General features: G+C 71.8%; 56 protein-coding genes, 1 tRNA gene and 2 pseudogenes (2 of these 59 only partly in view). 43 read left to right on the top strand and 16 right to left on the bottom strand.

Annotated elements, in window-relative coordinates:
• The 11 genes in view from hisD to hisI are tightly spaced (at most 50 nt apart) and all read left to right on the top strand, a layout consistent with a single transcriptional unit that may run on beyond the window.
• Positions 1-821, top strand: the 3' portion of a protein-coding gene (gene hisD, locus ACWPOB_RS20705; protein ID WP_455401952.1) for a histidinol dehydrogenase. Its footprint begins 574 nt before the window's first position; 821 of the gene's 1,395 nt are visible here — the last part of the coding sequence; its start codon lies off the left edge, out of view; the stop codon is at positions 819-821.
• The gene (locus tag ACWPOB_RS20710; protein ID WP_455401953.1) at positions 818-1,942 is read left to right on the top strand and encodes a histidinol-phosphate transaminase; all 1,125 of its coding nucleotides are present in this window, start codon (positions 818-820) and stop codon (positions 1,940-1,942) included. Before hisD ends, ACWPOB_RS20710 begins: the two co-directional genes overlap by 4 nt.
• On the top strand, positions 1,939-2,571 hold the full coding sequence (hisB, locus tag ACWPOB_RS20715; protein WP_029544085.1) for an imidazoleglycerol-phosphate dehydratase HisB: 633 nt from the start codon (positions 1,939-1,941) through the stop codon (positions 2,569-2,571). Before ACWPOB_RS20710 ends, hisB begins: the two co-directional genes overlap by 4 nt.
• Complete coding sequence (locus ACWPOB_RS20720; protein ID WP_165040253.1) at positions 2,571-2,726, top strand: hypothetical protein; 156 nt, start codon at positions 2,571-2,573, stop codon at positions 2,724-2,726. The genes hisB and ACWPOB_RS20720 overlap by 1 nt, the downstream gene beginning before the upstream one ends.
• 29 nt (positions 2,727-2,755) lie before the next feature.
• Positions 2,756-3,895 (top strand): MFS transporter, encoded by a 1,140-nt coding sequence (locus ACWPOB_RS20725; RefSeq protein ID WP_455401954.1) that lies wholly within the window; start codon positions 2,756-2,758, stop codon positions 3,893-3,895.
• Positions 3,896-3,905: 10 nt separating this feature from the next.
• Positions 3,906-4,541: an imidazole glycerol phosphate synthase subunit HisH gene (hisH, locus tag ACWPOB_RS20730; RefSeq protein ID WP_100059207.1), complete on the top strand. Its 636-nt coding sequence runs from the start codon at positions 3,906-3,908 to the stop codon at positions 4,539-4,541.
• Positions 4,538-4,861 (top strand): hypothetical protein, encoded by a 324-nt coding sequence (locus tag ACWPOB_RS20735; protein WP_455401955.1) that lies wholly within the window; start codon positions 4,538-4,540, stop codon positions 4,859-4,861. The genes hisH and ACWPOB_RS20735 overlap by 4 nt, the downstream gene beginning before the upstream one ends.
• A gap of 50 nt (positions 4,862-4,911) precedes the next feature.
• A complete protein-coding gene (gene priA / locus ACWPOB_RS20740) occupies positions 4,912-5,646 on the top strand; it encodes a bifunctional 1-(5-phosphoribosyl)-5-((5-phosphoribosylamino)methylideneamino)imidazole-4-carboxamide isomerase/phosphoribosylanthranilate isomerase PriA (protein ID WP_029544076.1) in 735 nt (244 codons plus the stop codon).
• Between the two features lie 4 nt (positions 5,647-5,650).
• Positions 5,651-6,478, top strand: coding sequence for an inositol monophosphatase family protein (locus tag ACWPOB_RS20745; RefSeq protein ID WP_100058203.1), 828 nt, complete (start codon positions 5,651-5,653; stop codon positions 6,476-6,478).
• Positions 6,475-7,248 (top strand): imidazole glycerol phosphate synthase subunit HisF, encoded by a 774-nt coding sequence (hisF, locus tag ACWPOB_RS20750; RefSeq protein WP_006936998.1) that lies wholly within the window; start codon positions 6,475-6,477, stop codon positions 7,246-7,248. The genes ACWPOB_RS20745 and hisF overlap by 4 nt, the downstream gene beginning before the upstream one ends.
• A complete protein-coding gene (gene hisI, locus ACWPOB_RS20755) occupies positions 7,245-7,592 on the top strand; it encodes a phosphoribosyl-AMP cyclohydrolase (RefSeq protein WP_100058202.1) in 348 nt (115 codons plus the stop codon). Before hisF ends, hisI begins: the two co-directional genes overlap by 4 nt.
• A 72-nt stretch (positions 7,593-7,664) precedes the next feature.
• On the opposite strand, the gene ACWPOB_RS20760 is transcribed toward hisI, so the two are convergent.
• The gene (locus tag ACWPOB_RS20760; protein ID WP_006936980.1) at positions 7,665-7,814 is read right to left on the bottom strand and encodes a hypothetical protein; all 150 of its coding nucleotides are present in this window, start codon (positions 7,812-7,814) and stop codon (positions 7,665-7,667) included.
• Between the two features lie 122 nt (positions 7,815-7,936).
• On the opposite strand from ACWPOB_RS20760, the gene ACWPOB_RS20765 reads away from it, so the two are divergent.
• Positions 7,937-8,116 carry a tautomerase family protein gene (locus tag ACWPOB_RS20765; protein WP_455401956.1) on the top strand — a complete coding sequence of 60 codons (180 nt, stop codon included), beginning with the start codon at positions 7,937-7,939 and terminating at the stop codon, positions 8,114-8,116.
• Between the two features lie 85 nt (positions 8,117-8,201).
• Entirely contained in the window at positions 8,202-10,694 is a 2,493-nt protein-coding gene (gene pepN, locus ACWPOB_RS20770) for an aminopeptidase N (RefSeq protein ID WP_455401957.1), read from the top strand.
• A gap of 66 nt (positions 10,695-10,760) precedes the next feature.
• Here the strand turns inward: pepN and ACWPOB_RS20775 are convergent, their stop codons facing one another.
• Positions 10,761-11,255 (bottom strand): MarR family winged helix-turn-helix transcriptional regulator, encoded by a 495-nt coding sequence (locus tag ACWPOB_RS20775; protein WP_100059192.1) that lies wholly within the window; start codon positions 11,253-11,255, stop codon positions 10,761-10,763.
• Positions 11,256-11,333: 78 nt separating this feature from the next.
• Positions 11,334-12,392, bottom strand: a complete 1,059-nt coding sequence (locus ACWPOB_RS20780; protein WP_455401958.1) for an NAD-dependent epimerase/dehydratase family protein — start codon at positions 12,390-12,392, stop codon at positions 11,334-11,336.
• Positions 12,393-12,514: 122 nt separating this feature from the next.
• On the opposite strand from ACWPOB_RS20780, the gene ACWPOB_RS20785 reads away from it, so the two are divergent.
• A complete protein-coding gene (locus ACWPOB_RS20785; RefSeq protein ID WP_455401983.1) occupies positions 12,515-13,282 on the top strand; it encodes a dioxygenase family protein in 768 nt (255 codons plus the stop codon).
• A gap of 3 nt (positions 13,283-13,285) precedes the next feature.
• Here ACWPOB_RS20785 and ACWPOB_RS20790 read toward each other — a convergent pair whose 3' ends face one another.
• Positions 13,286-13,756 (bottom strand): peroxiredoxin, encoded by a 471-nt coding sequence (locus ACWPOB_RS20790; RefSeq protein WP_455401959.1) that lies wholly within the window; start codon positions 13,754-13,756, stop codon positions 13,286-13,288.
• 58 nt (positions 13,757-13,814) lie between these two features.
• Here ACWPOB_RS20790 and ACWPOB_RS20795 point away from each other — a divergent pair, with 58 nt between their 5' ends.
• From ACWPOB_RS20795 to ACWPOB_RS20845, 11 genes are all read left to right on the top strand, one after another.
• Positions 13,815-15,398 carry an anthranilate synthase component I gene (locus ACWPOB_RS20795; protein WP_455401960.1) on the top strand — a complete coding sequence of 528 codons (1,584 nt, stop codon included), beginning with the start codon at positions 13,815-13,817 and terminating at the stop codon, positions 15,396-15,398.
• Positions 15,395-16,084, top strand: a complete 690-nt coding sequence (locus tag ACWPOB_RS20800; protein WP_455401961.1) for a TIGR02234 family membrane protein — start codon at positions 15,395-15,397, stop codon at positions 16,082-16,084. The genes ACWPOB_RS20795 and ACWPOB_RS20800 overlap by 4 nt, the downstream gene beginning before the upstream one ends.
• A 79-nt stretch (positions 16,085-16,163) precedes the next feature.
• Positions 16,164-16,973 (top strand): indole-3-glycerol phosphate synthase TrpC, encoded by an 810-nt coding sequence (gene trpC / locus ACWPOB_RS20805; RefSeq protein ID WP_455401962.1) that lies wholly within the window; start codon positions 16,164-16,166, stop codon positions 16,971-16,973.
• Between the two features lie 124 nt (positions 16,974-17,097).
• The gene (trpB, locus tag ACWPOB_RS20810; protein ID WP_100058116.1) at positions 17,098-18,357 is read left to right on the top strand and encodes a tryptophan synthase subunit beta; all 1,260 of its coding nucleotides are present in this window, start codon (positions 17,098-17,100) and stop codon (positions 18,355-18,357) included.
• Positions 18,354-19,163 carry a tryptophan synthase subunit alpha gene (gene trpA / locus ACWPOB_RS20815; protein ID WP_006936959.1) on the top strand — a complete coding sequence of 270 codons (810 nt, stop codon included), beginning with the start codon at positions 18,354-18,356 and terminating at the stop codon, positions 19,161-19,163. Before trpB ends, trpA begins: the two co-directional genes overlap by 4 nt.
• Positions 19,160-20,218, top strand: a complete 1,059-nt coding sequence (lgt, locus tag ACWPOB_RS20820; protein ID WP_455401963.1) for a prolipoprotein diacylglyceryl transferase — start codon at positions 19,160-19,162, stop codon at positions 20,216-20,218. Before trpA ends, lgt begins: the two co-directional genes overlap by 4 nt.
• Complete coding sequence (locus ACWPOB_RS20825) at positions 20,215-21,066, top strand: TM2 domain-containing protein (protein WP_455401964.1); 852 nt, start codon at positions 20,215-20,217, stop codon at positions 21,064-21,066. The genes lgt and ACWPOB_RS20825 overlap by 4 nt, the downstream gene beginning before the upstream one ends.
• Positions 21,067-21,294: 228 nt before the next feature.
• On the top strand, positions 21,295-25,776 hold the full coding sequence (gene gltB, locus ACWPOB_RS20830; RefSeq protein WP_455401984.1) for a glutamate synthase large subunit: 4,482 nt from the start codon (positions 21,295-21,297) through the stop codon (positions 25,774-25,776).
• Complete coding sequence (locus tag ACWPOB_RS20835) at positions 25,769-27,262, top strand: glutamate synthase subunit beta (RefSeq protein WP_455401965.1); 1,494 nt, start codon at positions 25,769-25,771, stop codon at positions 27,260-27,262. Before gltB ends, ACWPOB_RS20835 begins: the two co-directional genes overlap by 8 nt.
• Before the next feature lie 46 nt (positions 27,263-27,308).
• Positions 27,309-27,770 (top strand): SRPBCC family protein, encoded by a 462-nt coding sequence (locus tag ACWPOB_RS20840; RefSeq protein ID WP_100058699.1) that lies wholly within the window; start codon positions 27,309-27,311, stop codon positions 27,768-27,770.
• Positions 27,771-27,798: 28 nt separating this feature from the next.
• On the top strand, positions 27,799-27,948 hold the full coding sequence (locus ACWPOB_RS20845; protein WP_455401966.1) for a hypothetical protein: 150 nt from the start codon (positions 27,799-27,801) through the stop codon (positions 27,946-27,948).
• Between the two features lie 145 nt (positions 27,949-28,093).
• Here the strand turns inward: ACWPOB_RS20845 and ACWPOB_RS20850 are convergent, their stop codons facing one another.
• Positions 28,094-29,536: an alpha,alpha-trehalose-phosphate synthase (UDP-forming) gene (locus tag ACWPOB_RS20850; protein ID WP_455401967.1), complete on the bottom strand. Its 1,443-nt coding sequence runs from the start codon at positions 29,534-29,536 to the stop codon at positions 28,094-28,096.
• 423 nt (positions 29,537-29,959) lie between these two features.
• Between ACWPOB_RS20850 and ACWPOB_RS20855 the strand changes: the two genes are divergently transcribed.
• Positions 29,960-30,499, top strand: a complete 540-nt coding sequence (locus tag ACWPOB_RS20855; protein ID WP_006947051.1) for a Dps family protein — start codon at positions 29,960-29,962, stop codon at positions 30,497-30,499.
• 121 nt (positions 30,500-30,620) lie between these two features.
• Here the strand turns inward: ACWPOB_RS20855 and ACWPOB_RS20860 are convergent, their stop codons facing one another.
• Entirely contained in the window at positions 30,621-31,043 is a 423-nt protein-coding gene (locus ACWPOB_RS20860; RefSeq protein ID WP_455401968.1) for a MerR family transcriptional regulator, read from the bottom strand.
• A gap of 479 nt (positions 31,044-31,522) precedes the next feature.
• On the opposite strand from ACWPOB_RS20860, the gene pyk reads away from it, so the two are divergent.
• The gene (gene pyk, locus ACWPOB_RS20865; protein WP_006947055.1) at positions 31,523-32,944 is read left to right on the top strand and encodes a pyruvate kinase; all 1,422 of its coding nucleotides are present in this window, start codon (positions 31,523-31,525) and stop codon (positions 32,942-32,944) included.
• On the top strand, positions 32,941-33,813 hold the full coding sequence (locus ACWPOB_RS20870) for an acyl-CoA thioesterase (RefSeq protein WP_100056925.1): 873 nt from the start codon (positions 32,941-32,943) through the stop codon (positions 33,811-33,813). Before pyk ends, ACWPOB_RS20870 begins: the two co-directional genes overlap by 4 nt.
• Positions 33,814-33,930: 117 nt before the next feature.
• Here ACWPOB_RS20870 and ACWPOB_RS20875 read toward each other — a convergent pair whose 3' ends face one another.
• The gene (locus ACWPOB_RS20875) at positions 33,931-34,581 is read right to left on the bottom strand and encodes a TetR/AcrR family transcriptional regulator (protein ID WP_455401969.1); all 651 of its coding nucleotides are present in this window, start codon (positions 34,579-34,581) and stop codon (positions 33,931-33,933) included.
• A gap of 80 nt (positions 34,582-34,661) precedes the next feature.
• On the opposite strand from ACWPOB_RS20875, the gene ACWPOB_RS20880 reads away from it, so the two are divergent.
• Together ACWPOB_RS20880 and ACWPOB_RS20885 are read left to right on the top strand one after the other, a co-directional pair.
• A complete protein-coding gene (locus tag ACWPOB_RS20880) occupies positions 34,662-35,615 on the top strand; it encodes an NAD(P)-dependent alcohol dehydrogenase (RefSeq protein ID WP_455401970.1) in 954 nt (317 codons plus the stop codon).
• A gap of 65 nt (positions 35,616-35,680) precedes the next feature.
• Positions 35,681-36,340 carry a uridine kinase gene (locus ACWPOB_RS20885; RefSeq protein WP_455401971.1) on the top strand — a complete coding sequence of 220 codons (660 nt, stop codon included), beginning with the start codon at positions 35,681-35,683 and terminating at the stop codon, positions 36,338-36,340.
• A 141-nt stretch (positions 36,341-36,481) separates the two neighbouring features.
• Here ACWPOB_RS20885 and ACWPOB_RS20890 read toward each other — a convergent pair whose 3' ends face one another.
• Positions 36,482-36,964, bottom strand: coding sequence for an adenosine-specific kinase (locus ACWPOB_RS20890; RefSeq protein ID WP_100056929.1), 483 nt, complete (start codon positions 36,962-36,964; stop codon positions 36,482-36,484).
• Between the two features lie 489 nt (positions 36,965-37,453).
• Here ACWPOB_RS20890 and acsA point away from each other — a divergent pair, with 489 nt between their 5' ends.
• The 8 genes from acsA (at position 37,454) to ACWPOB_RS20930 (ending at position 46,449) form a co-directional block, all read left to right on the top strand.
• On the top strand, positions 37,454-39,289 hold the full coding sequence (acsA, locus tag ACWPOB_RS20895) for an acetate--CoA ligase (RefSeq protein ID WP_455401972.1): 1,836 nt from the start codon (positions 37,454-37,456) through the stop codon (positions 39,287-39,289).
• Positions 39,286-40,296, top strand: coding sequence for a pyruvate dehydrogenase (acetyl-transferring) E1 component subunit alpha (pdhA, locus tag ACWPOB_RS20900; RefSeq protein ID WP_100056931.1), 1,011 nt, complete (start codon positions 39,286-39,288; stop codon positions 40,294-40,296). The genes acsA and pdhA overlap by 4 nt, the downstream gene beginning before the upstream one ends.
• On the top strand, positions 40,293-41,267 hold the full coding sequence (locus ACWPOB_RS20905; RefSeq protein WP_100056932.1) for an alpha-ketoacid dehydrogenase subunit beta: 975 nt from the start codon (positions 40,293-40,295) through the stop codon (positions 41,265-41,267). Before pdhA ends, ACWPOB_RS20905 begins: the two co-directional genes overlap by 4 nt.
• Before the next feature lie 9 nt (positions 41,268-41,276).
• Positions 41,277-42,500: a dihydrolipoamide acetyltransferase family protein gene (locus tag ACWPOB_RS20910; protein WP_455401973.1), complete on the top strand. Its 1,224-nt coding sequence runs from the start codon at positions 41,277-41,279 to the stop codon at positions 42,498-42,500.
• A gap of 9 nt (positions 42,501-42,509) precedes the next feature.
• Positions 42,510-42,788, top strand: a complete 279-nt coding sequence (locus tag ACWPOB_RS20915) for an acyl carrier protein (RefSeq protein WP_100058270.1) — start codon at positions 42,510-42,512, stop codon at positions 42,786-42,788.
• A gap of 85 nt (positions 42,789-42,873) precedes the next feature.
• Entirely contained in the window at positions 42,874-43,632 is a 759-nt protein-coding gene (locus ACWPOB_RS20920; RefSeq protein ID WP_100058271.1) for a GAF and ANTAR domain-containing protein, read from the top strand.
• A gap of 183 nt (positions 43,633-43,815) precedes the next feature.
• Entirely contained in the window at positions 43,816-44,256 is a 441-nt protein-coding gene (locus tag ACWPOB_RS20925) for a DUF4383 domain-containing protein (protein WP_100058272.1), read from the top strand.
• 405 nt (positions 44,257-44,661) lie between these two features.
• Positions 44,662-46,449 carry an ABC transporter ATP-binding protein/permease gene (locus ACWPOB_RS20930; protein WP_455401974.1) on the top strand — a complete coding sequence of 596 codons (1,788 nt, stop codon included), beginning with the start codon at positions 44,662-44,664 and terminating at the stop codon, positions 46,447-46,449.
• Between the two features lie 231 nt (positions 46,450-46,680).
• On the opposite strand, the gene ACWPOB_RS20935 is transcribed toward ACWPOB_RS20930, so the two are convergent.
• The gene (locus ACWPOB_RS20935; protein ID WP_455401975.1) at positions 46,681-47,007 is read right to left on the bottom strand and encodes a hypothetical protein; all 327 of its coding nucleotides are present in this window, start codon (positions 47,005-47,007) and stop codon (positions 46,681-46,683) included.
• Between the two features lie 267 nt (positions 47,008-47,274).
• On the opposite strand from ACWPOB_RS20935, the gene ACWPOB_RS20940 reads away from it, so the two are divergent.
• Positions 47,275-47,700, top strand: a complete 426-nt coding sequence (locus ACWPOB_RS20940) for a hypothetical protein (protein WP_455401976.1) — start codon at positions 47,275-47,277, stop codon at positions 47,698-47,700.
• A gap of 14 nt (positions 47,701-47,714) precedes the next feature.
• Here ACWPOB_RS20940 and ACWPOB_RS20945 read toward each other — a convergent pair whose 3' ends face one another.
• A complete protein-coding gene (locus ACWPOB_RS20945; RefSeq protein WP_256997108.1) occupies positions 47,715-47,846 on the bottom strand; it encodes a hypothetical protein in 132 nt (43 codons plus the stop codon).
• A gap of 52 nt (positions 47,847-47,898) precedes the next feature.
• On the opposite strand from ACWPOB_RS20945, the gene ACWPOB_RS20950 reads away from it, so the two are divergent.
• Complete coding sequence (locus ACWPOB_RS20950) at positions 47,899-48,219, top strand: hypothetical protein (protein WP_455401977.1); 321 nt, start codon at positions 47,899-47,901, stop codon at positions 48,217-48,219.
• A gap of 4 nt (positions 48,220-48,223) precedes the next feature.
• Here the strand turns inward: ACWPOB_RS20950 and ACWPOB_RS20955 are convergent, their stop codons facing one another.
• Both ACWPOB_RS20955 and ACWPOB_RS20960 read right to left on the bottom strand, forming a co-directional pair.
• Positions 48,224-49,006, bottom strand: a complete 783-nt coding sequence (locus ACWPOB_RS20955) for a serine protease (protein ID WP_455401978.1) — start codon at positions 49,004-49,006, stop codon at positions 48,224-48,226.
• A 410-nt stretch (positions 49,007-49,416) separates the two neighbouring features.
• Positions 49,417-49,490 (bottom strand) — tRNA-Leu (locus tag ACWPOB_RS20960).
• A 110-nt stretch (positions 49,491-49,600) separates the two neighbouring features.
• Between ACWPOB_RS20960 and ACWPOB_RS20965 the strand changes: the two genes are divergently transcribed.
• Together ACWPOB_RS20965 and ACWPOB_RS20970 are read left to right on the top strand one after the other, a co-directional pair.
• The gene (locus ACWPOB_RS20965; protein WP_006941125.1) at positions 49,601-50,215 is read left to right on the top strand and encodes an ANTAR domain-containing response regulator; all 615 of its coding nucleotides are present in this window, start codon (positions 49,601-49,603) and stop codon (positions 50,213-50,215) included.
• A gap of 154 nt (positions 50,216-50,369) precedes the next feature.
• Positions 50,370-51,695, top strand: coding sequence for an ABC transporter substrate-binding protein (locus ACWPOB_RS20970; RefSeq protein ID WP_100057519.1), 1,326 nt, complete (start codon positions 50,370-50,372; stop codon positions 51,693-51,695).
• Between the two features lie 63 nt (positions 51,696-51,758).
• Here ACWPOB_RS20970 and ACWPOB_RS20975 read toward each other — a convergent pair whose 3' ends face one another.
• The 4 genes and pseudogenes from ACWPOB_RS20975 to ACWPOB_RS20990 all read right to left on the bottom strand — a co-directional run bounded on the left by ACWPOB_RS20975 (position 51,759) and on the right by ACWPOB_RS20990 (position 55,859).
• On the bottom strand, positions 51,759-52,550 hold the full coding sequence (locus tag ACWPOB_RS20975; protein WP_455401985.1) for an ABC transporter ATP-binding protein: 792 nt from the start codon (positions 52,548-52,550) through the stop codon (positions 51,759-51,761).
• Between the two features lie 29 nt (positions 52,551-52,579).
• Positions 52,580-53,620: an ABC transporter ATP-binding protein gene (locus tag ACWPOB_RS20980; protein ID WP_455401979.1), complete on the bottom strand. Its 1,041-nt coding sequence runs from the start codon at positions 53,618-53,620 to the stop codon at positions 52,580-52,582.
• Complete coding sequence (locus ACWPOB_RS20985; RefSeq protein WP_100057521.1) at positions 53,613-54,602, bottom strand: branched-chain amino acid ABC transporter permease; 990 nt, start codon at positions 54,600-54,602, stop codon at positions 53,613-53,615. Before ACWPOB_RS20985 ends, ACWPOB_RS20980 begins: the two co-directional genes overlap by 8 nt.
• A 5-nt stretch (positions 54,603-54,607) precedes the next feature.
• Positions 54,608-55,859 (bottom strand): annotated as a pseudogene (locus ACWPOB_RS20990) (branched-chain amino acid ABC transporter permease).
• A gap of 261 nt (positions 55,860-56,120) precedes the next feature.
• Here ACWPOB_RS20990 and polA point away from each other — a divergent pair.
• Positions 56,121-56,277 (top strand): annotated as a pseudogene (gene polA, locus ACWPOB_RS20995) (DNA polymerase I) (it continues 2,582 nt past the right edge of the window).

Below are 56,277 nucleotides of genomic sequence, written 5' to 3' on the forward strand. Positions count from 1 at the left end.
CCCAGGCCGTGGCGCTGCTCAGCTACGGCGGCACCGACATGACACCGGACGGCACCGCCGTCGTGACACGGGACGGCACGGCCGTCGTGACACGGGACGGCACGGCCGTCGACGACGACGCCGAACTGGCGCCCGTGGACATGATCACCGGACCGGGCAACATCTACGTCACCGCCGCCAAGCGCCTGTGCCGCGCCGTCGTCGGCATCGACGCCGAGGCCGGCCCCACCGAGATCGCGATCCTGGCCGACCACACCGCCGATCCGGTCCACGTCGCGGCCGACATGATCAGCCAGGCCGAGCACGACGTCATGGCCGCGTCGGTCCTCGTCACCACCAGCGCCGAGCTCGCCGACGGCGTCGACGCCGCCGTCGCCGCCCAGCTCGAGCACACCAAGCACCGCGAACGCGTACGGACCGCGCTGTCGGGCAGCCAGTCCGGGATCGTCCTCGTCGACGACCTCGACCAGGGCCTGCAGGTCGTCGACGCCTACGCCGCCGAGCACCTCGAGATCCAGACCGAGAACGCCTCCGCGGTCGCCGCGCGGGTGCGGGCCGCGGGCGCGATCTTCGTCGGCCCCTGGGCGCCGGTCAGCCTCGGTGACTACTGCGCCGGCTCGAACCACGTGCTGCCCACCGCCGGCTGCGCCCGGCACCAGTCCGGACTGAGCGTGCAGACGTTCCTGCGCGGCATTCACGTCGTCGAGTACAGCCGCGAGGCGCTCGAGGACGTCGCGGGGCACGTGATCACCCTCGCCACCGCCGAGGACCTGCCCGCGCACGGCGAGGCCGTGCGGCTGCGCTTCGAGGATCTGCAGTGAGCGCCCCGGGATCCGGCATCACCGTCGGCGACCTGCCGCTGCGGGAGAACCTGCGCGGCAAGTCCGCCTACGGTGCGCCGCAGCTGACGGTGCCGGTGCAGCTCAACACCAACGAGAACCCGCACCCGCCGACGCGCGCCCTGATCGACGACGTCGCCGAGTCGGTGCGCGAGGCCGCCGCGCAGCTGCATCGCTACCCCGACCGTGACGCCGTCGCGCTGCGCACCGACCTCGCCGCCTACCTGACACGGCAGACCGGGGTGGGCGTGAGCGTCGAGAACGTCTGGGCCGCCAACGGGTCCAACGAGATCCTGCAGCAGATCCTGCAGGCCTTCGGCGGGCCGGGCCGTTCCGCGATGGGATTCGTGCCGTCCTACTCGATGCACCCGATCATCGCCGACGGCACCCAGACCGAGTGGCTGCCGACCTACCGGGGCGAGGACTTCACCCTCGACCTCGACTCGTCGGTGGCCGCGATCCGCCGGCAGCAGCCCGACGTGGTGTTCGTCACCAGCCCGAACAACCCCACCGGGCACAGCATCCCGATCGACGAGCTGCGCGCGATCTGCGCGGCCGCGCCCGGTATCGTGATCGTCGACGAGGCCTATGCCGAGTTCTCCGCCGCCCCCAGCGCGCTCGCGCTGATCGACGAGTTCCCGGCCAAGGTGATCGTCTCGCGCACCATGAGCAAGGCGTTCGCGTTCGCCGGCGGCCGGCTCGGCTACCTCGCCGCCGCGCCCGCGGTCGTCGAGGCACTGCTGCTCGTGCGGCTGCCCTACCACCTGTCGGTGATCACCCAGGCCGCCGCCCGGGCCGCGCTGCGGCACGCCGACGAGACTCTCGGCTCGGTCGCGCGGCTGTGCGCCGAACGCGACCGCATCGCGACCGAGCTGACCCGATTCGGCTACCACGTGGTGCCCTCGGACGCGAACTTCATCCTGTTCGGGCGTTTCGCCGACGCCGCCGCCACCTGGCAGCGCTACCTCGACGAGGGTGTGCTGATCCGGGACGTCGGTATCCCCGGGTTCCTGCGCACCACCGTGGGCCTGGCCCACGAGAACGACGAACTGCTACGGGTGAGCGAGAAGCTCGCCGCCACCGAGATCGAGGACGGGCGATGAGCGAGCAGACCACCCCCACCCCGCGCACCGCGCGGATCGAGCGTGCCACCAAGGAGTCGTCCATCGTCGTCGAGCTGAACCTCGACGGCACCGGCCGCACCGACATCACCACCGGTGTCCCGTTCTACGACCACATGCTCACCGCGCTCGGTCAGCACGCCAGCTTCGACCTGACCGTGCGCGCCCAGGGCGACATCGAGATCGAGGCGCACCACACCGTCGAGGACACCGCGATCGTCCTCGGTCAGGCACTGAATCAGGCGCTCGGGGACAAGCGGGGCATCCGCCGCTTCGGCGACGCGTTCATCCCGATGGACGAGACCCTCGCGCACGCGGCGGTGGACGTCTCCGGTCGGCCCTACTGCGTGCACACCGGCGAACCGGACTACATGGTGCACTCGGTGATCGGCGGCTACCCCGGCGTGCCGTACTCGACCGTGATCAACAAGCACGTGTTCGAATCCCTCGCCTTCCACGCCCGCATCGCCCTGCACGTACGCGTGCTCTACGGCCGCGACCAGCACCACATCACCGAGGCCGAGTTCAAGGCCGTCGCGCGGGCGCTGCGCCAGGCCGTCGAACCGGATCCCCGGGTCAGCGGCGTGCCGTCGACCAAGGGCACCCTGTAGTGGACGTCGTCCTGACCTACGGCCTGTTCATGCTCGCCGGCATCGCCGCGGGTGGCACCTGGTCGATGTGGCGGGCCGGCAACACCCTCTTCGCCGGGGTGCTGCTGGCGCTGACCCTGCTCGCCGCGATCGCCGGTGTGCTGAGGCTGCTCTGACGTCGTCGGATCGGCCGGGCCTGTTCGCGGTGCCGGGGCTGCCCGCCGCCTGGGCGATGGCGGCGGGCGCGTTCGCCGGGTTCTCCCTGCTGCTGCCCGTAGTGCCCCGGGCCGTCGCCGACGCCGGCGGCAGCGGCACCCTCGCCGGCGCGGTGACGGCGGTGTTCATGGGCGCGACGGTGCTCACCCAACCGGCCGTGCCGCGCCTGGTGCGGGCCCGCGGCTACCGGCCCGTGCTCGCCGCCGGATGCCTGCTGCTGGGCCTGCCGTCGCTGCTGCTCCTGCTGTCGCTGGACCCGGCCGTGGTGCTGCCGACCTCCGCGGTGCGGGGGATCGGCTTCGGCATGATCACCGTGGCCAGCGCCGCCCTCGTGGCCGAACTCGCGCCCGCCCGGCTGCTCGGCCGCGCCACCGGCGCACAGGGCATCGCGATCGCCGCGGCGCAGATGGTCGGACTGCCGCTCGGACTGGCGGTCGCCGAGCGGGCCTCCACCGCACCCGTGTTCGTGCTCGGCGCGGCGGTGCCCACGCTCGCGCTCGTCGCGATCGCGCGCCTGCCGCAGGTGGTCACCCGCCAGACCGGCGCGGCCGGAAGCCGCACGCCGCTGCGGGCTCTGGCCCTGCCGGCGGTGGCGATCGCCGCGGGCGCCGTCGCCTACGGCGGCCTCACCTCGCTGCTGTCGATCGCCGTGCCCGCAGCCTCGGGCCAGGTGGCGATCGCGTTGGCGCTGATCAGCGCGTCCACTCTCGTCGGCCGCTACGGCGCCGGTGCGGTCGCGGACCGGATCGGCGCGGGCCGGCTCCTGCCGGCCGGGCTCGGCCTGGCCGCCGTGGCGATGGTGCCGTTCGCGCTCGCCGCGGACGATCGCGGCGGCGCGGCGGTACTGCTCGGTGCGGCCGTGGCATTCGGCCTCGGCTTCGGCGTCGTGCAGAACGACGCCCTCATGCTTGCGTTCCGTCGCGCCGGGCCCGCCCATGTCGGCGCCGCGAGCGCCGCCTGGAACATCGGCTTCGACGCGGGCACCGGGGCCGGATCGCTGTTGCTCGGCGGGATCGCCACCGTCGCAGGCTATCCCGCCGCCTTCGCGACCGCCGCGCTGCTCGTGCCGATCCTGCCGCTGCTCGCCCGGATCGCCGGGCCGTCGGAGCGGCCCGCCGCGGCCCCATAGAATCGAGGCCATGAGCGCAACCAAGGTCGCCGTCCTCGACTACGGCTCCGGCAATCTGCATTCGGCGACGCGCGCGGTAGCGCGCACCGGCGTGCAGGTGGAGGTGACCGCCGACCCGCAGGTCGCGCTCGCCGCCGACGGCCTGGTCGTGCCCGGCGTCGGCGCGTTCGCGGCGTGCATGGCGGGACTGAAGGCGGTGCGCGGGGACCGAATCATCGGCCAGCGACTCGCCGGCGGCCGCCCGGTGCTCGGCATCTGCGTCGGCATGCAGATCCTCTTCGACAAAGGCGTGGAATTCGGTGTCGAGACCGACGGATGTGGCGAATGGCCCGGCACCGTCGAACGTCTCGACGCGCCGGTGCTGCCGCACATGGGCTGGAACACCGTCGAGGCCCCCGAGAACAGCGTGCTGTTCGCCGGCATGGACCGCGACACCCGGTTCTACTTCGTGCACTCCTACGCCGCGCAGAAGTGGGAGCTGCCGCCGTCGGAGCTGTTCGCTCCGCCCGCGCTGACCTGGGCCGAGCACGGCGGGCGGTTCCTCGCCGCGGTCGAGAACGGCCCGCTGTCGGCGACGCAGTTCCATCCCGAGAAATCCGGCGACGCGGGGGCCGAGCTGCTGCGCAACTGGGTCGGCAGTTTGTGAACCGCGGCGGGGCCGGCGGCGATGACCCGGCCCGGCCGGAGTTCTCGCTCGGCCGGCTCGCGCTGACGGCACTGGGCGCCGCCACGGGCGTGCTCCTGCTCGCCACCGTCGTCATCGTGGTGCTGCGACCGGGGCCCGTCGTCGGGTTGATCGTCGCCCTCGTCGGCGTGGTCGGCGCGATCGCCGCGATGGGCGTCGTCTCGACCCGGACGACGCGCCGCGCCTTCGGTCCCGACGGCAGCGGCACGCCGCGCCGCGACGGCGACGACACGCCGCGCCGCGACGGCGACGACACGCCGCGCCGCGACGGTGCGGGATGACCGTCGGGGCCGGTGCTCGGCGAGCGCCGCGACCCACTAGCATGGGCGCAGTGAGCCTGGTCCTTTTGCCTGCAGTCGATGTCGCCAACGGTGAAGCAGTTCGCCTCGTCCAGGGAGAGGCGGGCAGCGAGACCAGCTACGGCTCTCCCCGCGACGCCGCCCTCGAGTGGCAGAACGCCGGCGCCGAATGGGTGCACCTCGTCGATCTCGACGCCGCCTTCGGACGCGGCTCCAACCGCGAACTCCTCGCCGAGGTCGTCGGTGAACTGGACGTGAAGGTCGAGCTCTCCGGCGGTATCCGCGATGACGAGTCCCTCGAGGCGGCGCTGGCCACCGGGTGCGCTCGCGTCAACCTCGGCACCGCCGCCATCGAGGATCCCGACTGGTGCGCCCGCGCCATCGCCGAGTACGGCGACCGCATCGCCGTCGGGCTCGACGTCAAGCTCATCGACGGACAGTGGCGCCTGCGCGGCCGCGGCTGGGTCTCCGACGGCGGCGACCTGTGGGAGGTCCTCGCGCGGCTCGACCGCGACGGCTGCAGCCGCTACGTCGTCACCGACGTCACCAAGGACGGCACGCTCACCGGCCCCAACCTCGATCTGCTCGCTCAGGTCTGCGCAGCCACCGACGCTCCCGTCGTGGCCTCCGGCGGCGTGTCCGCCCTCGACGACCTGCGGGCGATCGCCGGCCTCGTCGACCGGGGCGTGGAGGGCGCCATCGTCGGCAAGGCGCTGTACGCGGGCCGGTTCACGCTGACCGAGGCACTCGACGCGGTCTCACGCTGATCCGATGACCGCGCCCGCCGATCTGTCCAGCCTGCTCGCCGTCGCCGGTGAGGTGCTCGACGCGGCGTCGGAGCGTTTCGTCGCCGGTCGCGGGGCGCCGCGCTCGGTGGACAAGGGGCCCAACGACTTCGCCACCGACCTCGACCTCGAACTCGAACGGCGCATCTCCACGGAACTGGAGCGGCGCACAGGCATTGCCGTGCACGGTGAGGAGTTCGGCGGTCCCGAAGCCGATTCGGGCACGGTGTGGCTGCTCGACCCGATCGACGGCACCGTCAACTACTCCGCCGGGCTGCCCACCGCGGGAATCCTGCTCGCACTCGTCCGCGACGGCGACCCGATCCTCGGGCTGACCTGGCTGCCGTTCGTCGGCGACCGGTTCGCGGCCGCCGCGGACGGGCCGTTGCTGCGCAACGGTCGTCCTCAACCGCCGCTGCAGCCGGCGGCGCTGGCGGACGTGATGGTCGGCGTGGGCAGCTTCGACATCGACAGCCGCGGGCGTATCCCGGGCCGGCGCCGGCTCGAGGTCATCACCGAGCTGAGCCGCCGGGTGTCGCGCCTGCGCATGCACGGTTCCACCGGGGTGGACCTGGCGTACACGGCGGCCGGGGTGCTCGGCGCCGCCGTCGTCTTCGGGCACCACCCGTGGGACAACGCCGCCGGCGTGGCCCTGGTGCGGGCGGCCGGTGGCCTCGCCACCGACTTCGCCGGCAAGCCCTGGCGCATCGGCTCCGGCTCTGTGGTCGCCGGCGCCCCCGGCGTGCACGAGGAGATACTCGACATCGTGGGATCGCTTCCCGGTCCCGTCCCCGAGGAGGACCGAATCCCATGACCCTGGCAGTCCGGGTGATCCCGTGTCTGGACGTCGACGCCGGCCGCGTCGTCAAGGGGGTGAACTTCGAGAACCTGCGCGACGCCGGTGATCCCGTCGAACTCGCCGCGGCGTACGACCTGCAGGGCGCGGACGAGTTGACCTTCCTCGACGTCACCGCGTCGAGCGGCGACCGCGGCACCATGCTCGACGTGGTCAGCCGCACCGCCGAACAGGTGTTCATCCCGCTCACCGTCGGCGGCGGCGTACGCACCGTCGAGGACGTGGACCGGCTGCTGCGGGCCGGCGCGGACAAGGTCAGCATCAACACCGCCGCCATCGCCCGCCCGGAGGTGTTGCGCGAGATGTCCGAGCGGTTCGGGTCGCAGTGCATCGTGCTGTCCGTCGACGCCCGCACCGTGCCCGACGGCGAGGAGGACACCCCGTCGGGATGGGAGGTCACCACGCACGGCGGTCGTCGCGGCACCGGCATCGACGCCGTCGAATGGGCACGCCGCGGCGCGGAACTCGGCGTGGGGGAGATCCTGCTGAACTCGATGGACGCCGACGGCACCAAGTCCGGCTTCGACCTGCCGATGATCCAGGCGGTGCGCGCCGCGGTGCACGTGCCGGTGATCGCCAGCGGCGGCGCGGGAGCTGTCGAGCATTTCGCCCCCGCCGTGCACGCCGGCGCCGACGCGGTCCTCGCGGCCAGCGTGTTCCACTTCGGGGAGCTCACCATCCCGCAGGTCAAGGCGGCGATGCGCGCAGAGGGGATCGAGGTGCGATGAGCAGGCTGGATCCGGCGATCGCGGCGCGGCTCAAGCGCAACGAGGCGGGGCTGTTCGCCGCCGTCGCCCAGGAACGCGCCACCGGCGAGGTGCTGATGATGGCGTGGATGGACGACGAGGCGCTCGCACGTACCCTCGAGACCCGTACCGCCACCTACTTCTCGCGTTCGCGCGGGCAGTACTGGGTCAAGGGCGAGACCTCCGGCCACACCCAGTACGTGCACGAGGTGCGGCTCGACTGCGACGGCGACACGGTGTTGCTCGTCGTCGACCAGGTCGGGGCCGCGTGCCACACCGGCACTCACACGTGCTTCGACGCCGACGTCCTGCTCGCCGCCGAGTAGGCGCCTTCGGCGCCGGTGCGTCCTTTGGGTTGCTCCTGCCGCCCAAAGGACGCACCGGCCGCGTCGCGGGCGTCAGATGACGATCGGCGCGCCGGTGAGCAGGCTCCAGAGACCCAGGCCGAGGTACACGACGGTGCCGATAGCCGACCGGATCGGATCGTCCGTGAGGAAACCTTCTGCGGCCCAACCGACGAACTCCGTGAACAGTTCCGAGGATCCCATGCTGCATCCTTCCGAGAGGCGAGGCAGGTCGTGAACGGTGGTCGTGAACCAAATCGACCGACCGGATTGTTTCGTTACACCTCCCGGTGCCCGCTCCGTCGGCGATGCGGCACAATCCCCCCATGCCCCTCATCCAGATCAGCCAGACCCCCGGTCTCACCGTCGAACAGAAGCGCGCCACCATCGAGGCGGTGACCAAGGCCTACGCGGAGGCAACCGGCAAGGATGCGGCGTCGGTGTGGGTGACCATCACCGAGGTGCCGCGGGAGCAGTGGGGCGTCGGGGGTGTCCCACTCGGGTGAGGTGCACCGCCCCCGGGACAGGGCGCCCCGCGACGGGCGCCGTCGGCCGTCGATCTCGGCGCGCGGATCCTGGCAGGATCGGCGTATGGCGTCCGCGAATCTGACCCGAGCCGAAACCGCCGAGCGTTCCCGGACCGTGACGGTCCGCAGCTACCGCGTGGAACTCGACCTGCGTGGCGCCCCGGACACCGGGAACAGCTGTTTCGCGACCACGACGACGGTCGAGTTCACGGCCGCCGCGGACGCGACGTGGCTCGACTTCCTCGGCTCCGGCGTCGAGTCGGTCGTGCTCAACGGCGAGCCGGTGCCCGTCCGCTACGACGGCGCGCGCATCTCGTTGAGCGGCCTGCGTGAGCACAACGTCGTCACCGTCGTTGCCGCCGCGGAGTACAGCCGGTCCGGTGAGGGCCTGCACCGGTACGTCGATCCGGCCGACGGGCAGACCTACCTGTACACGCAGTACGAACCCGCGGACGCGCGGCGGGTGTTCGCGTGCTTCGAGCAGCCGGATCTCAAGGCGCCGTTCACGTTCGTCGTGTCGGCACCCGCCGGCTGGCAGGTGCTGTCGAATCAGGCTGTGGTCCGGGAGGATTCGCTCACGGACGGGCGGCGTGTGGAGTTCGCGCCGACGCTGTCGATCTCCACCTACATCACCGCGGTGGTCGCCGGACCGTACCATCGGGTCGAATCGACTTGGGAAAAGGACGATCTCACGGTTCCGCTGGGGGTGCTGTGCCGCGCCTCCCTGGCGCGGTACCTCGACGCCGACACGATCTTCGAGGTGACCCGGCAGGGGATGGACTTCTACGCCGACCACTTCGCCTACCCCTACCCGTTCGGCAAGTACGACCAGGTGTTCGTCCCCGAATACAACCTCGGTGCCATGGAGAACCCCGGGTGCGTCACCTTCACCGAGGCGTACGTGTTCCGCGGAGCCGCCACCGCCGCGCAGTACCAGGCCCGCGCGAACACGATCCTGCACGAGATGGCCCACATGTGGTTCGGGGACCTCGTCACCATGAAGTGGTGGGACGACCTGTGGCTCAAGGAGTCGTTCGCGGACTACATGGGCTCGCTGGTCAGTGCCGAGGCCACCGAGTGGACCGACGCCTGGGTCGCCTTCGCCAACCGGCGCAAGGCCTGGGCCTATCTGCAGGACCAGTTGCCCACGACCCACCCGATCGTCGCCGACATCGTCGACCTCGAGGCCGCCAAACTGAACTTCGACGGCATCACGTACGCGAAGGGCGCGGGGGTCCTCAAACAACTCGTCGCGTACGTGGGGCGGGACGCCTTCTTCGAGGGTGCACGGCGCTACTTCCGCGAGCACGCCTTCGGGAACACCACCCTCGCCGATCTGCTCGCCGAGTTGTCGGCGACCTCGGGACGAGACCTCTCGGGGTGGGCGCGCGCCTGGTTGCAGACCACCGGCGTGTCGACCCTGACGCTCGAGGACGCGGGGGAGGGACGGTCCGCGATCGTCCAGACGCCGGCGCGGCCCCACCGGCTGGCTGTGGGCCACTACGACTTCGACGAGGCCGGCGACCTGGTCTGCCGGCAGCGGGTCGAGGTCGACCTGGAGGCCGAGCGCACACCGATCGAGTCGGCGGCCGCGCCGCTGATCCTGCTCAACGACGCCGACCTGACCTACGCCAAGGTGCGGCTCGACCCGCGGTCGCTGGAGACGGTGGAACATTCGCTCGATCGCGTCGTCGACCCGCTGGCCCGGGGGTTGATCTGGTCGGCGTTGTGGAACGCCACCCGCGACAGCGAGCTGACCGCGGCGCGGTACCTGTCCATGGTCCGCAGATTCGCGGTGGCCGAACCGAATCCGGCCCTGCTGGCCGCGCTGCTGGCGAACGCACCCTACGCGATCGAGCACTATCTGCCCGCCGCGAGCCGGGCCCGGCAGCGCCGCGTCTGGCTCGGGGCGGCATGGGCGGCCGTGTTCGCCGCCACCCCGGGATCGGGTGAGCAACTCGCCTGGGCCCGCGCGGTCGCCGCGGCCGCCACTGTCGACGACGCCCACGCCGCCGACCTGCGCGCGATCCTCGACGGCACCGGTCCGGCACCCGCGGGGCTGCCGCTGGACCCGGATCTGCGCTGGCAGATGTGGACCGCGCTGGCGGCGACCGGGTACGCGGAGCCGGCCGATCTCGACGGCGAACTCGCCCGCGACGACACCGGTTCCGGACGGGCCGCGCACCTGCGCGCCCTGGCGGCGCGACCGCTCGCTGCGGTCAAGGCGCAGGCCTGGAGCGCAGTCTTCTCCGACACGGCGCTGTCGAACGAGCACCTCGACGCCACCATCGCGGGGTTCCGGGCCGGGGCGCACCGGGACCTGATCGCCCCGTACGACGACGACTACTTCGCCGCGCTCCGGGCGGTGTGGTCCGAGCGCAGCATCGAGATCGCGCGTCGGATCGTGGTCGGTCTGTTCCCCGCCGGAAACACGCTCGGGCCGTGCGACCGGTGGCTCGATGCGCACACCGACGCCCCGGCGGCGTTGCGGCGCCTGGTGATCGAGCAGCGCGACCATCTGGCCCGCGACCTGCGGGCGCAGAGGTTCAACGGGTGAGGGTTCGACGGGTGAGGGTTCGACGGGTGGGTGGCCGCGGCCGCAGCGGGGGCGCGCCCTGCCCGGTCAGGCCTTCCCGGTACCGGCGGCGATGCCCTTGTCGAGCTGGGTGAGCAGCGCGGTACCGAGGTCGGTCAGCGCGGCGACCTGATCGTCGTCGAGGCCCTGGAACACCAGGGCCTGGACGGTCGCGACGTGACCGGGCGCCGCTTCGACGAGCTTGGTCATGCCGGCGTCGGTGAGTACCGCGTACGAGCCGCGCGTGCCGGGCACGCTCCGGCGGCACACCCATCCGGCGTTCTCCAGCTTGGTCACCACGTGCGACAGCCGGGACAGCGACGCGTTCGACAGCTGTGCCAGCTCGGACAGCCGCAGCCGCCGGTCGGGTGCCTCGGACAGCTCGGCGAGGACCGAGTAGTCGAAGTGGGTGAGCGCGGAGTCGCGCTGCAGCTGCGTGTCCAGCGCGGCCGGCAGGCGGGTGATCAGCGCCACCAGCTTCCGCCAGGCCCGCTGCTGGGATGCGGTCAGCCACTCGGTGTCGTCGATCTGTGCGGAGCCCACTGATGCACCGTCCTTTCTCGATCGTCCACCCTATCGGGACGGCCGGCGCGGGACGCCGGCGTCCGTCGGGGCGGGCGGTCAGGGGCGCTGCCCCATGCCGGTGGCGACCTCGTGCAGCCGGCGGCCCACGCTGTCCTCCGCCAGCGGCGGTGTCGGCAGCCCGGCGCCGTCGCGGAGCCCGCCCAGGAACTCCTCGAGGGTGGCGCGCGGCGAGAACCGGGGAATCCACTCGAGGTCGGTGCGGGCGCGGGTGCAGTCCATGAGCGGCAGCCGCAGCACCGTGTCGACCAGGCCGGGGGAGGCGGGGGCGAGCCGGGCGTGCCAGGCCGCGGCGACGGCCGCGTGCAGCGCCGCGGGCGGGACCGGCACCGTGCGGGCACCGAGGATCTCGGCGAGGACCCCGGCGTCGACGGGGGGTTCGGCGGCGAGGTTGAATGCGCCCCGCACCGGCCGGAGCACGGCCCGGACGTAGGCGTCGGCGGCGTCGTCGGTGTGCAGCACCTGCATCCGCAGCCCGGCGGTGCGGGGGACGACCGGCAGGGCCCGCACGAGGCGGCCGGGGAGGAGCGGCCCGGCGAACAACCGGCGCTGCGCGGTCGCGGACTCGCGCTTGAAGAGAAATCCGGGACGCATCCGGACCACCCGGATGTCGGGGTGTCGCAGTTCGAACGTGTCGAGCCAGCGTTCGAGGTACGCCTTCTCCCGCGGGTACGCCGCGCCGGGCCAGCCGTGGGTGGGCCAGCGCTCGTCGACCCGTTCGTCCTGCGGTCCCGGCGAGTAGGCGCCGACCGACGACGCGTGGACGAGGGTGGGCACGCCCACCTCGGCGACGGCCTCGAACACCCGGATCGATCCGAGCACGTTGTTGCGCCAGGTGATCTCGGGTTTGTGGGTGGGCTGGAAGAGCCAGGCGAGGTGGACGACCGCGGCCGCGTCGCGCAGCAGCTCGTGCAGGTCGTCGTCGGCGACGTCGGCGACGACGAACTCGGTCTTGCGGCAGCGCCAGTCGGTGGGGCGGCGGGCGATGCCGACCACCGATCCGACTGCGTCCTGGGCGCCGAGCGCCGCCGTGACGCTGGTGCCCACGTTTCCGGTCGCGCCCGTGACGACCACCTTCAGGCCCTCTGTTCCGGTCATGGGTGGCGGATACCCGCGCCTGCGCCGATCCATCCCCGCAGGCCGGGAACATTTCGGACGGTGCCGCCGCTGTATCGGGTAGCATTGTTGAAGCTTCAACATTAGGAGTCCGTGTGAGCCCCATGCCCGCCCTGTTCCTCAGCCACGGCGCACCGCCCCTGGTCGACAGCGCGACGTGGGTGGCGCAGCTGCAGCGCTGGGCCGCCGACCTGCCGACCCCCACCGCGATCCTCGTGGTCTCCGCGCACTGGGAGTCCGCGCCGCTGACCATCGGTGCCACCACCACCGGCACCCCGCTCGTGTACGACTTCGGCGGCTTTCCCCGCCGCTTCTACGAGGTCACCTACCCGGCGCCCGGCGCCCCCGACCTCGCACGCAAGGTGGCCGCGCTGATGCCCGACGGCGAACCGGTCGTGCGGCAGCCGCACCGCGGTCTCGACCACGGCGCGTACGTGCCGCTCACCGTCATGTACCCGGACGCGGACATCCCGGTCCTGCAGATCTCGCTGCCCACCCTCGATCCGCAGCGCCTGCTCGCGCTCGGCCGGCGGCTGCGCCCACTCCGGGAGGAGGGGGTGCTCGTCATCGGCTCCGGCTTCACCACGCACGGCCTGCCGTTCCTGCGCGACCCGCGCCCCGAGGCCGTCGCGCCCGGCTGGTCCGCCGAGTTCGACGCCTGGGCCGCCGAGCGGCTCGCCGCCGGCGACGTCGACGGCCTGCTCGACTTCCGCACTCGGGCGCCCGGCATGCCGTACGCCCACCCCACGATCGAGCACTTTGCCCCGCTGTTCGTCACCCTCGGCGCGTCGAGCGACCCGGAGCAGACGCCCCGGCAGGTGATCGACGGGTTCTGGATGGGCCTGGCCAAGCGTTCCGTCCAGGTGGACTGACCGTCAGTCCCGGCTCGCGCGCCGGGCCCGCAGCGCCGCGAGCGCGCGGTCCGCGTGCACGCCGGGGCGCACTTCGCTGGCGATCACCTCGAGGACGGTGCGGTCGGTGTCCAGCACGAACGTGGTCCGCTTGACCGGCGAGAGCCGGCCGAGCAGCCCCCGGCGCACCCCGAACTGCGCCGCCACCGCGCCGTCCGGATCGGACAGCAGCGGGTAGTCGAGCGACTGCCGCGTCGACCACGCGCCCAACCGGTCCACCGGGTCGGTGCTGATCCCGACCCGGGTGGCGCCGACGGCGGCGAACTCGGCCGCCAGATCCCGGAAGTGGCACGCCTCGGCCGTGCAGACCGGAGTGAACGCGGCCGGGTAGAAGAACAGCACCACCGGCCCGTCCGCCAGCAGCGCGGACAGCGTCCGCGGACGGCCTTCTTGGTCGCTCGACGTGAAATCGGGGGCGGTGTCACCGGCTCTCATGTCCGGCGACGCTACCGCGGCCGCGCCCGCCGCGGCAGGCCCTGGGATGATGGGCGCCATGTCCGGCGAGCCCACCACCATCCCCGCAGCGGCCCCCGATCTCACCGAGGGCGGCCGACCCGACTCCACCACCACCCGCGAGCAGTTCCGGCTGCTCGCCGCCGAGCACCGCGTCGTTCCCGTGACCCGCAAGGTGCTCGCCGACGCGGAGACCCCGCTGTCGGCGTACCGCAAACTCGCCGCCGACCGGCCCGGCACCTTTCTGCTCGAGTCCGCCGAGAACGGCCGGTCGTGGTCGCGATGGTCGTTCATCGGCGCCGGCAGCCCGGCCGCGCTCACCGTCGTCGACGGCGAGGCCACCTGGTACGGCCACGTGCCCGCCGGCGCCCCCACCGGGGGCGACCCGCTCGACGTGCTGCGCCGGACCCTGCAGCTGCTGCACACCGAGCGGCTGCACGGTCTGCCGCCGCTGACCGGCGGCATGGTCGGCTACCTCGGCTACGACGTCGTGCGACGGATCGAGCGGCTGCCCGAACACGCCGTCGACGACCTGCAGATCCCCGAGACGGTGATGATGCTCGCCACCGACCTCGCCGCCGTCGACCACCACGAGGGTGCGATCACGCTCATCGCCAACGCCGTCAACTGGGACGGTTCCGACGAACGCGTCGACGAGGCCTACGACGACGCGGTGGCCCGGCTGGACCGGATGACCGCGGCCCTGGCCGCGCCCGCCCCGTCGACCGTCTCCACGTTCGCCCGGCCCGCCCCCGACTACCGGCGCCAGCGCACCACCGAGAGCTTCGGCGCCGACGTGCGCCGGCTCATCGGCGAGATCGAGGCCGGCGAGGCGTTCCAGGTGGTGCTGTCCCAGCGCTTCGAGATCGACTGTCACGCGGCGCCGATCGACGTGTACCGGATGCTGCGCGCCTCCAACCCGAGTCCGTACATGTTCCTCATGCACGTCCCCGACGGCTCCGGCGGCACGGCGTTCTCCATCGTCGGCTCGAGCCCGGAGGCGCTCGTGACCGTCGCCGACGGGGTCGCCACCACGCACCCCATCGCCGGGACGCGCTGGCGCGGCGCCAGCGAGGAGGAGGACATCCTCCTCGAGAAGGACCTCCTCGCCGACGAGAAGGAGAACGCCGAGCACCTCATGCTCGTCGACCTCGGCCGCAACGACCTCGGGCGGGTGTGCGAGCCTGGCACCGTCAAGGTCCACGACTACCGGCACATCGAGCGCTACAGCCACGTCATGCACCTCGTCTCCACCGTCACCGGCCGCCTCGCCGAGGGCCGGCACGCCCTCGACGCGGTCACCGCGTGCTTCCCCGCCGGCACCCTGTCCGGCGCGCCCAAGGTCCGGGCGATGGAACTGATCGACGAACTCGAACCGACCCGCCGCGGCATCTACGGCGGCATCGTGGGCTACCTCGATTTCGCCGGCGACGCCGACACCGCCATCGCCATCCGCTCCGCGCTGGTCAAGGACGGGGTCGCCTACGTGCAGGCCGGTGCCGGCATCGTCGCCGACTCCGATCCGGTCTACGAGGACACCGAGGCGCGCAACAAGGCCATGGCGGTGCTCTCCGCCGTCGCCGCGGCCGGCACCCTCACCCCGTTCGAGGGGGACCGTAGGTGAGCGCCACGAGCACGCCCCGGCGACGGGCCGGCGCGATCGCCGCACTGCTGCTCGCGATCGGCGCCGTCGCGCTGTGGGGCGCGAGCCGCCTGACTTGGGTGACCGTCACGTCCTCCGACGGCCTCGGCGAGGACCGGGTCACCACCCTCGTCGGCGGCACCTGGGCGGCGGCGCTGACTCCGCTCGCGCTGACGCTGCTGGCGGCCGTCGCGGCGTCGTTCGCGGTGCGCGGATGGGCGCTGCGGATACTGGCCGTGCTCGTCGCGGTCGTCGCGGTCGCCGCCGCCGTCCCGGCGGTGGGGCTGCTCGCCGGCGGCGCCGACGACGCGACCGCGGCGCGCATCGCGGAGCTGCCCGCCCGCGCCGAGGTCACCTCCCTCACCGTCGCGGCCGGGCCGGCCGCCCTCGCCCTCGCCGGCGCCGTAGCCGCGCTGGCCGCCGCGGTGCAGCTGTGGCGCACCCCGCGGGCCCAGGCCGGACTGTCGTCGAAGTACGACAGCCCCGCCGCCCGCCGCGAGGCCACCACCCGCCGGGACACCGCCGACGAGCCGGTCACCGAACGCACCCTGTGGGACGCGCTCGACGCGGGCGAGGACCCCACGGTGGACGTCGCCGACGACCGGGCCGCCGATCGAGGGGGAGAGGGCGGCGCCGACGATTCGGGGACCCGCCGCACGGGCCGGTGAGCGCGCACACTACTCTTCAAGAAACTCCGATGAGTTTTCTCACATCGGATTGACAGGGGCGAAAGGACTTCGAGCCACGATGACAGTTCTCGACTCGATACTCGAAGGGGTGCGCGCCGACGTCGCCACCCGGGAGGCGGTCCTCGACCTCGCCGCGGTCAAGGCCGCCGCTGCCGCCGCGCCCCCGCCGATCGACGCCAAGGCCGCGTTGCTCGAGCCGGGAATCGCCGTCATCGCCGAGGTCAAGCGGGCCAGCCCGTCGAAGGGTGCGCTCGCCGACATCACCGACCCCGCCGAACTCGCCAAGGCCTACGAGGCCGGCGGTGCCCGCGCGATCAGCGTGCTCACCGAGCAGCGCCGCTTCCAGGGCAGTCTCGACGATCTCGACGCCGTGCGGCGCGCGGTGCGAATCCCGGTGCTGCGCAAGGACTTCATCGTCGGCCCGTACCAGATCCACGAGGCGCGTGCCCACGGCGCGGACATCGTGCTGCTCATCGTCGCCGCGCTCGAGCAGCCCGTGCTGACGTCGCTGATCGACCGCGTCGAATCTCTCGGCATGACGGCGCTCGTCGAGGTGCACACCGAGGAGGAGGCGACCCGTGCCCTCGAGGCCGGCGCCACCGTCATCGGGGTCAACGCCCGCAACCTCAAGACCCTCGAGGTCGACAAGAGCACGTTCGCCCGCATCGCGCCGGGACTGCCGACCGAGGTCGTCAAGATCGCCGAGTCCGGCGTGCGCGGTCCCTCCGACCTGCTCACCTATGCCGGGGCAGGTGCCGACGCGGTGCTCGTCGGCGAGGGACTGGTGACCAGCGGCGACCCGCGCCACGCGGTCGCCGAACTGGTCACCGCCGGCACCCATCCGTCCTGCCCGAAGCCCGCACGCTGACCGCATTCCGGCGCGGCGCCGATGGGCCGGACCCGGCGACGGGCCGGGGCCGCCGTTGGGGCAGACTGGACGGGTGAGCACAGACGATCCCGTACTTTCCGCCAAGGGCCGCGGTCTGCCCCGCATGAGCGCCGCAGTGGCCGAGCACACCGCGCACGAACCCGACCCCGGCGGCCACTTCGGGGTCTTCGGCGGCCGGTTCGTCCCCGAGGCGCTGATGGCGGTGATCGAGGAGGTCACCGCCGAATACGACAAGGCGCGGGTCGACAACGGGTTCCTCGACGAACTCGATCGGTTGCAGCGCGACTACACCGGCCGGCCTTCCCCGGTGTACGAGGCCAAGCGGCTGAGCGAACATGCCGGCGGCGCCCGGATCGTGCTCAAGCGCGAGGATCTCAACCACACCGGCTCGCACAAGATCAACAATGTGCTCGGGCAGGCCCTGCTCGCCCAGCGGATGGGCAAGACCCGGGTCATCGCGGAGACCGGTGCCGGGCAACACGGCGTCGCCACCGCCACCGCCTGCGCCCTGCTCGGCCTCGACTGCGTCGTCTACATGGGCGAGGTCGACACCGAGCGGCAGGCCCTCAACGTCGCCCGGATGCGCCTGCTCGGCGCCGAGGTCGTCGCCGCGACCAGCGGTTCGCGCACTCTCAAGGACGCGATCAACGAGGCCATGCGCGACTGGGTCACCAATGCCCACAACACCTACTACTGTTTCGGCACCGCCGCCGGCCCGCACCCGTTCCCCATGATGGTGCGCGACTTCCAGCGCATCATCGGCCTGGAGGCGCGCGCGCAGGTGCAGGCGCTCACCGGCCGGTTGCCCGACGCCGTCACCGCCTGCGTCGGCGGCGGGTCCAACGCCATCGGCATCTTCCATGCCTTCATCGACGACCCCGGTGTCCGCCTGGTCGGCTTCGAGGCCGGCGGCGACGGGGTGGAAACCGGGCGGCACGCCGCCACCATCACCGGCGGCACGCCCGGCGCGCTGCACGGCGCCTACTCCTACCTGCTGCAGGACGAGGACGGCCAGACCATCGAGTCGCACTCGATCTCCGCCGGCCTGGACTACCCCGGCGTCGGACCTGAGCACTCCTACCTCAAGAACATCGGCCGCGCCGACTACCGGCCCGTCACCGACGCCGAGGCCATGGAGGCGTTCTCGCTGCTCTCGCGCACCGAGGGCATCATCCCCGCCATCGAGTCGGCGCACGCCGTCGCCGGGGCCCTGAAGCTGGGCCGCGAACTCGGCTCCGGCGCCGTCGTGCTGGTCAATCTGTCCGGCCGGGGCGACAAGGACGTCGACACCGCCGCGCGGTGGTTCGGGCTCCTTCCCGCCGACCCCGCCACCCCCGACACGACGGAAGGATCCGCGCAGTGAGCGCCCAGCAGCCGCAGTCCCGCCTCGGTGAGGTCTTCGCCCGATGCAAGGCCGAGAACCGCGCCGCGCTCGTCGGCTACCTGCCCGCCGGGTACCCCGACCTGCCGCGCTCGATCGAGGCGTTCGAAGCGCTCGTGCAGGCCGGCTGCGACATCGTCGAGGTCGGCATCCCCTACAGCGACCCGGTGATGGACGGACCCACCATCCAGGCCGCCGCCGACGAGGCGCTCACCGCGGGCTTCCGGGTGCGGGACGTGTTCCGCGTCGTCGAGGCCGTCGCCGCGGCCGGCGGCCACGCCGTCGTGATGACCTACTGGAACATCGTCCTCAAGTACGGGATCGACGAATTCGCCCGCGACCTCGCTGCCGCCGGGGGGCTGGGGATCATCACCCCGGACCTCATCCCCGACGAGGCCGAGCAGTGGATCGCGGCGGCGGACCGGCACGGGCTCGACCGCATCTTCCTGGTCGCCCCGTCGTCGACCGCCGAGCGCCTCGTCATGACCGTCGACTCCTGCCGCGGGTTCGTCTACGCCACCTCCACGATGGGCGTGACCGGCGCCCGCGACGCCGTCTCCGACATGGCGCCCGAACTCGTCGCCCGGGTGCGGGAGCACTCGCAGATCCCCGTGGGCGTCGGCCTGGGCGTGCGGTCCCGGGAACAAGCCGCGCAGATCGCCGCCTATGCGGACGCGGTGATCGTCGGCTCGGCGCTGGTGGCCGCCGTGGCGCAGGGCCCCGACGCGTTGCGCACGCTCACCACGGAACTCGCGGAGGGCGTGCGCTCGGCTAGCGTGGCCACGTGACCTCCACCGCCGTACCCGCCGCCGCTACCGTCCTGGCGTATCTGCCCAGTCCACCGCAGGGGGTGTGGTACCTCGGGCCGATCGCGCTGCGGGCCTACGCCCTGTGCATCATCGTCGGGATCGTCGTCGCCATCTTCTGGGGCGACCGCCGCTGGGTCGCCCGCGGCGGCGAGCCGGGCACCGTCCTCGACGTCGCCGTGTGGGCGGTGCCGTTCGGCCTGATCGGTGGGCGCCTGTACCACGTCGCCACCGACTGGCAGAAGTACTTCGGTGCGGGCGCCGACCCGGTCGACGCGCTGAAGATCTGGCAGGGCGGACTCGGGATCTGGGGGGCGGTCGCCCTCGGCGGCATCGGCGCCTGGATCGGGTGCCGGCGCCGCGGTGTGCCGCTGCCCGCCCTCGGTGATGCGGTGGCCCCGGCGATCCTGCTGGCGCAGGCCATCGGCCGGCTCGGCAACTGGTTTAACCAGGAACTCTACGGCCGGGAGACGACCGTGCCGTGGGGCCTCGAGATCTACGAGCGTCGCAACGACGCGGGACAGACCAGCCCGGAGCTGATCGACGGGATCTCCACCGGGCAGGTCGCGGCGGTGGTGCACCCGACGTTCCTGTACGAGCTGGTGTGGAACCTGCTCGTCGTGCTGCTGCTCGTGTTCGTCGACCGGCGCTTCCGTATCGGACACGGCCGGCTGTTCGCGCTCTACGTGGCCGGCTACAGCGCGGGCCGCTTCTTCGTCGAACTCATGCGGTCCGATCCGGCCACCGAGATCGCCGGTATCCGGATCAATTCCTTCACCTCCGCCATCGTGTTCGTCCTCGCCGTCGCCTACGTCGTCTTCGCCCGCAAGGGTCGCGAAGCGCCGGAGGAACTGAAGTCCCGTCACCCGCACGGCGCCACCGCAGCCGATGCCACCGCAACCGGCGACGGGATCGGAGACGGTGGGGCGGCCGACGACGAGAAGCGGGACGGCGCATCCGGGCCCGTGGCATCGGCCGAGGCCGGCGGTAAGGTCGAGACAGGTAGGCGCAGCGAGAACGGAGGGGACAAGTCGTGACCACATCCGACGCGGGATCCCCGGACCCCACGGGCCCGGATCTGCGGAAGAAGGACGAGACGTCCGCGGGACCGGACCTGCGCAAACAGTCCGACGCCGAGGCCGTCCCCGCTGCCGGGTCGAGCGCCGCGCCGCAGGGCGGCGAGCCGGCCCCCACCGCGGAGCTGCCCACGTTCGGCGGCACCGCCGACTACGATCCGACCGCGCAGGCGTCGCTGTCCGTTCCGCCGCCCACCACCGAGTCGACCGCGCCCACGTGGGGCACGGCCGGACCGGGCTGGGACACCTACTCCGGAATGGGCAACGGTCCCGGCTGGGGCACCACGCCGAGCTATCCACCGCCGTCGAGCGAAGCGCAGTACGGCACCGCGCACACCGGCGGGACCGAGGCGCCGACCGGCGGGCAGTACGGCGGCAGCGGACCCGTCTACGGGGCCCCCGACCCGCAGTTCCAGGGCGGGCCGCAGTACCCGCCCCCGGCCGGGCCGGGCTACGGTCCCACCGGCGGCTACGGTCCCACCGGCTACGGCGCCTACGGCGATCCCTCCGCGCCGTACGGACGGGATCCGGCGACGGGCGAACCCTACTCCGACAAGTCGAAGACCACCGCGGGCCTGTTGCAGCTGCTGCTGCCCTTCGTCGGGATCTGCGGTGTCGGGCGGCTCTACCTCGGGAGCACCGCCGTCGGCCTCATCCAGCTTCTGGGGCTGTGGATCGGCGGACTGCTGACCATCCTCCTGGTCGGCTTCGTGATCATCCCGGTGATCTGGGTGTGGTCCGTCATCGACGGGATCATGATGCTCACCGGCAGCGTCCGCGACTCCGACGGCCGCCCGCTGCGGCCCTGACCCAACCACCCGACGGCCGGTCGCGCCTCTCGCGCGGCCGGCCGTCGCGCGCGTAGACTGGCCGCCACCGGGACCGATCCCCGGTTCGATCGTCGGGCGGAACTGGTCCGGCCACCCATACCGCAGCGCACGCCCGTCGTGGCGACCCCGTCGGGGCCGCCCATCCGATGACGCGCGACGTCGCCCCCACACCGGCGACGTGGAGGTGGACCGGTGCGGCATTCCGGGATGCCCGAGGCCCGCGGACTCTACGACCCCGACCGCGAATCGGATTCCTGCGGCGTGGGCGCGATCGTCGACCTGCGCGGCCGCAGCACCCACCGCACGGTCGCCGACGCGCTCACCGAGCTGCGCAACCTCGGCCACCGCGGCGCCTGCGGTCGCGAACCCGCCAGCGGCGACGGCGCCGGCATCACCCTCGCGGTCCCCGCCGCGCTCCTCGACGCCGTCACCGGCTTCGAGCTCCCGCCGCCGGGGTGCTACGCCACCGGCCTGTGCTTTCTGCCCCGCGACCCGCGGCGCCGGGCGACGGCGCGACGACGGATCCACGCGCTCGCGGCCGAGGAGGATCTCCAGATCCTCGGCTGGCGCGAGGTTCCCGTCGACCCGTCCGGCCTCGGGCGCACCGCCGGAGCGTGCCGACCCCACATCAGCCAGCTGTTCGTCGCCGCCCCGCGCGCGGGCGGCGCCCGGCCCGCCGGCGTGGACCTCGACCGGCGGGTGTATCCGCTGCGGCGCCGCGCCGAGCACACCGGCGACGTCTATTTCCCGTCGCTGTCCGCCCGCACCGTCGTCTACAAGGGCATGCTCACGGCACAGCAGTTGCCGGCGTTCTTCCCCGACCTGCGCGATCCGCGCTGCGCCAGCCCGATCGCGCTCGTGCACAGCCGATTCTCCACCAACACCTTCCCGTCGTGGCGGCTCGCCCAACCGTTCCGGTACAGCGCCCACAACGGCGAGATCAACACGATCCGCGGCAACCGCAACCGGATGCACGCCCGCGAGGGACTCCTGCGCACCGGCCTGCTGCCCGGCGACCTGACCCGGTTGTTCCCGGTCTGCGCCCCCGACATGTCGGACTCGGCCTCCCTCGACGAGGTCCTCGAACTGCTCCACCTCGCCGGGCGCTCGCTGCCGCACGCGGTGACCATGCTCGTCCCGCCCGCATGGGAGAACGAGCCCGACCTCGATCCCCGGCGACGCGCCTTCCACCGCTTCCACGCCGCGCTGCTCGAACCGTGGGACGGGCCGGCGTGCCTGCCCTTCACCGACGGACGGCTGTTCGGTGCCGTGCTCGACCGCAACGGGCTGCGACCCGGCCGGTGGTGCCGCACCGCCGACGACCGCGTCCTGTTTGGCAGTGAAACCGGAATCCTCGACGTGCCACCGGAACACATCGTGCACAAGGGCCGGCTCGAGCCGGGCCGGATGCTCCTCGTCGACACCGTCGCCGGCCGCATCGTGCCGCCCGACGAACTGCTCGACACCCTCGCCGCCGCCCACCCCTACGGTCGGTGGCTGCGTGACGGGCAGATCGACCTGGCGGATCTGCCCCGCCCGGGCGGGCACCCCGCCCCGGACCACGACCCGAGCCGGACGCACCGGCTGTTCGGGTACACCCGCGAGGACCTCGAGGTGCTGCTCGAACCGATGGCCGCGACCGGTGCCGAACCGCTCGGCTCGATGGGCGCCGACATCGCCCCCGCGGTGCTGTCGCCGCGCCCCCGGCTGCTCTACGACTACGTCGTCGAACTGTTCGCGCAGGTCACCAACCCGCCGTTGGACGCGATCCGCGAACGGGTCGTCACCTCGATGCGGCGCGTCGCCGGCCCGGAGGACAACCTGTTCGACGCGTCCCCGAAGTCGTGCCGGCAACTGGTGCTGCCCGGTCCGGTCCTCGACACCGACGAACTCGCCGCCGTCGCGGCACTCGGCCCGGACGGGCCGCGCCCGGCCCTCGCCTCTCGGGTCCTGCCCGCGCACTTCGCGGCCGGCGGCGACCCCGGCGAGGCCCTCGCCGCCGGGCTCGCGGACCTGCGCCGCGCCGCCGACGCCGCCATCGACGCCGGCCGGGGCATCCTGATCGTCACCGACCGCGGTTGCGGTCCGGACCGCGTCCCCATCCCGTCCCTGCTCGCCGTCTCCGCCGTGCACCACCACCTCGTCCGCACGCGGCGGCGCACCCGCGTCGCGCTGATCGCCGAATCCGGGGATGCGCGCGAGGTCCACCACGTGGCCGCCCTCGTCGGATTCGGCGCCGCGTCGGTATGCCCCTACGTCGCCCTCGACACCGTGCGCTCACTCGCGGCCGCTGGGCGCATCCCCGGCACGGACCCGACCACGGCCGCGGCGAACTACCGGCGCGCCGTCGTCTCCGGGGTTCGCGAGGTGATGGCCAAGCTCGGTATCTCCACCCTCGCCTCGTACACGGCGGCGCAGACGTTCGAGGCCGTCGGCCTCGCCCGCGAGGTCGTGGACGCGTACCTTCCCGGCACCGTCTCCCGGCTGGGCGGCGCGGGCCTCGCCGACCTGGCCCGCGATGCCCGTCGCCGGCACCGGACCGCGTTCGAGGATCGGTGCGCCGAAACGACTCTCGACAGTGGGGGCGTCTACCGGTATCGACGCGACGGCGAACCTCACCTGTTCACCCCGGAGACGGTGTTCCTGCTGCAGCACGCGACCCGCACCGGGCGGGCGGACGTCTACGCGCGGTACTGCGCCGAGATCGACCGGCTCGCCGCCGCGGGCGGAACCCTGCGCGGGCTGTTGCGCACCGTCGCCGCGGATCCGATCCCGCTCGACGAGGTCGAGCCGGTGGAGGACATCGTGCGCCGCTTCGCCACGGGGGCGATGAGTTACGGTTCGATCTCCGGTGAGGCGCACGAGACCCTCGCCGTCGCGATGAACCGCCTCGGCGGCCGGTCGAACTCGGGGGAGGGCGGGGAGGATCCCGACCGCCTCGGTGACCCGCTGCGCCGCAGCGCCGTCAAGCAGGTCGCCAGCGGCCGCTTCGGTGTCACCGCCGCCTACCTCGCCGACGCGACCGACCTGCAGATCAAGATGGCGCAGGGAGCGAAACCCGGTGAAGGTGGCCAGCTTCCGGGCCACAAGGTGTACCCGTGGATCGCCCGCACCCGGCATGCCACCACGGGCGTCGGGCTGATCTCCCCGCCGCCGCACCACGACATCTACTCCATCGAGGACCTCGCCGAGCTCGTCCACGACCTGCGGTGCGCCAACCCGCAGGCCCGCATCCACGTCAAGCTCGTCAGCGGCGTCGGCGTCGGCATCGTCGCCGCCGGCGTCGCCAAGGCCCATGCCGACGTGGTGCTGATCTCCGGCCACGACGGCGGCACCGGGGCGGCCCTGCTCACCGCCCTGCAGCACACCGGCACCCCGTGGGAGATCGGGCTCGCCGAAACCCAGCAGACCCTCGTGCTGAGCGGCCTGCGCGACCGCATCACCGTGCAGTGCGACGGCGGGCTGCGCACTGGCCGCGACGTGATGATCGCGGCGCTGCTCGGCGCCGAGGAATTCGGGTTCGCCACGGCGCCCCTGGTGGTCCTCGGCTGCATCCTCATGCGGGTGTGCCACCTCGACACGTGTCCCGTCGGCATCGCCACCCAGAACCCCGAACTGCGGGAGAAGTTCACCGGCAGAGCGGAATTCGTGGAGCAGTTCTTCCGGTTCGTCGCCGGGGACGTGCGCCGGCGGCTCGCGACGCTGGGCCTGCCCCGCCTCGACGACGCCGTCGGCCGCGTCGACCTGCTCGAACCCGACGCGGCGCTCGAGCACTGGCGTCGCCGCGGACTCGACCTCGCCCCCCTGTTCACCCCGCCGGCCGACGCCCTCGGGGCGCCCCCGCAGCGCCGCCGCACCCGCCCCGCCGCCGGACCACCCGACGCGCCGCTGGACCGTGACCTCATCGCCCGCGCGGCCCCCGCCCTCGACGACGGTCGGCCCGTGCATCTCACCGCCGCCGTCACCAACCGCGACCGCGCCGTCGGCACCCTGCTCGGCTGGACCGCCGGTCGACGGTGCCCCACCGGCCTGCCCGACGACACGGTGCGGATCGACCTGTACGGCAGCGCCGGGCAGTCCCTCGGTGCCTTCCTGCCCGTCGGCATCACCGTCACCGTCACCGGCGACGCCAACGACTATGTCGCCAAGGGCCTGTCCGGCGGACGGGTGGTGGTGCGCCCCGACCCGGCCGCGCCGTTCGACCCGCACGAGCAGATCGTCGCCGGCAACACCGTCCTGTACGGGGCCACCTCCGGGGAGCTGTTCCTGCACGGCCGGGTGGGGGAGCGCTTCGCGGTGCGCAATTCCGGCGCCGACGCCGTGTGCGAGGGCACCGGCGACCATGCCTGCGAGTACATGACCGGGGGCCGCGTCGTGATCCTCGGCGCCACCGGCCGCAACCTCGGCGCCGGCATGTCCGGGGGGCTGGCCTACGTCCTCGACCTCGAGCCCGGCCGCGTCAACACCGCCTCCGTGCACCTGCAACCCGTCGACGACGGCGATCTCGCTCCGCTGCATGACCTGATCGCCCGCCACCACGTGCGCACCGGATCGGCGGTCGCCGGGGAGATCCTCGCCGAATGGCCCGGCAGCGCGGTCCGGTTCACCGCGGTGGTGCCCGAGGATCTGATCCGTGTCCGCGCCGCGGCAGGCGAGCGGCCCACCCCGGTGGGAGCCGACGGTGCCTGATCCCCGCGGATTCCTGCGCTACGACCGACGCGAACCGCCGCGCCGGCCCGCCGCCGAGCGCGTCCGCGACTGGGCGGAGGTGCACCGGGCGCAGCCCCCGGACGAGGAGGTGCGCTCGCTCCGGGAGCAGGCCGCCCGCTGCATGGACTGCGGTATCCCCTTCTGCCACAGCGCCGGCACCGGCTGCCCGCTCGGCAACCTCATCCCCGAATGGAACGACCTGGTGCGTCGTGACCTGTGGGCCGAGGCCGCCGACCGGCTGCACGCCACCGACAACTTTCCCGAGTTCACCGGCCGGCTGTGCCCGGCACCCTGTGAATCCGCCTGCGTGCTCGCCCGGGACGACCACACCGCGGGTGTGACCGTCGAACGGATCGAGCGGGCGATCGCCGACCGGGCCTGGGCCGACGGCCGCGTGCCGCCGCGCCCCCCGGCCCGCAGCACCGGGAGATCCGTCGCCGTCGTCGGCTCCGGCCCGGCGGGTCTCGCCGCGGCCCAGCAGCTCACCCGTGCCGGGCACGCCGTGACCGTCCTCGAACGCGCCGACCGGCTCGGCGGCCTGCTGCGCTACGGCATCCCGGCGTTCAAGATGGACAAGGCCCTCGTCGACAGGCGCCTCGCGCAGATGCGCGCCGAGGGCACGGTCTTCCGCACCGGCACCGAGGCCGGGGTCGACCCGGATGTCGCCACGCTGCGGGCCGGCTTCGACGCGGTGGTCCTCGCGGTCGGGGCCGGCCGCGCCCGCGACCTGGCCGTCCCGGGGCGGGAACTCGGCGGGGTGCATCCCGCGATGGAGTACCTCGTCGCCGCCAACCACGAATGCGAGGGCGACGGGCCGGCGGCCCTCACCGCCGCCGGACGGCACGTGGTGATCGTCGGCGGCGGGGACACCGGCGCCGACTGCTTCGGCACCGCACTGCGTCAGGGCGCGCGTTCCGTCACCCAGCTCGACTATCGGCCCCGGCCGCCCGGACGCCGCGACGAGGACGTCACGCCGTGGCCGCTCGCGCCGTGGGTGCTGCGGACGGCGCCCGCGCACGAGGAGGGCGGGACCCGCCGGTTCGAAGTGACGGTGCAGCGCTTCGTCGGTTCCCGTGGGCGGGCGCGGGCGCTCGAACTGGCCGAGGTCGACGCGCGCCGCACCCCCCTCGGGGACCCCTTCGAGATTCCCTGCGACCTCGCCCTCCTTGCCGTCGGATTCGAAGGGGTGCAGCGCGGACCGCTCCTCGACGCCCTCGGCCTGAGCCCCGGCGTCCGGGGCACTCTCGACTGTGACGAGCGCTGGCAGACCTCGGTTCCGGGGGTGTTCGTGTGCGGGGACGCCCACCGCGGTGCGTCGCTGGTGGTGTGGGCGATCGCCGAGGGACGCGCGGCGGCGCGCGGTGTGGACGCGTTCCTCACGGGGGAGTCGGCGCTGCCGGCACCGGTCCATCCCCGGTCGCTGCACCTGGACCCCCGGCGTTTCCCGGCTCGGCCGCCCGGGTAGGCCACCTCGTGAGCGGCCGCACCGGTCGCCGCAGGAAAGGAGCGTCATGAGCACGATCACCGAGTCGGTCGACGTCCATGTCCCGATCCGTACGGCCTACAACCAGTGGACGCAGTTCGAGGAGTTCCCCCGTTTCATGGAGGGCGTCGAGCGGATCCGCCAGATCGACGACACCCACACCCACTGGGTCGTCAAGGTCGCCGGCGGGACGAAGGAGTTCGACGCCACGATCACCGAGCAGCATCCGGACGAGCGCGTCGCATGGAGGTCCGACGCCGGGCCGGACCACGCCGGCGTGATCACCTTCCACCGGCTCGACGACACCAACACGCGGGTCACCGCGCAGATGGACATCGACCCCGAGGGCTTCTACGAGAACGTCGCCGACAAGCTCGGCCTCCTCGATCGCCGCGTGAAGAGCGACATGCAGCACTTCAAGCAGTTCATCGAGGAACGCGGCGTCGCCGACGGCGCATGGCGCGGCGAGGTCGATCGTCCCGGCCCGTGACCGCGGACTTCCGGCCGAAGGAGAATCCGTGACGGAGAAGAAGTCGACCGACGACAACCGGCCCAAGGGGGGTCGGCCCGGCCCGGTGGACGAGGGCAAGGACGGCGGCATGGCGACTCGGGAGCACGCCCCGGAGATCGCCGAGAACCCCACCGCCGAGAACTCCTCCGACGACTGATCGCAGATCCCGGAAGGGGCGGTGCGGCCGAACCGCATCGCCCCTTCCGCCGTCGCACGGCTGTCGACGGTCACGGCGTGCCGGGGTCGAGGGCGTCCTCCGTCGGCGCCGCCGACCCCGCTTCGAGCCCGCGCCCGGCCGTGATTCAGGCGCTCGCGGCCGCGGTGGTGCCGGATCCGCTCGCGCGCAGGTCCGTGAGGAAGGCGTTGGCCCACCGGTCGACGTCGTGGTGGAGCACCTGGGTACGCAGGGACTGCATCCGGCGCGCCGCCGTCGCCGCATCCTCGGTGGCGGCGATGACGATCGCGCGTTTGACGGCGTCGAGATCGTGCGGGTTGACCAGATGAGCGCGGCGCAGCTCGCTGGCCGCCCCGGTGAACTCGCTCAGAACGAGGGCACCGGTACCGTCGGTCCGGCAGGCGATGTACTCCTTGGCGACGAGGTTCATGCCATCGCGCAGGGGCGTGACGAGCATGACGTCCGCCGCGCTGTACAGGGCCATGAGCTCGTCGCGGTCGACGGGCCGGTGCAGGTAGTGCACCACCGGCCGGCCCAGCTGCCCGTACTCGCCGTTGAGGTGGCCCACCTTGCGCTCGATGTCCTCGCGCAACTGGGCGTAGGCGGACACACGCTCGCGACTCGGGGTGGCCAGCTGCACCATGACGACCTTCTCGGGGTCGAGGGTGCCCTCGTCGAGCAGCTCGTGCAGCGCCTCGAGCCGAATGTCGATGCCCTTGGTGTAGTCGAGCCGGTCCACGCCCAGCAGCAGGGTCTCGGGGTTGCCGAGTTCCTCGCGAACCTGCGCGGCCCGCTCGCGGATGTGAGGGGACCGGACGCGTTCGGCGAAGTGGGCCGAGTCGATCGAGATGGGGAAAGCGCCGACCTGCACCCGCCGGTCGCCGACGTCGACGGTGCCCACGCACGAGTCCAGGTCGGAGTGCGCGCTCGTGTGCAGTCCGAGCAGCCGCTGTGCCAGGAACAGGAAGTTGCGGGCGCCGCCGGGCAGGTGGAAGCCCACCAGGTCGGCGCCGAGCAGGCCCTCCACGACGGCGGTGCGCCACGGCAGTTGCAGGAACAGCTCGGTGGGCGGGAAGGGGATGTGCAGGAAGAAGCCGATCTTCAGGTCGGGCCGGAGGTCGCGCAGCATCTTGGGTACGAGCTGGAGCTGGTAATCGTGCACCCACACGGTCGCGCCCGGGGCGGCCGCGTCGGCCGCGGCCTCGGCGAAGCGGCGGTTGACCGCGACGTATGTCCGCCACCACGTCCGGTCGTAGAGGGGAGCCACGATCGCGTCGTGGTACAGCGGCCACAGCGTCGCGTTGGAGAATCCCTCGTAGTAGCCGGCGACCTCGCCTTCGGTGAGGGAGACCGGATGCAGCGTGATGCCGTCCTCGGTGAACGGATCGAAGGCGACGTCGGGGGCGCCGGGCCAGCCCACCCACGCGCCGTCGGCGGCGCGCAGCACCGGCTCCAGGGCGGTGACGAGCCCGCCCGGGCTGCGGCGCCACCCGCCGCGCCCGTCGTCGGCCGACGGGTCGTAGTCCACCGGGAGCCGATTGGCCACCACCACCAGGTCCGCTGCGGTCATCGCGTCGCGCCTCCTTGCTCGACACCGGGGCCGGTCGCTCCGGCAACTGCCGTCGAACTCGTACTTATGACAAGTAGTTTTTGTGTATCACCCGTGGCGGGGCGCGGAGGCACTTCGCTGCGCTCGGTATCCCGGGAAGCCGCGCCCCCGCACCCCACCGTTAGATAATCTGTCTCGCACAATAGAAATTTTGTCAAATGGAAGGTGCAATTCCTGCGGACGACCGGTGCGGCGCGGCAGGGGAGGGGATCGACGATGTCCTTCTCGTGGAGGGGGTTGCACGGGCTTGCTTCCCGGCGGTTTCGGCGCCCTGGCGCCGGGGTAATCCGGCTGCGGGGTGCCCGGCACCCACGTGCCGACACCGGCGGGCCGGCGAGACGGCCCGCGGAGGCACTACACACGAGCCTGTAGGAGGAATCGAAGATGGCGAAGTTCACCGTCCCCGGCCTGAGTGACAGCGAGGGTGTCCGGGTGGCCGAAGTGCTGCAGAATCGGCTCAGCGCCTACAACGACCTGCACCTCACCCTCAAGCACGTTCACTGGAACGTCGTGGGACCGAACTTCATCGGCGTGCACGAGATGATCGATCCGCAGGTCGACGCGGTCCGCGGATTCGCCGACGACGTCGCCGAACGCATCGCCGCGCTCGGGTCGTCCCCGAAGGGGACCGCGGGCGCGATCGAGAAGGACCGTTCGTGGGACGACTACTCGGTGGGGCGGGACACCGCCCAGGCCCACCTCGCCGCCCTCGACCTGGTGTACGACGGCGTGATCGGGGACTGCCGCAAGGCGATTTCGGAGGTCGGGGAGATCGATCCGATCACCGAGGACCTGCTCATCGGGCAGACGCGCGACCTCGAGAAGTTCCAGTGGTTCGTCCGGGCGCACCTCGAGAACTCGGCCGGAACCCTCGCGCACGAGGGTGCGCGCACCGAACGGCAGGCCGCGGACGAAGCCCGCTGAGCGAGCGAGCCGCCGGCCGGGGTCCTTCGCCCGCCGCTGCGCGCAGACGTCACCGGCCGCCGGACAGCGCATTCCACACCCCGCGCCGTCCGGCGGTCGGTGGGTGTCCGTCGGAGGTCGCTCAGCTGTTGCCGTTGTCCGCCCGCAGGCGCGCGTTGTCCGACTCGAGTCGCGCATTGGCATCCTCGAGCCGGGCCTTGTCGGATTCCAGGCGAGCCTTGTCCGATTCGAGCCGAGCATTGTGGGATTCGAGACGTGCGTTGTGGGACGCCAGCTCGGCGTGGTTCGACTCGAGGCGGAAGATCTGGGCGATGCCGGCCAGATTGATGCCCTCGGCGAGGAGTTCGCCGATGCGTCGCAGACGCGCCACGTCCTCGTCGCTGTAGCGGCGGGTGCCGCCTTCGGTGCGCGCGGGGCTGAGCAGTCCGCGGCGTTCGTACAGGCGCATGGACTGCGGATCGACCCCGGACAGCTCGGAGGCCACCGAGATGCCGTAGACACCGCGGCGCGAGTGCGGTACCGGCTCCTTCCTCGTTCTCTCCATTCCAGATTCCCTCGTTCGGTGTTCCTCGCTGCCATGGCCTCCGGTGTGCCGAATCTACCCGATCACCACAGAAAACCTTCCGTGTCGGAGACAATTCCCGGGCGACACCGGCGCGGGCCCGAACCGCCGGGGAACGGGCCCTCCGGTACGAATATCTCACTTGTATGACACATATTTATGCATCGCGTGGAGTGTCCGCGATCGACGCCTCGCCGGTGTCTCCGTGCCCTGCCCCCGCCGTCCGGACGGGGATGCCGTCCTGCGCCGCGGGCGCACCCCGCCGGATCCGTCTCCGTCGCAGTGGGTTCCGCGGGCCACTCCGGCACCGACGAGATCGGGCGCCGCATCCGGCGGAGGTGCGGGGACGGCCGGACCGATGCCCGGGGCAACCGGACGTCGGTCCTCGGCCGAGCGGGCACGGCGTCGGCGCTGCACCGGCTGTGCTCCGCCGCCGCCGCACGGGTACTAGGCTCGACCGCGTGACCCGACGCACCAAGATCGTTTGCACCATGGGCCCGGCCACGGCAGACCCCGAGGTCCTGAGGGAACTCGTCGACGCCGGGATGGACGTGGCCCGCCTCAACTTCAGCCACGGCGAACACGCCGATCACGAGGCCCACTACCGCCGCGTGCGGGAGGCCTCCGATACCAGCGGGCATGCCGTCGGCATCCTCGCCGACCTGCAGGGCCCGAAGATCCGCCTCGGCCGGTTCGCCGAGGGGCCGACGGTGTGGAATACCGGCGAGATCGTCCGGATCACCGTCGACGACGTCGAGGGAACCCACGACCGGGTCTCGACCACCTACAAGCAGCTCGCCGACGACGCGCGTCCGGGGGATCGCCTGCTCGTCGACGACGGCAAGGTCGGCCTGGTCGTCGAGCACGTCGAGGGCAGGGATGTGGTCTGCCGCGTCACCGAGGGTGGGCCGGTCAGCAACAACAAGGGCGTGTCCCTGCCGGGGATGAACATCTCGGTGCCGGCGCTGTCGGAGAAGGACATCGAGGATCTCGAGTTCGCCATGCGGCTCGGCGTGGACTTCGTCGCCCTGTCGTTCGTGCGCTCCCCGGCCGACATCGAGCTCGTGCACGAGGTGATGGATCGGGTGGGCCACCGCGTGCCGGTGATCGCCAAGCTCGAGAAGCCCGAGGCCATCGAGAATCTCGAGGCGGTCGTGCTGGCGTTCGATGCGGTGATGGTCGCCCGCGGTGACCTCGGCGTCGAGATGCCGCTCGAGGAGGTGCCGCTGGTGCAGAAGCGGGCGATCCAGATCGCCCGCGAGAACGCCAAGCCCGTCATCGTGGCCACGCAGATGCTCGAGTCGATGATCGAGAACTCCCGGCCGACCCGCGCCGAGGCCTCCGACGTCGCCAACGCGGTGCTCGACGGTGCGGACGCGGTGATGCTCTCCGGCGAGACGTCGGTGGGCAAGTACCCGGTCGAGACGGTGCGGACGATGGCCCGCATCATCGCGGCCGTGGAGTCCGATCCCACCCGGGTGCCGGCGCTGACCCACGTGCCGCGCACCAAGCGCGGGGTGATCTCCTACGCGGCGCGCGACATCGGCGAGCGGCTCGACGCCAAGGCGCTGGTGGCGTTCACCCAGTCCGGCGACACGGTGCGACGCCTGGCACGGCTGCACACCCGGCTGCCGCTGCTGGCGTTCACCCCGGTGCCGCACATCCGCAGCCAGCTGGCGCTGACATGGGGCACCGAGACCTTCTCCGTCGAGCCGGTCGACACGACCGACGTGATGGTGCAGCAGGTCGACGCGGCGCTGCTCTCGCTCGGCCGGTACCAGCGCGGCGACCTCGTGGTCATCGTGGCCGGGTCCCCGCCCGGCCGCTCCGGGTCGACCAACCTGATCCACGTGCACCGGATCGGGGAGAAGGACACCCATTGAGCCGTCGCACCGCGACCGATCTCGAGGTCCTCGTCGACCTGCTCGATCTCGAGCAGGTCGACGAGGACCTCTACCGGGGTGAGCACCCGACCCAGGTGGGCAGCCGCACCTTCGGCGGCCAGCTCGTCGCTCAGGCCCTGATCGCGGCCGGCCGCACGGTCGGGGACCGGCCGGTGCACGCGCTCAACGCCCACTTCATCCGCGGCGGTGACGTCAAGGCGCCGATCGAGTACCGGGTCGTCCGGCACCGCGACGGCCGGGATTTCGCGAACCGCATGGTCACCGCCTCCCAGAACGGCCAGGAGCTGTTCGTCATGCTCGCCGCCTTCCAGCGGTGGGGCAAAGGGCTCGAGCATGCGGTGAGCGTTCCCGAGGTGCCCTACCCGGATGTGCTGCCGCCGCTCGGGGACCACCTGTCCGGGTTCGAGGATCACCTGCCGCACTTCGTCAACGCCCTCAAGCCGATCGACATGCGGTACGCCAACGACCCCGCCTGGATCCTCAAGGGCACCGGGGAGCGCCTCTCGCACAACCGGGTGTGGATGCGCGCCGACGGCGCGCTGCCCGAGGACACGCTCCTGCACGCCGCCACCCTGGCCTACAGCTCCGATACCACCGTGCTCGACTCGATCCTCACCACCCACGGGCTGTCCTGGGGGCTGGACCGGATCGTCGCCGCCACCGTCAACCACTCCATGTGGTTCCACCGGCCGGTCCGGTTCGACGAATGGACGTTGTACGCCACCGAGTCCCCGGTCGCGGCGGGATCGCGCGGGCTGGCGACGGGCCGCTACTTCACCCTCGAGGGGGAACTCGTGGCGACGGTCGTGCAGGAGGGGCTGATCCGGCATTTCCCGCGCCGCGGCTGACGTGGGCGACCGTGGCCGCGCCACCGCCCGCCGCGGGGGCGTGGACACGGTCGCCCTCGCCGTCACCGCTCGACCCGCCGCCTGCCGCGCAGTCCCTCGTCCCACGCGGGGCGCATCTCATTCCTCCACCCGGCTACGGCGGTGCTCGAGTTCGTCCAGGATCAGCCCCAGTCCGTAGTCGAACTCGTCCGCGAACGAGTAGTCCTTTCCGATCACCAGCTCGCCGACCATTTCCGCCAGGTAGGGGTAGGCGTCGGCCGGCACGTCGATCTCCGAGGCGAACTCCTCCGCGCCGTCCGCCGACGCGAAGGGCAGTTTCAGTTCGGTGAGCACGAAACCGTACACATATGCGTCGATCACCGAGAAGGCGTGGGACGCAAGGGCAACCGGGAAGCCGTTCGTGCGCAGGCAACCGAGCACGGCGTCGTGGTGCCGCAAGAGCGACGGGCCGGGCGAACGACGGGACTCGATCAAGGTCAGCGCCCAAGGATGCCGGGCGAGCACGTTCCGCGCCGAGGTCGCCCGGTGGAACATGGCATGGCGCCACGGTTCACCCGGTCCGGGCAGCACGATTCCCGCGAAGATCCAGTCCGCGAGCCCATCGAGCAGATCGTCCTTGTTGGCGACGTGGTGGTAGAGCGACATTGCCTCCACACCGAGTTCCTTGCCGACGTTGCGCATGCTCACCGCGGTGAGGCCGCCGCGGTCGGCTACGCGAACCGCGGCCTCGATGATCCCGATGCGGCTCAGTGCCGGCCGTTCGTTCATGTCTCCCTCACGACTCTTGCGTACTTACAGGCGTAAGCCTAGTCTGCCCGGAGGAGGCTTACATCCGTAAGGGAGGGCTCATGAAGGCTGCAATTGTCGACAGGTACGGGCCACCGCACGTCGTCCGCGTCGCGGAGGTGCCCACTCCGGTCCCCCGGGACACAGATGTCCTCGTACGCGTCGTCGCCGCGGCCGTGACGGCCGCGGACTCGCGGATCCGCGCGGCTCGCTTCCCCCGCGGATTCGGCCCGTTCGCCCGCCTGATGTTCGGCGTGTTCCGGCCCAGGCGAAAGATCCTGGGCAGCACCTTCTCCGGTGTCGTCGAGTCGGTCGGCGCGAAAGTCGGCGGGTACACCCGTGGCGACGAAGTGTGCGGCATGACCGGACTCGCAATGGGGGCGCACGCGGAATACGTCACGGTCCCGGCGGAGCGGGTGGTTCGCAAACCGGCAGCGGTCACTCACGCGGATGCGGCGGCGCTGCTCTTCGGCGGGACCACCGCGTTGCACTTCCTGCGAGACAAGGCCTCGCCGGGACGCGGCGATTCTGTGCTCGTGAACGGGGCGTCGGGCGCGATCGGAACCAACGCCGTTCAGCTGGCCAAGCATTTCGGCGCCACCGTCACGGCCGTCACCAGCACCCCCAATCTCGGCCTCGTCTCCGACCTCGGCGCCGACAAGGTCATCGACTACACGATCACCGACGTGTCCGACCTGACAGACCGGTTCGACGTCGTACTCGACACCGTCGGCAACCTCACCCCCTCATCGGGACGGAAGCTCCTCACCGACCGGGGCGTTCTGTTGCTTGCGGTGGCAAACCTGTGGGAGACCATGCGCCCCGGCGCCGATGTCAAGACGGGCGCTGCGCCCGAGCGAACCGAGGACTTCGAGTTCCTCCTCGAGTTGTCGGCCGCCGGTCGGCTCGTCCCCGTCACCGACGACATCGGCGGTCTCGAACAGATCGAATCGGCCCACACGCGAGTGGACTCCGGCCACAAGGTCGGCAACATCATCATCCGGCCCGCGGGGTGACCGCAACGCTCGAAGCTGGGCAGTCGGTCGGCGCCGGTGGCGCTGCGATGCCGGAAACTGGGCTGATGACGATGTTCACCCCGATCAGCCCGGCCGACCTTGCCGGCGTCATCGCCGAACGCGCAGCCGGGCACCGCCGACGGGTGTGCGTCGGGATCTCTGCCGCCGACGCGGCCGCACCGCTGAACCTTGCCGAGGAGGTCGCCGCGCGCCTGCGCGTCGAGGGCCGGCCGGCGGCAGTGCTGTCGCTGCACGACTTCGTGCGCCCGGCCTCGCTCCGTTTCGAGCACGGACGCACCGATCACGAGAGCTACCGGACGAACTGGTTCGACTACGGCGCGCTCGACCGCGAAGTCGTTCGGGGACTTCACGAAAAGAAGCGATGGCTGCCGCGGTTGTGGGACGAGGCGGGGGACCGGTCGGCTCGTGCCCGGCGGGTGGACGCTCCCGACGGTCAGGTGCTCGTGGTCGCCGGCCCGATGTTGCTCGGTCGCGGACTCGACTTCGACGTCGCGGTGCACCTGGCGATGTCGGGGGCCGCGTTGGGCCGGCTGACGCCCGACGAGGATCGCTGGACGATCCCGCCGCTGCTCGAGCACGACGCCGCCGCGGCCGCGGAGGCCGACATCGTCGTGCGGTACGACCATCCGGATCGCCCGGCGGTGCACGCCGCCGGTGCGATCCGGTCCGGGAACGGGGACCGGCGATCCGGTCAGCGGCAATGAGCCGGTCGGCGGGCGGGTCCCGATGCCGGGCGGCCGGCGATTTCACGCACACCGGGCCCTGATGTCGAGCCTCGACCGGTCAACGAGCGGTACATCCCCGCCCCAAGGGCCTTGTGCGCGTCGCATGGGGCGCACGGGCGGTCACAGCTTGTAACCGATCGTGCGCAGCAGTGCCTTGCGGTCGGCGACGTCGGCACTCGTCTCCGCGCCGAGGGGTGGGTTCCCGTCGATCACTCCGGCAATGCCTCGGCCGAGCTCCGTCTCGGCCACGATGATCTCGACGGCGTTGGCCGTGGCGCAGAAGATGCCGCATACCTCCGGTACCTGCTTCAGCGTGTTCAGGATGTTCACCGGATAGCCGTCCTCCACGAACACGAAGAACGAGTGGCCTGCGCCGACCGCCAGGGCGTTGCGCCTGGCCAACTCGACGAGCCGGTCGTCGTTGCCCGAGAAACGCACGAGGCGAGGCCCGGAGGCTTCGCAGAACGCCACACCGAACCGGAGGTGGGGACCCACCCCGGCCAGTGCTTCGTGCAGGTCCTCGACGGTCTTGATGAAGTGGGCCTGCCCGACGACGACGTTCATGTCGTCGGGCTTGTCGATCGCCACGATGTGCAGCTCCACGATCGCCTCCTCGGATGCCCTGCGGCTCGGCAGGCCAGCGTCGACAGACAGTCTGCCCCGCTGGGCAACCCGGGGCAACGACGGGAGAACCGGAGAGGACCGGAGCGGATCTGCCGAACCCCGCCAGGGTGCGGCGGTAGCAGGCCGGATCCGGGATCGGACCGGCTCGGGTTCCCGGCACGCAACATCCCGGATGGTGTTCTCGCCCAGCCGGTCCCGCACCGCGTCAGCGACCGACACCGCCGCCGACGCAGGATCCGGCTCGTGGGGCTGCCCGAAGCCGAAGCCTGCGTCGACGGGGTCCTCGACAGGATCGCCGTCACCGTGAGCCATACCCGCGTGCACCGCTGCGCGCGCCGACAACGCGGGACGGTCGAGGGCCCGGAGGGCTCCCCGTCGTGTCCGTGCGGGTCCGCGACAGCACCCGCACGCCCGCGCGGCGGATGCCCGAGGGACCAATGCCCCTATGCCGGCCGTTCCGGGCGGCGCATGATCGGCTCGACGCGATCTGCACCGGAGGGAGCGGCCGTGACGACCAGCAGCGACGCGGTGATCCGCAAGACGGCCGACGACCTGCGGGTCCGGCCGAACCTGTCGGACTACGAGGCCACCTGTGCCCGGTTCACGTGGGACGAGGCGGCGGCGCAGGTGCCGGGCCCCCCGGGCGGGGGGTGCAACATCGCCTGGTCGGCGGTCGACCGGCATGCCGACGGCCCGCTGCGGGACCGTCCCGCGCTCCGGTTCCTCGGTGCCGGTGACGCGACGGGCCGTATCGACGTCACGGAGTTGTCGTACGGCGACCTCGCAGACCGTGTCCGCCGCTTCACCCGCGTCCTGCGCGACCTCGGAATCGGCAAGGGCGACCGGCTGTTCGTGTTCTCCGGCCGGATCCCCGAGCTGTACATCGCCGTCCTCGGTGCCCTGCGCAACGGCACGGTCGTCACTCCGCTGTTCTCGGCCTTCGGTCCCGAACCCCTGCTCACCCGCCTCGAACTCGGCTCCGCACAGGTATTGGTGACCACGGAGGCGCTGTACCACCGGCGCGTCGCGGGGGTGCGCGACCGGGTGCCGACCCTCGAGCACGTGCTGCTCGTCGGCGACGACGACGCCGCCACCGACGTTCCCGGCACCCTCGACCTGCGGGCCCTGCTCGACGCCGCCGAGCCGGCCGCCGACCCTACCCCCACCACTGCCGACGACCCGTCGTTGCTGCACTTCACGAGCGGCACCACCGGCACCCCGAAGGGGGCGCTGCACGTGCACGGCGCCGTCGTCACCCACTACGCCACCGGCCGCTACGCCCTCGACCTGCATCCCGACGACATCTACTGGTGCACCGCCGATCCCGGCTGGGTGACGGGCACGTCGTACGGCATCGTCGCGCCGCTGCTGCACGGCGTCACCTCGATCGTCGACGAAGCCGAGTTCGACGCCGAACGGTGGTACCGGATCCTGCAGGACCAGCAGATCAGCGTGTGGTACACCGCCCCCACCGCCATCAGGATGCTCATGCGTGCCGGACCCGAGGTCGCGGGACGCTACCGGTTCCCGAACCTGCGGTTCGTCGCCAGCGTCGGCGAGCCGTTGGCACCCGACGCCGTGTGGTGGGGCACCGAGGTGCTGGGGCTGCCCATCCACGACAACTGGTGGCAGACCGAGACCGGCGGCATCATGATCGCCAACACGCCGGCGTTCGACATCAAGCCCGGATCGATGGGCCGGCCCCTGCCCGGCGTCGACGCCCGGATCGTCCGCCGCGACGAGGACGGCACCGTGCACGAGGTCACCGATGCCGACACCGAGGGCGAACTGGCGCTGCGGGCGGGCTGGCCGTCGATGTTCCGCGGCTACCTGAACCAGGACGAGCGCTACCGCAAGTGCTTCGCCGGCGATCTCTACCTCACCGGGGACCTCGCGCGCCGCGACGCCGACGGGTACTTCTGGTTCGTCGGCCGCGCCGACGACGTGATCAAGTCCGCCGGCCACCTCATCGGACCGTTCGAGGTCGAGAGCGCGCTCGCCGAACACCCGGCCGTGCTCGAAGCCGCCGTGATCGGTGTGCCGGACGAGATCCTCGGCGAACGGGTGAAGGCGTTCGTCGTCCTCGAGCGCGGCGTCGAACCCGACGACGCGCTGCGCCGCAAGCTGATCGGGCACGCCCGCGTCCGGCTCGGTGCGGCCGTCGCCCCGAAGGAACTCACGTTCGTCGACTCGCTGCCGCACACCCGCAGCGGCAAGACCCTGCGCCGGCTGCTCAAGGCCCGCGAACTCGGCCTCGCGGAAGGCGACACGTCGACGCTCGAGACCCCGGAGGTGGCCGGATGACCAGCGACACCGACCAGGTCGGCGCCGGATTCCCCTACGACCGCGACTTCGCGCTCGCGCTGCTGGCCGACATGCTGCGCATCCGCCGGATGGAGGAGAAGGCCGCCGAGCTCTACGGCGCCGGCAAGATCCGCGGATTCCTGCACCTGTACGTGGGGGAGGAGGCCGTGGCGGTCGGCGCGCTGCACGCGCTCGACCCGGGCGACACGGTCGTGGGCACCTACCGTGAGCACGGGCACGCCCTGATCCACGGGTTGTCCATGAACGCGATCATGGCGGAGATGTTCGGCAAGCAGGAAGGCTGCTCCCGCGGGCGCGGCGGCTCGATGCACCTGTTCGACGCCGCGACCCGCTTCTACGGCGGCAACGCGATCGTCGGCGGGGGCCTGCCGCTGGCGGTGGGCCTCGCGCTGGCCGACAAGATGCAGAAGATCCCGCGGGTCACCGCGTGCTTCTTCGGCGAGGGGGCGATGGCCGAGGGCGCGTTCCACGAGGCGCTCAACCTCGCGGCCCTGTGGCAGCTGCCGGTGCTGTTCTGCTGTGAGAACAACCTGTACGCCATGGGCACCGCCCTGGCCCGGTCCGAGTCGCAGACCGACCTGTGCGCCAAGGCCGCCGCGTTCGGGGTGCCCACACTCCGGACGGACGGGATGGACGTGCTCGCCGTCCACGAGACGGCCCGGGCCGGGGTCTCTCACGTCCGCAGCACGGGCGGACCGATGTTCCTCGAGTTCCAGACCTACCGATTCCGCGCCCACTCGATGTTCGACCCCGAGCTCTACCGCGACAAGGCCGAGGTCGAACGGTGGAAGGAACGCGGCCCCATCCACACGTTCTCGGCGCGGCTGAAGGCGCTGAACCTGCTCACCGAGGAACAGTTCCAGCAGCTGGACGCGCAGGCCGTGGCCGAGGTCGACGACGCCGTCGCCTTCGCCGAGGCCGGCACCTGGGAGCCGGAGTCCGACCTGCTCCGCGACGTGACCACACCGGCCGGGGAGGCGCCGTGAAACTCAGCTACCGCGAGGCCCTGCGCGCTGCGCTGCACGACGCCCTGAGCGCCGATCCGCGGGTGTTCCTCATGGGCGAGGACATCGGGCGATACGGCGGCACGTACGCCGTGACCAAGGGGCTGCTCGACGAGTTCGGACCCGAACGCATCCGCGACACCCCGCTGTCCGAGCTGGGCTTCGTCGGTGCGGGCATCGGTGCGGCACTCGGCGGGATGCGGCCGATCGTCGAGATCATGACCGTCAACTTCAGCCTGCTGGCGCTCGATCAGATCGTGAACACCGCCGCCGCACTGCGCCACATGTCCGGCGGCCAGTTCTCCGTACCGATCGTGATCCGGATGGCCACCGGCGCCGGGCGGCAGCTGGCCGCGCAGCATTCGCACAGCCTCGAGGCGTGGTACGCGCACATCCCCGGCATCCGGGTGCTGGCCCCGGCGACCGTGCGGGACGCCCGCGGAATGCTCGCCCCCGCTCTCGCGGACCCGGACCCGGTCGTCGTGTTCGAGCACGCACTGCTCTACAACACCACCGCCGACATCGACCCCGACGAACCGGTCGACATCGACAGCGCGCGGGTGCTCCGGCCGGGCGGCGACGTGACCCTCGTCGCCTACGGCGGCACCGTCGGCAAGTGCCTCGTCGCGGCGGAAACCCTGGCGGGCAGCGGAATCGAGGCCGAGGTCGTCGACCTGCGGGTGCTGCGCCCGCTGGACTCGGCCACCGTCGTGGACTCCGTCCGCCGCACCCACCGGGTGGTGGTCGTCGACGAGGGCTGGCGCAGCGTCGGCCTCTCCGCGGAGGTGACCGCCCGGATCGCCGAGGAGGCGTTCTACGACCTCGACGCGCCCGTGGCGCGGGTGTGCAGCGAGGAGGTGCCGGTGCCCTATGCCCGGCACCTGGAGCAGGCGGCGATTCCCCAGCCGGAGAAGATCGTCGCCGCCGTGCAGGCCTTGATGGGCGAGAGCTGAGGAGGCGACGTGTTCGAATTCACCCTGCCGTCCCTCGGCGCCGACATGGACGAGGGCACCCTGACCGAATGGCGCGTCGCGCCCGGTGACACGGTCGAGCGCGGCCAGGTGGTCGCCTCGGTGGACACCGCCAAGGCAGAGGTGGAGGTCGAGATCTGGCGGGACGGGGTCGTCCACCGGTTGCTCGCGGAGCCGGGTGTCACGCTGCCGGTCGGCGCGGTGATGGCCACCCTGCTCGAGCCCGGGGAGGACGCTCCGCCCGTCGCCGAGGCCCCGGTGGCCGGGGCCCCGGTGGTGGCCCCCGTCGCCGCGGCCGGCGGCGCCGCCCCCGTCACCGAGGCGCCGCCGGCGCCCGCCCCGGCCGCTCCGGCCGCGCGGCGGCGGGTCTCGCCGGCCGCCCGCCGGCAGGCCCGGCAGCTGGGCGTGGACCTCGACACCGTGACCGGCACCGGACCCTGGGAGTCGGTGACGATCGAGGACGTCGATCGGGCGGCGGCGGCTCGTGCAGGGACCGCGCCGGCACCGTCGCCCGCCGCCGCGGCGGCACCGGCCAAGGCCCCGATCGACAAGGCCGCCGAGATGCGCCGCGCCATCGCGTCCGCGATGGGACGTTCCAAGCGGGAGATTCCGCACTACTACCTGTCGGAACAGATCCCGCTCGCACGTGCCCTCGACTGGCTCACCGAGTACAACGCGCAACGCCCGGTCACCGAGCGCGTCCTGCTTGCGGCGCTGCTGCTCAAGGCGGTCGCCCTGGCCACCCGCCGGTACCCCGAAATGAGCGGATTCTGGACCGACGGCGAGTTCCACCCGGCCCCGGCCGCGCACGTGGGGGTGGCGGTCTCCCTGCGCCAGGGCGGGCTGATCGCCCCGGCGATCCACGACGTCGCCGACCTCGCCCTGCCCGAGCTCATGGCCGCCCTCGCCGACCTCGTCAAGCGCGCCCGGGCGGGCTCGCTGCGCAGCTCGGAGATGTCCGACCCCACCGTCACCGTGACCAACCTGGGGGAGGAAAGCGTGGACTCGGTGTACGGGGTGATCTACCCGCCGCAGGTCGCACTGGTCGGCTTCGGCAAGCCGACCCGGCGCCCGTGGGTCGACGGCGACGCGGTACGGCCCGTCCCGGTGGTCACCGCGACCCTCGCCGCGGACCACCGGGTGAGCGACGGCCGGCGCGGCGCCCTGTTCCTGGCCGAGATCGCCGAACTGCTCCAGCACCCGGAACGACTGTGAGGTGAGATCGTGACCACCGACGAGACCAATACCGGCGAGACCGCCCGTGCCGACATCCGCGCCGCCGTCGTCGCCGCGATCGCCGACGTCGCACCCGAGATCGAGGACATCGAACTGGCGGGGGACCGGCCGCTGCGCCAGCAGGTCGACCTCGACTCGATGGACTGGCTGAACGTGCTGATCGGACTCCGTTCGTCGCTCGGGGTGGACATCCCCGAGTCGGACTACGCGCACCTGAGCACCCTCGACGGCCTGGTCGACTACCTGGCGCAGCGCCTCGGACGGTGAGGCCGCACGAGATGGCCCGAGAACTGTGCCCGGCCGGTCTCCCCGGGTGCATTCTGTGAGAAGAACGACCGACGAGGATGCAGTCGTGGACGGGGACATGGCCGGGAACGACCCACTGTGTGGACGAGTCGGGGAGATCGTCGTGGCGCTGCGCAGGCTGTCCGACGCGCTCGACGAGGGCGACGAGTTGCCCGAGCTGCTGCAGCTGCTCGTCGGCAACGTCGTGAAGATCGTGCCCGAGACCGGCATGGCGGGGGTGACGGTCCTGCGGGGCGGCCGCCCCGAGACGGAGGTCTGCAGCAATCCGCTGCTCTACGAACTCGACCACGCCCAGTACCTCGCCGGCGCCGGCCCGGGCCTCGACGCCGTGCGGACCGGCCAGGTGGTGCGCGCGGACCGCGCCGAGATGCGGCGACGCTGGCCGGCGTTCGCCGAGCGCGCGGAACGGTTCGGGACGGCGAGTTCGCTGGCCGCGCCGCTGCGGATCGACGACGAGACGTCCGGTTCGTTCAACCTCTACAGCGAGCACGACCACGGGTTCGATTCTCTGGACGAGACGCTGGTGGAGGTGTTCACGACGGCCGTGGAGACTGCACTGCGGCAGGCCCGTCGCTGTGCCCGGGCCCGGGCACAGATCACGCAACTCGATCGGGCCCTGCGTTCGCGTCCGACCATCGACCACGCCGTCGGGATCGTCATGGCCGCTCGCGGTCTGACCGCCGAGGAGGCCTTCGCCGTGCTGGTGCGACAGTCCCAGCATGAGAACGTCAAGCTGCGCGACGTCGCTGCCCGGCTGGTCGCCCAGCTCACCCCCGCCGGAGCTGACCCGCGGCCGGACCGATGACCCGGGGCCGGTGACCGTTCCCGCGGGCAGCACGCACGGCCCGTCGCTGACCCGCGAAAAGCCTCGCGGACAAGGTTTCACGAACGCCCACGGAGGTATCTCTCCCGCAGCCGCAGCCTCTCCGGCTCCGGTCACCTGTTCGAACGAAAGGAGCCGGCCATGGCCGAGCACGCAGGACGAACTATGACCCGGACACCGGTGCAGACAGCCGCCCTCGCTGTCGGTGTGGTGTTCCTCCTCGTCGGCATTCTCGGGTTCGTTCCCGGAATCACGACCAACTACGACACCATGACGTTCGCCGGACACGAGTCCGGGGCGCTGCTGCTCGGGATCTTCGAGGTCTCCATCCTCCACAACATCGTGCATCTGCTCTTCGGTGTGGCAGGCGTCGCGATGGCCCGCACGGTCGGTGCCGCTCGGTCCTACCTGATCGGCGGCGGCATCATCTACCTGGTGCTGTGGCTCTACGGACTGGTGATCGACAAGGACAGCTCGGCGAACTTCGTGCCGGTCAACTCCGCCGACGACTGGCTGCACTTCGTTCTCGGGGCGGGCATGATCGCCCTCGGCTTCCTGCTCACCCGCCGGACCACGACGCACCGCACCGTGCCCGGCACCCGCTGACAGTCACCCACCGACCCGTCGCCGGTCTCGCCGCCAGGAGCGAGGACCGGCGACGTTCGTGTGCCCCCGCGGATCGTTCCGTCCTGCGGGCACGGCCCGGCCGGGCTCGACCGCACGGCGAGCCCGGCCGAGCCGTGGTCACCTCCGCGGCCCGCTCCTGCGACGCTGAACCACCACGTAGACGACCACTCCGACGAGAATGAGAATGCCCAGAACCTCCATGACGTCGGATACCCGCTGAACCCGGGATGAAGCAGCGGTCCGGTGCCGGGCCCGGGCGGACACGGGCCCCGCCACGGGACAGCCCCACGATCGGTCGCGGAATCGGCGTCGCGCACCCCGGGACGGGGTCCACAATCTCTCGCATGGACCGCGCGATCGCGCGGGAGACGGGAGCGGCGACGGATGGAATGGGGAAGTGTGCTCGTCGACAGCGTCTGGTGGACGCTGAAGGCGTACGTGATCACAACGGTGGTGTTCGTCGTCGTGGTGGCGCTGCTCGCGCGAACGACCCACTGGGGACGGCAGTGGTGGCGCATCGCGTGGCCCTACTTCGATCCGCGTCGTGGCCTCGGCCCGCTCGGACTCGTGGCCCTGGTTCTGCTGTTCACCGTCTTCGCGGTGCGGATGAACGTGCTGTTCTCGTACTGGTACAACGACTTCTACACCGCGATCCAGGACCTCGACGAGGCCGCGTTCTGGCGGTTCATGCGGGTCTTCGCCGTGCTCGCCACCATTCACGTGGCGCGCAGCCTGGTCGCGTACCTGCTCGGTCAGACCCTCGACATCCACTGGCGCACCCAGTTGAACAACCGGCTCGTCGACACCTGGCTCGACACCGGTGCGTTCTACCGGGACCGGTTCGTGGACAAGCCGGTGGACAATCCCGACCAGCGCATCCAGGTCGACGTCACCGATTTCGTCACCACCACCCGCGTCCTGTCCATGGGGGCGGTCACCGCGGTGCTGTCCATCGTCAGCTTCACCGGCATCCTGTGGGACCTGTCGGGCCCGATGACCGTGTTCGGCACCGAGATCCCCCGCGGAATGGTGTTCCTGGTCTACATCTACGTGCTGGTCACCACCGCGGTGGCGTTCTGGATCGGCCGGCCGCTGATCCGGCTGAACTTCCTGAACGAGAAACTCGGCGCCACCTATCGCTACGCCCTGGTCCGCGTCCGCGAGTACGGCGAGAACATCGCCTTCTACCGCGGCGAGAACGTCGAGCGGGGCGGCCTGCTGGGCCGATTCGCCGCGGTGATCCGCAACTGGTGGCGCATCGTGTTCCGGATCCTGAAGTTCGACGGCTTCAACCTGACCGTCAACCAGATCGCGGTGATCTTCCCGTTCCTCATCCAGGGGCCGCGGCTGTTCGCCGGTCAGGTCACCCTCGGTGACGTGATGCAGACCGGCAACGCCTTCGGTCAGGTCCACGAATCACTGTCCTTCTTCCGCGAGTCCTACGACGACTTCGCCGCGTTCCGGGCGACCACCATCCGTCTCAACGGCCTGGTCGACGCCACCGACCAGTCCGCGAAGCTGCCCGTCCTCGTCGCGACCGAGCAGGGCGACACCCTCGACCTGCGCGGTCTCGACGTGCGGACCCCGGCCGGCCGGCCGCTCGTGACCGGCCTCGACATCCACGTGTCCCCCGGCGAGGCACTGCTCGTCCGCGGCGCCTCCGGCAGCGGCAAGACGACCCTGCTTCGCTCCCTCGCCGGGCTCTGGCCGTACGCCCACGGGCGGATCGCGCGTCCGGACGGCGACGCGCTGTTCCTGTCCCAGGACCCGTATGTGCCGCTCGGGACGCTGCGCGAAGCGCTGTCGTATCCTCGTCCGCCCGTACGGGACGACGCGGAACTCGGCGAGGTGCTCGAACGCGTGCACCTCGGGCATCTGAGGGAACGCCTCGACGACGACACCGACTGGGCGCGCGTGCTGTCCCCCGGGGAGCAGCAGCGCCTCGGCTTCGCGCGGGTGCTGCTGGCCCGGCCGCGGACCGTGTTCCTCGACGAAGCCACCGCCGCCGTCGACGAGGGACTCGAGCACGCGCTCTATCGCACCGTGCGCGAGGCGCTGCCGGACAGCGTCATCGTCAGCGTCGGGCACCGCAGCACTCTCGACAGCTTCCACGACCGGGTGCTCGAACTGCAGGGGGAGGGTCGCTGGACGGTCACCGAAAGCGTCCGCTGAGATCCACGCGAGGTCACCGGGTGAATCACCCCGAGACGTGTCCACCGCCCGACGGCGGAACTACGCTGAAGGCTCGGTGACCTCGATGCCGGCGACTGCCGGCGGGCATGTCCGAGCGTCGGCACCCGGTGTCCGGTCCCGAGCTCGCCGCGATCCAGGACACACCGGGCGTGGTCACAGCCGAACTGCACCGCCCCTGGTGCCGTCTCGTGGTGTCCGACGGCCGGCACGCTACGAGTCCGTGCTGCTGCACGCCGTGGCCGCCCGCGGCGCCACGACCGCGGCCGCGGCCACCGCGGCGTGGGCGATGGCGAGGGGCACGGGCTCGAACCCGCGCGCGTCGACCGTGGCGCTCGTCGCGCTCGTCGCGCTCGTCGGCGCCCAGCCCGGGCGGACTCTGCTCGAGTCGCGCAGCCCCCTCGTCGTCGCCACGGTCCTCGGATCGCTCGCCGCGATGGCCGCGCTGATCAGCACGCCGGGGATCAGCGGGCTGCTGGGCTGCGTGCCGGTCGGTCCGGTCGGATGGACCCAGGCACTCGGGTGCGCGGTGGCGGCCACCGTGGTCGCCGCCGTCGCACCGACCGTCGCGCTCCGGCTACCGGCGATCGGTGAGGTGGTGACAACGGTGCTCGAGTCCCGGGATGCCGGTGGCGCTTCCGGAAAGCGTCGGCGCCGACCCCTCGGCTCTCGCCGACATCGGGACTACAGTAGGGGCGAGTCCGACCGTCACGGCCACCGTGCCCCGGGAACGACGGCTCCTCGAGGCGCCGAGCTCGCCGCAGACCCCGCGCACGCTGGCGACCGAAAGCAGAGCAGGGACTTGCCATGCAGCTACTGGACACCACCGGCCACCTGGTCACCCGCACCGCGAACGCCACCACCAGCGCCGCGGGAGCCGTCGGCGGCGCCGCTGTCGGCGGGCTCGTCGGCAGCGTGCGCGGCGCGCTCGACGGCGCCCGCTCCGGTGTGAGCAGCGGCTCCGGCTCCACCCCGGCGGCGGCGCTGACCCTCGCGGCGCTCGGGCTCACCGGGCTCGTGGAATGGCCGGTCGTCGTCGCCCTCGGCGGAGGCGCGCTCGCCGTCCGGCTCCTCAATCCCCGCCCCGGCCCGGCGCGTCCCGGCACGACCGCCGCCGCCCCCGGGGCGGTCACCGCGCCCGCACCGACGGGGCAGCCGCCGACGAGGCCGGCCACGGCCCGCACCGCACCGGCGCAGCCGGGAAGGAAGACGCCCCCCGTGGCGACGAGCTAGTTCGGCCGGGGGTGTCAGTCGTCGACCACGACCACCACGCCGGCGCGCATCAACACGGCGTACAGCTCGCACAGCGGGGGAGTGAGCAGCCGGACCACGGCGCCGACCACCGCATCCGGGCCCACGGCGGCCATCGGGTTCGACATGCCCCCGACGGTAGGGACGTCAGGTGAACCGAAGTTGACGAGCGAGGAAAGAATGGCCGACGAACAGTCCTTCTGGGAATCCCACCGAACGATGGCGCGGCTCGCCCGCGACGCCGAACGCTTCGCCGTGCACCTGCCCCTCGTCGGCCGAGTCGGGATCCCCCGGCCCGACCAGCTCGCCTACTTCGCCGGGCTGGCGGCGCTGGTGGCGCTGGATCTGATCGAGTGGCCGGTGGCGGTGGCCATCGCCGCGGGCCAGGTGGTGGTCACCGAGCACAACCACCGCGGCGCCACGGCCGCGACGCACCGCGCCGGGACGACGACCGCCGGCGCGGGCACGGCGACGACGGCGTCCGCGGAGGCGAGGACCTGACTCGTCACGGCGTGCACACGAGCGTGAATCCCGCGCCGATGCCGCCCTGGGCGTCCAGGTCCTCGATGATCCGGTCGGCCCGCTGGTACACCGCGAAGCGCACATCGTTCGGCCGGTATCCGACCGCGAGGCCGAGCCACTCGTTGGTGTCGGTGCGGGCCAGCGGACCGCCGGAGTCGCCCTGCTGCATCACGAGCCACGAGTTGACCGAGTTCGGGTTCACCAGCACGTCGCGGGTGCCGGCGCCGTCCAGCACGTCGACGAGCGGGGCGGGCCCGCACGCGGTCCCGGTCGTGTGCCCGGCCGCGCAGTGCCGGCCGATGTCCTGGTCGCCGTCCGGCAGCGAGCCGATCGACTCGAGCACCACGACCTCGCCGTCGGCGTCCGGCGCCGAGGTGTTCGAGCCGCGCACCCTCGTCTCGTCGAGCAGGATCACCGCGTAGTCCGGCGCCGCGTCGGTCGGCATTCCGAGCCAGTCCACCGACCCGGGGCTGTGGACGGAGGTCTCGGTGCCGACAGGCCCGCGGCTCTGCTCGCCGACCTTCCATACGGCGGCGGAGCCGGTCTGCCGGCAGTGGCCGGCGGTGATGGCGACGAGCCGGCCCCCGCGGTCGTGGCCGACCGCGGCGACCGAGCACCAACCCGGCGCGGGATCGGCGGCGGTGAAGGTGATGCCGTCGCCCGGGTGCAGCACGATCCGATCGTTCGGCACGTGCGCGGCCGCACCCGGAACCGGAGCGAGCATCACAGCCGCCCAGGCCGCCACGACGGGAAGGGCGCGTCCCATGCCTTCTCCCATCTCGATCCGTGTTCCGCAGGGCCCGGGAACGGTCGGGGGTGGTCCCGACCGGAACACCGGCCGGCGCAACCGAAATCGGCACCTTACCAGCGTTCCCGGACGTCGGCGCGGCACACCGGTCGGCCCTCGCGGGCGAGAATTGCGCCGCGCAGCAGCACCCGGGTTGCTCCACCGCCGGCAGGCGCGGCGGTGCGGCGGCTCGGTCGGCGCCGGATCGGAGGGGGTGAACAGCGCCGGAGTCGTCGTTCCGTCCACGGGGATCGGATGTCGGCGTCGGCCGGCCCGGCGAACTTCGGTCACCGCTCGTCGGTCGCCGAGTGCGCACCGGCCGAGGCAGCGACGCGGTGGGGCCCGCGGGTTCCTCGGGGCGCCGCGCCAGTGAGGCGGCGCACTGTGGGTGCCCCCGGTCAGACTCGAACTGACACTGTACGGGTTTTGAATCCGTTTCCTCTGCCAATTGGGATACGGGGGCGTCGTGCGGTGACCACTGTAGAAGATCGGTAACTGCCGTCGACCACCGGTACCCTTCTAACGTTCCACCCCCTCCGCGGGGGCCGCCCGAGCGACAGGAGATGGCCGACGATGACAGCCGCCCCGCACGAGAATCCCGCTCAGCCGCGGCGCGTCGTAGTGGCCGAGGACGAGGCGCTGATCAGGCTCGATCTGGTGGAGATGCTCCGCGAGGAAGGCTACGAGGTCGTCGGTGAGGCCGGCGACGGGCAGCGGGCGGTCGAGCTGGCGGAGGAGCTGAAGCCCGACCTGGTCATCATGGACGTGAAGATGCCCCGGCGCGACGGCATCGACGCCGCCTCGGAGATCGCCGCCCGCCGCATCGCGCCTGTGGTCATCCTCACGGCGTTCAGTCAGCGCGAACTCGTCGAACGTGCCCGGGACGCCGGCGCCATGGCGTATCTCGTCAAGCCGTTCTCCAAGTCCGATCTCGTTCCGGCCATCGAAGTGGCGGCGAGCCGGTTCGCGGAGATCCGTGAACTCGAGCGTGAGGTGGCGGGGCTGACCGAGCGGTTCGAGACCCGCAAGCTCGTCGACCGCGCCAAGGGCCTGCTCATGGACAAGCATGCGATGACGGAGCCGGAGGCGTTCCGATGGATCCAGCGGGCGGCAATGGATCGGCGCACCACGATGAAGCACGTCGCCGAGGTGGTCATCGAGACGCTGGGCGGTGCCGCGGCGGGATGACGGATCTCCCCGTCACACCGGCGTTAATTCTTCGATAACGGTCGCGTCACAAGGATTTCGCCCGGGTTCACGGACGGCGCGGGGCGGATAGGTTTCTGGCCACGTCCCGGTGACGCATCCGGGACGGCGTGCATGCCGATCGAAGGAGAGTTGGATGGCCAGACGGACCTTCGTCCGCGCCGCTGCGGTGTTCGGAGCAGCGTCTCTCGCCCTTGCGGGTTGTAGCTCGGACAGCGACGATTCCGCCGCGGGCGGTTCCGGTGACAGCGCGGCGTCCGCGACGACCGTGACCACCGACTGCGAACCCGCGCAGGCGACCGCCGGTGCCACGCCGGTGACGACCCCGCTGAAGATCGGCACCCTGCTTCCCGAGACCGGCAGCCTCGCCTTCCTCGGGCCCCCGGAGGTGGCGGCGGTGCGGCTCGCGGTGGACGACGTGAACGCCGCCGGCGGTGTGCTGAGCCAGCCGGTGGAGCTGATCACCGGCGACTCGGGCGACACCACGACCGACACCGCGAACTCCACGGTGGACCGGGAACTCGCGGCGGGAACGCAGGTGATCGTGGGGGCGGCCTCGTCGTCGGTGTCGCTGAAGGTGCTCGACAAGATCGCCAGCGCCGGGGTGGTGATGTTCTCGCCGGCGAACACCTCCGACCAGTTCGTGTGCTATCCCGACAAGGGGCTGTACTTCCGCACCGCCCCCACCGATGTGCTGCAGGCGCAGGCCCTGGCGCAGCTGATCTCGGACGACGGTGCCCAGCGGGTGTCGATCATCGCGCTCAACGACCCGTACGGCACCGGCCTGGCCACCAACACCCAGAACAACCTCGTCGAGGCCGGCGTGCCGGAGGACCAGGTTCAGAAGATCATCTACGATCCCAACGCGCAGTCCTTCAACGCCGAGGTCGACCAGATCAAGAACTTCGGCCCCGACGCCGTGGCGATCATCGGGTTCGAGGAGTCCGCGAAGATCCTCACCCGCATGCACGAGGTGGGTATCGGGCCGTCCGACGGCATGCTCGTCTACGGCGTGGACGGAAACATGGGCAACGCCCTCGGTGCGGCCGTCGCGCCCGGCCTGGTCGACACGATGCGCGGCACCACTCCGCTCACGGACGTCGGCCCGGACTTCCAGAATCGGCTCAAGGCCATCGATCCCGCGCTGATCGACTTCAACTATGCCGGCGAGTCGTACGACGCCGTGGTGATCTCGGCGCTCGCTGCGGAACAGGCCGGCTCCACCGCCGGGGTGGATATCGCCGCGAACATCAACAGCATCACCAAGGACGGCACGACGTGCACCAGCTACCAGCAGTGCGTGGATCTGCTGCGCGGGGGCCAGGACATCGACTACGACGGTGTCACCGGCCGGCTCAACTTCACCGACGCCGGCGAGCCCGGCATCGGGTCCTACGGGCACCTGGTGTTCGGGCCGGACAACAGGCTCACCACCGAGGATTACATCGTGGTCGGTGAGTAGCGACGACCCCGCGGACGGGGCCGGGAATCGGATCGGTTCCCGGCCCCGTCCGCCGTCCACCCGTCAGCTGCGCTTCTTCTCCTGGCTTCCCGCGAGCGTCCCGAGGTACAGCTCGACGACCTTCGGGTCGTGCATGAGACTCGGCCCGGTGTCGGTGTACGCGTTGCGGCCCTGGTCGAGCACGTAGCCGCGGTCGCAGATCTGCAGGCACCGTCGCGCGTTCTGCTCGACCATGATGATCGAGACCCCCGCGGCGTTGATCTTCTTGCAGCGGATGAACACCTCGTCCTGGAACATCGGCGACAGGCCCGCCGACGGCTCGTCGAGCAGCAGCACGGACGGATCCATCATCAGCGCCCGGCCCATCGCCACCATCTGCCGCTCACCGCCGGACAGGGCCCCGGCCTTGACCTTGCGGCGCTCACCGAGGAGCGGGAACAGCTCCGCGACGAACGTGAAACGCTCCTCGAACTTCTTGGGCCGCAAGTAGATTCCCATCTCGAGGTTCTCCTCGATGGTCAGCGACGGGAACACGTTACGGGTCTGCGGCACGTAGCCGAGACCCTTGCGCACCAGTACGTGCGCGGGCGCGGCGGTGATGTCGTCGCCGCGCAGCGTCACCGTGCCGCGGCGCACCGGGATCAACCCGAACAGCGCCTTGAGCAGGGTCGACTTGCCGGCGCCGTTGGGCCCGATGATGCCGACGATCTCGCCGTCGCGGAGGAAGAAGTTGCAGCCGCGCAGGATGTCGACACCGGGGAAGTACCCGGCGACGATGTCGTCGGCGCGCACCAGCGCCCCCTCGGCGAGACGGGCGTGCTCCTCGGGGGTGGCCGCGCGTTCGGCGGCGGTCATCGGCGCCGGGCTGGGGGAGGGCGTCTCGCTCACGGCTTCTCCTGCGTCGGAGGCTCGGTACCGGTCTCGGGCTGCCCGGTCGTGCCGGGCATGTCGGCGAGGACGGTGGCGCTCGGTTCGGACAGGTCGCCGCCGGTCTCGAGGGTGTGGGCCTCGGCCTCCTCGATCGCCACGGCGAGCGCGGCCGTGGCGCCGACGGGGTTGCCCTCGTCGTCGAACTCGAGCGCCTGGTCGTGGTGGCTGCCCAGGTAGGCGTCGACGACGGCCGGACTCGAGGACAGCTGGTCCGGCGGGGCCTCGGCGATCACCGAGCCCTGGGCCATCACCACCACCCAGTCGGAGATGTCGCGGATGACGTCCATGTCGTGTTCGACGAACACGACGGTCATCCCGTCGTCGCGCAGGGCCTTGATGTGCCCGAGGAGGCTCTGCGTCAGCGCGGGATTGACCCCGGCCATCGGCTCGTCGAGCATCACCACCGTCGGCTCGGTCATCAGGGCCCGCGCCATCTCGAGGAGCTTGCGCTGCCCGCCGGACAGGGAGCCGGCCAGGTCGTCGGCCTTCGCGTCCAGAGCGAACCGCGCCAGCAGTTCGCGGGCCCGCTCGGTGATGACGCGTTCCTGCCGATGCCACGTCCACGGCAACAGCGCGCCGAGCATCCGTTCCCCGCGCTGGCCCGTCGCGCCGAGCCGCACGTTGTCGAGCACCGTCATCTTCGACAGCGCCTTGGTCAGCTGGAACGTCCGCACGATCCCGCGGCGCGCCAGCTGGTGCGGGTGCAGGCCGCCGAGCGGCGCCCCGTCCATGCTCCAGGTCCCCGTGTCGGGGCGGTCGAAGCCGGTGAGCAGGTTGAACAGCGTGGTCTTGCCGGCGCCGTTCGGCCCGATCAGCCCGGTGATGCACCCCCGCTGTATCTCGAGGTGCGCCACGTCGACCGCTTTGAGGCCGCCGAAGGTGCGGGAGAGCCCGTCCACCACGAGGATCGGATCCGGTTTGGCCGCGCCGGGCTCGCGTGCCACGGAGTCGAACAGCGCGGAGCGCTGCGCCGCGGAGAGGGTCGCGTCAGGCATCGAGCTGCACCTCCCGCTTGTTGCCGAGGATGCCCTGGGGCCGGAACACCATCATGACTGCGATGAGCACACCGAGGAGGATGTAGCGCATCGCCCCGACCTGCTGCTCGGACAGGGCCAGCAGCGGGTCCGGGCCCGAGATGGACTGGCGCAGCAGGGCATCGGGAACGGTGAGCAGGAACCAGAACAGCATCGCGCCGAGCACGGGACCGAACACGGTGGCGGCGCCACCGAGGATCAGGGCGCCGAAGGCGAAGAACGTCTGCGCGGTGGAGTAGAAGTCGGGGTTGATCGACTTGGTCTGCAGCGCGTTGAAGACGCCGCCGAGCCCGCCGATCATGCCGCCGAGCACCAGCGCCTGCATCTTGTACACGAAGACGTTCTTGCCGAGCGATCGGGCGGCGTCCTCGTCCTCGCGGACGGCCTTGAGGACCCGGCCCCACGGGCTGTGGCTGAGCAGGTACACCAGCCCGCACAGCACCAGCACCAGGGTCCAGCCCACGACCATCGCCCACAGGTCGTCGCCGTAGAACCGCATCCCGAGCAGCGAGTACTGCCGCCCGGAGTCGAACGGGCTGAGCTGCGTGAACGGCCCGGCGAACCCGAACAGGCCGTTGGTCGAGCCGGTCACCGGATCCGAGGCGGTGGATCGGAACACCAGCCGCAGGATCTCGGAGGCGGCGATGGTGACGATGGCGAGGTAGTCGGCCCGCAGCCGCAGCGTGGGGATGCCCAGCACCAGAGCCAGCAGGGCCGAGGCGGCCAGGCCCACGAGGATGCCGAGCCACAGCGGCTGGTCGTAGGTGACGGTCATGATCCCGACGCCGTACCCGCCGAGCAGGGCGAACCCGATCTGGCCGAAGTTGAGCAGTCCGGCGTACCCGAAGTGCAGGTTCAGCCCGATGGCCAGCAGCGCGTAGAAGATCGCCGACGGCCCGATCAACTGGGCGAAGGAAACCTGGAGAACGGCAGCGATGTCCACGGCGGTCACCCGACCCTTGCCCGGCTGCCCAGGATGCCCTGGGGGCGGACGACGAGGATGAGGATCAGCACGAGCAGGCCGCCGATGTACTTCAGGTCGGGGTTGATGACCAGCGTCGACAACTGCACCAGCAGGCCCACGATGACGCAGCCGAGCAACGCCCCGTACGCGGTGCCGAGGCCGCCGAGGGTGATCCCGGCGAACATCAGCAGCAGCAGCTTGAAGCCCATCTCCCACTGCACGCGGCCCCCGAGCTCGGACAGCCCGAAGAGCACGCCGCCCAGGGCGGCCAGCCCACCGCCGAGGGCCCACACGAACCGGACGACGCCTTCGACGTCGATGCCGGAGGCCGCCGCCAGATCCCGGTTGTCGGCCACCGCCCGCATGGCCTTGCCGATGCGGGTGCGCTGGATGAGCAGGGCCACCCCGACCAGCACGACGAGGCTGACCACGATGCAGGCCAGGTTCACCGGGGTGATCGCGATCGGACCCCATTCCAGCTGGCGCTGGCCCTGATAGTCGGCGAACGCTTCGGCCCGGTCGGAGAACAGCGCGAGGATCAGGTAGCGCAGCGAGATCGCCAGGCCGATGGACACGACCAGCTGTGCGATGAGGCCGGTGCGCCGGCGCCGCAGGGGCGCCCAGATCAGTCCGTTGTTGAGCAGGCCGATGACGATGCCCACCACGATCGCGAGCAGCGTCGCGGGGATCAACTGGATGCCCAGGCTGACGTTGAAGATCCACGCGGCCACCGCGCCGAGGGTCACGAGCTCGCCGTGCGCGAAGTTCGTCAGACCGGTGGTCCCGAAGATCAGGCTCAGCCCGACCCCGGCGATCGCGATCACGAGGCCGAACCGTAATCCGTCGACGACGGTGCGGATCAGCGTCTCCCACCCCGAGGTGGCGAACCCGGACCGCGACTCGCCGAACGAGAAGATGACCGTGTTCGCCCGGCCGGCGGCGACGTCGCGCTGCACGGTGGCCTGCACGCTCACCCCCTCGGGAAGGGACTGCTCGTCCACCTCGAACGTGTAGGTGCCGGGGGGAACGGTCATCTGCCAGCGGCCGTCGGGCGTCGCGGGCCCGCACCGTGACCCCGCCGAGGCGCTGCCCGGCGTTGTTGAGACTGCCGCTGACCCGCACCCCCTCGCTCGGCTGCGGCGCGGTGGTGGTCGGCGCCGGGGGTGGCGTGGGTTCCTGCGCGGCTGCCGCCCCGGCTCCGACACCGGCGAGCGCGAGCGCGACGAGCAGGAGCAGGAGTGTCGGGGCGAGCCGAGGTATCGGTGGTCGCCCCCGGAGCGGCACGGATGGGGCCACGCAGGTCCTCCGGATCACGTCGGGGTCGTCGAGCGCGGCGCCGGGGGACCGGCGTCGTGGAACCGGACTTTAGCGGCTGCAACCGCTTTCCACGGGGCTCTGCGATTTCCGCCGCGTATCCGTTCTGTTTCGGGTGCCGCGCCGAGTACACGGTCGCGGAGGGGCCCGGGTTGTCCGAGCCGGTCCCTAGACTGAGGAACCGTGACTCGTGCATCCACCTCCTCCGCACCCGCCGCCACCACCGGCGACCGACCGACCCTGCTGCTGCTCGACGGGCATTCCCTGGCGTTCCGCGCGTTCTACGCCCTGCCGGCGGAGAACTTCAAGACCCACAGCGGCCAGACCACCAACGCGGTGT

The sequence above is a fragment of the Rhodococcus sp. 2H158 genome (assembly GCF_053764755.1).

Bases quoted from the DNA above. Each gene is read 5' to 3' on its own strand.
- hisB (WP_029544085.1), top strand. From the start codon at position 1,939: ATGAGCGAGCAGACCACCCCCACCCCGCGCACCGCGCGGATCGAGCGT.
- hisH (WP_100059207.1), top strand. From the start codon at position 3,906: ATGAGCGCAACCAAGGTCGCCGTCCTCGACTACGGCTCCGGCAATCTG.
- ACWPOB_RS20745 (WP_100058203.1), top strand. From the start codon at position 5,651: ATGACCGCGCCCGCCGATCTGTCCAGCCTGCTCGCCGTCGCCGGTGAG.
- hisF (WP_006936998.1), top strand. From the start codon at position 6,475: ATGACCCTGGCAGTCCGGGTGATCCCGTGTCTGGACGTCGACGCCGGC.
- hisI (WP_100058202.1), top strand. From the start codon at position 7,245: ATGAGCAGGCTGGATCCGGCGATCGCGGCGCGGCTCAAGCGCAACGAG.
- ACWPOB_RS20760 (WP_006936980.1), bottom strand. From the start codon at position 7,814: ATGGGATCCTCGGAACTGTTCACGGAGTTCGTCGGTTGGGCCGCAGAA.
- ACWPOB_RS20765 (WP_455401956.1), top strand. From the start codon at position 7,937: ATGCCCCTCATCCAGATCAGCCAGACCCCCGGTCTCACCGTCGAACAG.
- pepN (WP_455401957.1), top strand. From the start codon at position 8,202: ATGGCGTCCGCGAATCTGACCCGAGCCGAAACCGCCGAGCGTTCCCGG.
- ACWPOB_RS20780 (WP_455401958.1), bottom strand. From the start codon at position 12,392: ATGACCGGAACAGAGGGCCTGAAGGTGGTCGTCACGGGCGCGACCGGA.
- ACWPOB_RS20785 (WP_455401983.1), top strand. From the start codon at position 12,515: ATGCCCGCCCTGTTCCTCAGCCACGGCGCACCGCCCCTGGTCGACAGC.
- ACWPOB_RS20790 (WP_455401959.1), bottom strand. From the start codon at position 13,756: ATGAGAGCCGGTGACACCGCCCCCGATTTCACGTCGAGCGACCAAGAA.
- ACWPOB_RS20795 (WP_455401960.1), top strand. From the start codon at position 13,815: ATGTCCGGCGAGCCCACCACCATCCCCGCAGCGGCCCCCGATCTCACC.
- trpC (WP_455401962.1), top strand. From the start codon at position 16,164: ATGACAGTTCTCGACTCGATACTCGAAGGGGTGCGCGCCGACGTCGCC.
- trpB (WP_100058116.1), top strand. From the start codon at position 17,098: ATGAGCGCCGCAGTGGCCGAGCACACCGCGCACGAACCCGACCCCGGC.
- gltB (WP_455401984.1), top strand. From the start codon at position 21,295: ATGCCCGAGGCCCGCGGACTCTACGACCCCGACCGCGAATCGGATTCC.
- ACWPOB_RS20840 (WP_100058699.1), top strand. From the start codon at position 27,309: ATGAGCACGATCACCGAGTCGGTCGACGTCCATGTCCCGATCCGTACG.
- ACWPOB_RS20850 (WP_455401967.1), bottom strand. From the start codon at position 29,536: ATGACCGCAGCGGACCTGGTGGTGGTGGCCAATCGGCTCCCGGTGGAC.
- ACWPOB_RS20855 (WP_006947051.1), top strand. From the start codon at position 29,960: ATGGCGAAGTTCACCGTCCCCGGCCTGAGTGACAGCGAGGGTGTCCGG.
- ACWPOB_RS20860 (WP_455401968.1), bottom strand. From the start codon at position 31,043: ATGGAGAGAACGAGGAAGGAGCCGGTACCGCACTCGCGCCGCGGTGTC.
- ACWPOB_RS20875 (WP_455401969.1), bottom strand. From the start codon at position 34,581: ATGAACGAACGGCCGGCACTGAGCCGCATCGGGATCATCGAGGCCGCG.
- ACWPOB_RS20880 (WP_455401970.1), top strand. From the start codon at position 34,662: ATGAAGGCTGCAATTGTCGACAGGTACGGGCCACCGCACGTCGTCCGC.
- ACWPOB_RS20885 (WP_455401971.1), top strand. From the start codon at position 35,681: ATGACGATGTTCACCCCGATCAGCCCGGCCGACCTTGCCGGCGTCATC.
- acsA (WP_455401972.1), top strand. From the start codon at position 37,454: ATGATCGGCTCGACGCGATCTGCACCGGAGGGAGCGGCCGTGACGACC.
- pdhA (WP_100056931.1), top strand. From the start codon at position 39,286: ATGACCAGCGACACCGACCAGGTCGGCGCCGGATTCCCCTACGACCGC.
- ACWPOB_RS20925 (WP_100058272.1), top strand. From the start codon at position 43,816: ATGACCCGGACACCGGTGCAGACAGCCGCCCTCGCTGTCGGTGTGGTG.
- ACWPOB_RS20930 (WP_455401974.1), top strand. From the start codon at position 44,662: ATGGAATGGGGAAGTGTGCTCGTCGACAGCGTCTGGTGGACGCTGAAG.
- ACWPOB_RS20940 (WP_455401976.1), top strand. From the start codon at position 47,275: ATGCAGCTACTGGACACCACCGGCCACCTGGTCACCCGCACCGCGAAC.
- ACWPOB_RS20945 (WP_256997108.1), bottom strand. From the start codon at position 47,846: ATGTCGAACCCGATGGCCGCCGTGGGCCCGGATGCGGTGGTCGGCGCC.
- ACWPOB_RS20950 (WP_455401977.1), top strand. From the start codon at position 47,899: ATGGCCGACGAACAGTCCTTCTGGGAATCCCACCGAACGATGGCGCGG.
- ACWPOB_RS20955 (WP_455401978.1), bottom strand. From the start codon at position 49,006: ATGGGACGCGCCCTTCCCGTCGTGGCGGCCTGGGCGGCTGTGATGCTC.
- ACWPOB_RS20965 (WP_006941125.1), top strand. From the start codon at position 49,601: ATGACAGCCGCCCCGCACGAGAATCCCGCTCAGCCGCGGCGCGTCGTA.
- ACWPOB_RS20970 (WP_100057519.1), top strand. From the start codon at position 50,370: ATGGCCAGACGGACCTTCGTCCGCGCCGCTGCGGTGTTCGGAGCAGCG.
- ACWPOB_RS20975 (WP_455401985.1), bottom strand. From the start codon at position 52,550: ATGACCGCCGCCGAACGCGCGGCCACCCCCGAGGAGCACGCCCGTCTC.
- ACWPOB_RS20980 (WP_455401979.1), bottom strand. From the start codon at position 53,620: ATGCCTGACGCGACCCTCTCCGCGGCGCAGCGCTCCGCGCTGTTCGAC.